49 protein-coding genes, 2 tRNA genes and 1 pseudogene (2 of these 52 only partly in view) are annotated in these 56,989 nt (G+C 70.4%); 24 read left to right on the forward strand and 28 right to left on the reverse strand.

Annotated features, from left to right (window positions below):
* A protein-coding gene (locus ACIBM5_RS20745) for a DUF262 domain-containing protein (RefSeq protein WP_396008205.1) crosses the window boundary here: on the reverse strand, window positions 1-998 show its 5' portion. 802 nt of this gene lie to the left of the window's left edge; the window shows 998 of its 1,800 coding nt (coding positions 1-998); its start codon is at window positions 996-998; its stop codon lies beyond the left edge, outside the window.
* Window positions 999-1,137: 139 nt separating this feature from the next.
* On the opposite strand from ACIBM5_RS20745, the gene brxD reads away from it, so the two are divergent.
* Window positions 1,138-2,493, forward strand: a complete 1,356-nt coding sequence (brxD, locus tag ACIBM5_RS20750; protein WP_396008206.1) for a BREX system ATP-binding protein BrxD — start codon at window positions 1,138-1,140, stop codon at window positions 2,491-2,493.
* Window positions 2,490-4,631 (forward strand): DEAD/DEAH box helicase, encoded by a 2,142-nt coding sequence (locus ACIBM5_RS20755; protein WP_396008207.1) that lies wholly within the window; start codon window positions 2,490-2,492, stop codon window positions 4,629-4,631. The genes brxD and ACIBM5_RS20755 overlap by 4 nt, the downstream gene beginning before the upstream one ends.
* Before the next feature lie 23 nt (window positions 4,632-4,654).
* Here the strand turns inward: ACIBM5_RS20755 and ACIBM5_RS20760 are convergent, their stop codons facing one another.
* The 10 genes from ACIBM5_RS20760 to ACIBM5_RS20805 form a co-directional block, all read right to left on the reverse strand.
* Window positions 4,655-5,992, reverse strand: coding sequence for a hypothetical protein (locus ACIBM5_RS20760; protein ID WP_396008208.1), 1,338 nt, complete (start codon window positions 5,990-5,992; stop codon window positions 4,655-4,657).
* On the reverse strand, window positions 5,989-6,636 hold the full coding sequence (locus ACIBM5_RS20765; RefSeq protein WP_396008209.1) for a hypothetical protein: 648 nt from the start codon (window positions 6,634-6,636) through the stop codon (window positions 5,989-5,991). Before ACIBM5_RS20765 ends, ACIBM5_RS20760 begins: the two co-directional genes overlap by 4 nt.
* A gap of 270 nt (window positions 6,637-6,906) precedes the next feature.
* Window positions 6,907-6,980: transfer RNA gene (locus ACIBM5_RS20770), tRNA-Ala, on the reverse strand.
* Window positions 6,981-7,029: 49 nt separating this feature from the next.
* Window positions 7,030-8,187 carry a hypothetical protein gene (locus ACIBM5_RS20775; RefSeq protein ID WP_396008210.1) on the reverse strand — a complete coding sequence of 386 codons (1,158 nt, stop codon included), beginning with the start codon at window positions 8,185-8,187 and terminating at the stop codon, window positions 7,030-7,032.
* 373 nt (window positions 8,188-8,560) lie between these two features.
* On the reverse strand, window positions 8,561-9,190 hold the full coding sequence (locus tag ACIBM5_RS20780) for a GNAT family N-acetyltransferase (protein ID WP_391588265.1): 630 nt from the start codon (window positions 9,188-9,190) through the stop codon (window positions 8,561-8,563).
* Window positions 9,175-9,852 (reverse strand): molybdenum cofactor biosynthesis protein B, encoded by a 678-nt coding sequence (locus tag ACIBM5_RS20785; RefSeq protein WP_396008211.1) that lies wholly within the window; start codon window positions 9,850-9,852, stop codon window positions 9,175-9,177. Before ACIBM5_RS20785 ends, ACIBM5_RS20780 begins: the two co-directional genes overlap by 16 nt.
* An 8-nt stretch (window positions 9,853-9,860) precedes the next feature.
* Window positions 9,861-10,328, reverse strand: a complete 468-nt coding sequence (moaC, locus tag ACIBM5_RS20790) for a cyclic pyranopterin monophosphate synthase MoaC (protein ID WP_396008357.1) — start codon at window positions 10,326-10,328, stop codon at window positions 9,861-9,863.
* Between the two features lie 235 nt (window positions 10,329-10,563).
* Window positions 10,564-11,784: a gephyrin-like molybdotransferase Glp gene (glp, locus tag ACIBM5_RS20795; RefSeq protein WP_396008212.1), complete on the reverse strand. Its 1,221-nt coding sequence runs from the start codon at window positions 11,782-11,784 to the stop codon at window positions 10,564-10,566.
* Window positions 11,781-12,707 carry a UTP--glucose-1-phosphate uridylyltransferase gene (locus ACIBM5_RS20800; protein ID WP_391588262.1) on the reverse strand — a complete coding sequence of 309 codons (927 nt, stop codon included), beginning with the start codon at window positions 12,705-12,707 and terminating at the stop codon, window positions 11,781-11,783. The genes glp and ACIBM5_RS20800 overlap by 4 nt, the downstream gene beginning before the upstream one ends.
* 9 nt (window positions 12,708-12,716) lie before the next feature.
* Window positions 12,717-13,460 carry a GGDEF domain-containing protein gene (locus ACIBM5_RS20805; protein ID WP_396008213.1) on the reverse strand — a complete coding sequence of 248 codons (744 nt, stop codon included), beginning with the start codon at window positions 13,458-13,460 and terminating at the stop codon, window positions 12,717-12,719.
* Window positions 13,461-13,551: 91 nt separating this feature from the next.
* On the opposite strand from ACIBM5_RS20805, the gene ACIBM5_RS20810 reads away from it, so the two are divergent.
* Window positions 13,552-14,139, forward strand: coding sequence for a 5-formyltetrahydrofolate cyclo-ligase (locus ACIBM5_RS20810; RefSeq protein WP_396008214.1), 588 nt, complete (start codon window positions 13,552-13,554; stop codon window positions 14,137-14,139).
* Between the two features lie 18 nt (window positions 14,140-14,157).
* On the opposite strand, the gene ACIBM5_RS20815 is transcribed toward ACIBM5_RS20810, so the two are convergent.
* On the reverse strand, window positions 14,158-17,313 hold the full coding sequence (locus ACIBM5_RS20815) for a penicillin acylase family protein (protein ID WP_396008215.1): 3,156 nt from the start codon (window positions 17,311-17,313) through the stop codon (window positions 14,158-14,160).
* Window positions 17,314-17,610: 297 nt separating this feature from the next.
* Here ACIBM5_RS20815 and ACIBM5_RS20820 point away from each other — a divergent pair, with 297 nt between their 5' ends.
* From ACIBM5_RS20820 to mscL, 6 genes are all read left to right on the forward strand, one after another.
* Window positions 17,611-19,113 carry a potassium/proton antiporter gene (locus ACIBM5_RS20820; protein WP_396008216.1) on the forward strand — a complete coding sequence of 501 codons (1,503 nt, stop codon included), beginning with the start codon at window positions 17,611-17,613 and terminating at the stop codon, window positions 19,111-19,113.
* Window positions 19,114-19,299: 186 nt separating this feature from the next.
* Window positions 19,300-20,652 (forward strand): MFS transporter, encoded by a 1,353-nt coding sequence (locus tag ACIBM5_RS20825; RefSeq protein ID WP_396008217.1) that lies wholly within the window; start codon window positions 19,300-19,302, stop codon window positions 20,650-20,652.
* Window positions 20,653-20,698: 46 nt separating this feature from the next.
* On the forward strand, window positions 20,699-21,061 hold the full coding sequence (locus ACIBM5_RS20830) for an FmdB family zinc ribbon protein (protein WP_396008218.1): 363 nt from the start codon (window positions 20,699-20,701) through the stop codon (window positions 21,059-21,061).
* A 3-nt stretch (window positions 21,062-21,064) separates the two neighbouring features.
* On the forward strand, window positions 21,065-21,904 hold the full coding sequence (locus tag ACIBM5_RS20835) for an S-methyl-5'-thioadenosine phosphorylase (protein WP_396008219.1): 840 nt from the start codon (window positions 21,065-21,067) through the stop codon (window positions 21,902-21,904).
* Window positions 21,905-22,243: 339 nt separating this feature from the next.
* Window positions 22,244-22,957, forward strand: a complete 714-nt coding sequence (locus tag ACIBM5_RS20840) for an SAF domain-containing protein (RefSeq protein WP_396008220.1) — start codon at window positions 22,244-22,246, stop codon at window positions 22,955-22,957.
* A 125-nt stretch (window positions 22,958-23,082) separates the two neighbouring features.
* Complete coding sequence (gene mscL / locus ACIBM5_RS20845; RefSeq protein WP_396008221.1) at window positions 23,083-23,568, forward strand: large conductance mechanosensitive channel protein MscL; 486 nt, start codon at window positions 23,083-23,085, stop codon at window positions 23,566-23,568.
* 176 nt (window positions 23,569-23,744) lie between these two features.
* Here the strand turns inward: mscL and ACIBM5_RS20850 are convergent, their stop codons facing one another.
* The 4 genes from ACIBM5_RS20850 to ACIBM5_RS20865 form a co-directional block, all read right to left on the reverse strand.
* Window positions 23,745-23,966, reverse strand: coding sequence for a hypothetical protein (locus ACIBM5_RS20850; protein ID WP_396008222.1), 222 nt, complete (start codon window positions 23,964-23,966; stop codon window positions 23,745-23,747).
* Window positions 23,967-24,069: 103 nt separating this feature from the next.
* On the reverse strand, window positions 24,070-25,047 hold the full coding sequence (locus ACIBM5_RS20855) for an RNA polymerase sigma factor RpoD/SigA (protein ID WP_391588251.1): 978 nt from the start codon (window positions 25,045-25,047) through the stop codon (window positions 24,070-24,072).
* Window positions 25,048-25,389: 342 nt separating this feature from the next.
* Window positions 25,390-26,919 (reverse strand): MFS transporter, encoded by a 1,530-nt coding sequence (locus tag ACIBM5_RS20860; RefSeq protein WP_396008223.1) that lies wholly within the window; start codon window positions 26,917-26,919, stop codon window positions 25,390-25,392.
* A 224-nt stretch (window positions 26,920-27,143) separates the two neighbouring features.
* Window positions 27,144-27,896, reverse strand: a complete 753-nt coding sequence (locus ACIBM5_RS20865) for a GNAT family N-acetyltransferase (RefSeq protein ID WP_391588249.1) — start codon at window positions 27,894-27,896, stop codon at window positions 27,144-27,146.
* A 252-nt stretch (window positions 27,897-28,148) separates the two neighbouring features.
* Here ACIBM5_RS20865 and ACIBM5_RS20870 point away from each other — a divergent pair, with 252 nt between their 5' ends.
* The 5 genes from ACIBM5_RS20870 (at window position 28,149) to ACIBM5_RS20890 (ending at window position 31,840) form a co-directional block, all read left to right on the forward strand.
* Complete coding sequence (locus ACIBM5_RS20870; protein WP_391588248.1) at window positions 28,149-28,478, forward strand: cupin domain-containing protein; 330 nt, start codon at window positions 28,149-28,151, stop codon at window positions 28,476-28,478.
* A 72-nt stretch (window positions 28,479-28,550) separates the two neighbouring features.
* Window positions 28,551-28,623, forward strand: a tRNA-Arg gene (locus ACIBM5_RS20875).
* 664 nt (window positions 28,624-29,287) lie between these two features.
* Complete coding sequence (locus ACIBM5_RS20880) at window positions 29,288-29,704, forward strand: RICIN domain-containing protein (protein ID WP_396008358.1); 417 nt, start codon at window positions 29,288-29,290, stop codon at window positions 29,702-29,704.
* Between the two features lie 1,196 nt (window positions 29,705-30,900).
* On the forward strand, window positions 30,901-31,152 hold the full coding sequence (locus ACIBM5_RS20885; RefSeq protein ID WP_396008224.1) for a hypothetical protein: 252 nt from the start codon (window positions 30,901-30,903) through the stop codon (window positions 31,150-31,152).
* A gap of 511 nt (window positions 31,153-31,663) precedes the next feature.
* On the forward strand, window positions 31,664-31,840 hold the full coding sequence (locus tag ACIBM5_RS20890; protein ID WP_396008225.1) for a hypothetical protein: 177 nt from the start codon (window positions 31,664-31,666) through the stop codon (window positions 31,838-31,840).
* 269 nt (window positions 31,841-32,109) lie between these two features.
* On the opposite strand, the gene ACIBM5_RS20895 is transcribed toward ACIBM5_RS20890, so the two are convergent.
* On the reverse strand, window positions 32,110-33,093 hold the full coding sequence (locus ACIBM5_RS20895; RefSeq protein WP_396008226.1) for a trypsin-like serine peptidase: 984 nt from the start codon (window positions 33,091-33,093) through the stop codon (window positions 32,110-32,112).
* Window positions 33,094-33,651: 558 nt separating this feature from the next.
* On the opposite strand from ACIBM5_RS20895, the gene ACIBM5_RS20900 reads away from it, so the two are divergent.
* The 4 genes from ACIBM5_RS20900 (at window position 33,652) to ACIBM5_RS20915 (ending at window position 37,631) form a co-directional block, all read left to right on the forward strand.
* The gene (locus ACIBM5_RS20900; protein ID WP_396008227.1) at window positions 33,652-35,157 is read left to right on the forward strand and encodes an ATP-binding protein; all 1,506 of its coding nucleotides are present in this window, start codon (window positions 33,652-33,654) and stop codon (window positions 35,155-35,157) included.
* A complete protein-coding gene (locus tag ACIBM5_RS20905; RefSeq protein WP_396008228.1) occupies window positions 35,087-35,575 on the forward strand; it encodes a Rieske (2Fe-2S) protein in 489 nt (162 codons plus the stop codon). The genes ACIBM5_RS20900 and ACIBM5_RS20905 overlap by 71 nt, the downstream gene beginning before the upstream one ends.
* A gap of 163 nt (window positions 35,576-35,738) precedes the next feature.
* On the forward strand, window positions 35,739-36,953 hold the full coding sequence (locus ACIBM5_RS20910) for a cytochrome P450 (RefSeq protein ID WP_396008229.1): 1,215 nt from the start codon (window positions 35,739-35,741) through the stop codon (window positions 36,951-36,953).
* Window positions 36,954-37,052: 99 nt separating this feature from the next.
* Window positions 37,053-37,631 (forward strand): DUF4383 domain-containing protein, encoded by a 579-nt coding sequence (locus tag ACIBM5_RS20915; RefSeq protein WP_396008230.1) that lies wholly within the window; start codon window positions 37,053-37,055, stop codon window positions 37,629-37,631.
* Window positions 37,632-37,844: 213 nt separating this feature from the next.
* On the opposite strand, the gene ACIBM5_RS20920 is transcribed toward ACIBM5_RS20915, so the two are convergent.
* Window positions 37,845-39,368: an MFS transporter gene (locus ACIBM5_RS20920; protein WP_396008231.1), complete on the reverse strand. Its 1,524-nt coding sequence runs from the start codon at window positions 39,366-39,368 to the stop codon at window positions 37,845-37,847.
* Window positions 39,369-39,576: 208 nt separating this feature from the next.
* Here ACIBM5_RS20920 and ACIBM5_RS20925 point away from each other — a divergent pair.
* Window positions 39,577-40,191, forward strand: a pseudogene (locus ACIBM5_RS20925) (TetR/AcrR family transcriptional regulator); the annotation flags it as partial.
* Here ACIBM5_RS20925 and ACIBM5_RS20930 read toward each other — a convergent pair.
* Window positions 40,128-41,423 (reverse strand): MFS transporter, encoded by a 1,296-nt coding sequence (locus tag ACIBM5_RS20930; protein WP_396008232.1) that lies wholly within the window; start codon window positions 41,421-41,423, stop codon window positions 40,128-40,130. The pseudogene ACIBM5_RS20925 and the gene ACIBM5_RS20930 sit on opposite strands and share 64 nt — an antisense overlap.
* A gap of 141 nt (window positions 41,424-41,564) precedes the next feature.
* Between ACIBM5_RS20930 and ACIBM5_RS20935 the strand changes: the two genes are divergently transcribed.
* Both ACIBM5_RS20935 and ACIBM5_RS20940 read left to right on the forward strand, forming a co-directional pair.
* Window positions 41,565-42,662, forward strand: coding sequence for a P1 family peptidase (locus ACIBM5_RS20935; protein WP_396008233.1), 1,098 nt, complete (start codon window positions 41,565-41,567; stop codon window positions 42,660-42,662).
* Between the two features lie 44 nt (window positions 42,663-42,706).
* The gene (locus tag ACIBM5_RS20940; protein WP_396008234.1) at window positions 42,707-43,675 is read left to right on the forward strand and encodes an MHYT domain-containing protein; all 969 of its coding nucleotides are present in this window, start codon (window positions 42,707-42,709) and stop codon (window positions 43,673-43,675) included.
* 238 nt (window positions 43,676-43,913) lie between these two features.
* Here ACIBM5_RS20940 and ACIBM5_RS20945 read toward each other — a convergent pair whose 3' ends face one another.
* Window positions 43,914-44,975 carry a tetratricopeptide repeat protein gene (locus ACIBM5_RS20945; protein WP_396008235.1) on the reverse strand — a complete coding sequence of 354 codons (1,062 nt, stop codon included), beginning with the start codon at window positions 44,973-44,975 and terminating at the stop codon, window positions 43,914-43,916.
* A 321-nt stretch (window positions 44,976-45,296) separates the two neighbouring features.
* On the opposite strand from ACIBM5_RS20945, the gene ACIBM5_RS20950 reads away from it, so the two are divergent.
* Window positions 45,297-46,427, forward strand: coding sequence for a hypothetical protein (locus ACIBM5_RS20950; RefSeq protein ID WP_396008236.1), 1,131 nt, complete (start codon window positions 45,297-45,299; stop codon window positions 46,425-46,427).
* A 321-nt stretch (window positions 46,428-46,748) separates the two neighbouring features.
* Here the strand turns inward: ACIBM5_RS20950 and ACIBM5_RS20955 are convergent, their stop codons facing one another.
* From ACIBM5_RS20955 to ACIBM5_RS20970, 4 genes are all read right to left on the reverse strand, one after another.
* The gene (locus ACIBM5_RS20955; protein WP_396008237.1) at window positions 46,749-47,873 is read right to left on the reverse strand and encodes an NAD(P)H-dependent flavin oxidoreductase; all 1,125 of its coding nucleotides are present in this window, start codon (window positions 47,871-47,873) and stop codon (window positions 46,749-46,751) included.
* A 154-nt stretch (window positions 47,874-48,027) separates the two neighbouring features.
* Window positions 48,028-49,185, reverse strand: coding sequence for a thiolase domain-containing protein (locus ACIBM5_RS20960; protein WP_391588233.1), 1,158 nt, complete (start codon window positions 49,183-49,185; stop codon window positions 48,028-48,030).
* Complete coding sequence (locus ACIBM5_RS20965; protein ID WP_396008238.1) at window positions 49,182-50,291, reverse strand: lipid-transfer protein; 1,110 nt, start codon at window positions 50,289-50,291, stop codon at window positions 49,182-49,184. The genes ACIBM5_RS20960 and ACIBM5_RS20965 overlap by 4 nt, the downstream gene beginning before the upstream one ends.
* Window positions 50,291-51,286 (reverse strand): Zn-ribbon domain-containing OB-fold protein, encoded by a 996-nt coding sequence (locus ACIBM5_RS20970; protein WP_396008239.1) that lies wholly within the window; start codon window positions 51,284-51,286, stop codon window positions 50,291-50,293. Before ACIBM5_RS20970 ends, ACIBM5_RS20965 begins: the two co-directional genes overlap by 1 nt.
* 65 nt (window positions 51,287-51,351) lie before the next feature.
* Between ACIBM5_RS20970 and ACIBM5_RS20975 the strand changes: the two genes are divergently transcribed.
* A complete protein-coding gene (locus ACIBM5_RS20975) occupies window positions 51,352-53,025 on the forward strand; it encodes an AMP-binding protein (RefSeq protein WP_396008240.1) in 1,674 nt (557 codons plus the stop codon).
* Between the two features lie 272 nt (window positions 53,026-53,297).
* On the opposite strand, the gene ACIBM5_RS20980 is transcribed toward ACIBM5_RS20975, so the two are convergent.
* The 4 genes from ACIBM5_RS20980 to ACIBM5_RS20995 form a co-directional block, all read right to left on the reverse strand.
* Window positions 53,298-54,059: an SDR family oxidoreductase gene (locus tag ACIBM5_RS20980; protein ID WP_396008241.1), complete on the reverse strand. Its 762-nt coding sequence runs from the start codon at window positions 54,057-54,059 to the stop codon at window positions 53,298-53,300.
* A gap of 346 nt (window positions 54,060-54,405) precedes the next feature.
* Window positions 54,406-55,182: a phosphotransferase gene (locus ACIBM5_RS20985; RefSeq protein ID WP_396008242.1), complete on the reverse strand. Its 777-nt coding sequence runs from the start codon at window positions 55,180-55,182 to the stop codon at window positions 54,406-54,408.
* Window positions 55,179-55,514 carry a hypothetical protein gene (locus ACIBM5_RS20990; protein ID WP_396008243.1) on the reverse strand — a complete coding sequence of 112 codons (336 nt, stop codon included), beginning with the start codon at window positions 55,512-55,514 and terminating at the stop codon, window positions 55,179-55,181. Before ACIBM5_RS20990 ends, ACIBM5_RS20985 begins: the two co-directional genes overlap by 4 nt.
* A 139-nt stretch (window positions 55,515-55,653) precedes the next feature.
* A complete protein-coding gene (locus tag ACIBM5_RS20995; protein ID WP_396008244.1) occupies window positions 55,654-56,445 on the reverse strand; it encodes an ATP-binding protein in 792 nt (263 codons plus the stop codon).
* A 110-nt stretch (window positions 56,446-56,555) separates the two neighbouring features.
* Between ACIBM5_RS20995 and ACIBM5_RS21000 the strand changes: the two genes are divergently transcribed.
* Window positions 56,556-56,989, forward strand: partial view of a helix-turn-helix domain-containing protein gene (locus ACIBM5_RS21000; RefSeq protein WP_396008245.1) — the 5' portion only. 412 nt of this gene lie beyond the right edge of the window; only the first 434 of its 846 coding nucleotides appear in the window; it begins with the start codon at window positions 56,556-56,558; its stop codon lies beyond the right edge, outside the window.

Raw genomic sequence — 56,989 nt, forward strand, 5'->3', positions numbered from 1 at the left:
AACGGCAGGTCCAGCAGGTCGCGGCGCTTGCACGACACCGCGGTCCGCCCGCCTTCCTGCTTACGCTCCCAGGTCAGTACCAACGCGATCGCCTGGAGGAAGTCGCTGCTGCTGAAGCCGTCCTCGACGCCCGCGTCCGGATTGCCGAAGACCGGGTACGAGGTGGTCAACTGCTTCTTGATGTCCCGCCATACGCTGGGCAGGCGATAGTAGTCGTCGTGCTCCCGCTCGTAGGGGAGGTCACCGGCGTACGTGGCAGTCAGCAGTTCGAAGACGGTGAGGGGCACACCACCGGTGTTCACTCGCTCGAAGACCGAACAGACCGCGTCCTTGGTCGTGGCCGCGGCAAGTCGGATCATCGGGATCTGAAACGACTGGATCTTGCTCAGTACGCTCTGCTCGAACTGCGACCACAGGTCCCAATTGGCCTGTTCCAAGCGCACGAAGGTCTGCTGCCATTTGCTGCGCTCGGCGTAGTCGAACACCAGCCGCAGCGGGAAGTACGCCGCTTGACACTCCAGGTCGCGCGTGCTCAGGTCGAGCACGTTGCGGGCGAAGTCCGACCGCAGAACCTTGTTCTCGGGCACGGACACGATCGCCTCGTCCCGATCCGCGGACGGTCCGACGGCCTTCGCGATGTCGACGTAGTACCAGAGCTTGACGTTCTTCTTGCGGGCATCGACGGTGCGGACCGGCTCCTGCGAATGCAGGGCCTGAAACAGTGAGGTGAGACGCTGCTGACCGTCGAGCAACAGCAGGTCCGGGCTTCGTCCCTGGGCCGATTCGGAACCGACCAGAGGTACGGCACGGAAGGGTGACTTTCCGCCGGTCTCCAATGTCATGACGACGCCCAGCGGGTAGTCGAGCGTGACCGTCGCGATCAGCTCGCGGATGCGTTGGTCGTCCCACTTCCACTCGCGTTGGAAATCGGGAAGTTGGAGTACTCCCGACGCGACGTCGTCCAGAACCTGACTCAGATTCGGGCTGTCGATGGCCACAGCCTGCTCCCCCACCCTGACGCTCGGTTCACCTGTCCGTCGATTTGATCCATCTCCGCTGCGGACGTCAAGCCGGTGGAGGGTTTCGGCCACGAATCCGTGACCTGCCGACGCACGAGGCGGATGGGAGACTGCCGAGGTGACAGCACGCCTTCCTGCCAAGCCCGGTTCCGCCGTCAGTGTGGCCCGCCGACGAGACGTCATCGACGCCCTGCGGCGCGGTGCCGTCCCCGAACGGGGCCTGGACCTGCTCGCCACCGGGCTGGAGCGGTTCGAGACGGCGCTCGACGCCGAGCTCGACGCGGTCGTCGCCGGGTCCTCGGTGTTCAAGGCCGTACGAGGTGAGTACGGCTCGGGCAAGACCTTCTTCGGCCGCTGGTTGGGCGAACGGGCTCGACGGCGCAATTTCGCCGTGGCCGAGATCCAGATCTCGGAGACCGAGACGCCGCTGCACAAATTGGAGACCGTCTACCGGCGCCTGACCGAACGGCTGACGACTTCGAGCTTCCCGGCGAGCGCGCTGCGCCCCGTCGTCGATGCCTGGTTCTACGCGTTGGAGGAAGACGCCCTGGCCGCAGGCGCGAGCGAGGACGAACTTCCCGGTGCGGTGGAGCTGTTGCTGACTCAGCGACTGAGCGAGGTCTCCCGTCACGCCCCCTCCTTCGCAACCGCGCTGCGCGGATATCGAACCGCCCTGGAAGCCGGCGACGAGGCGACGGCCGCCGCCGTGCTGGCCTGGCTCGGCGGGCAGCCGCACGTGGCGGCGGCGGCGCGGCGCGCTGCAGGCGTGCGCGGCGATCTGGACCACTTCGGTGCGCTCGGCTTCCTCCAGGGGCTCCTGACCGTCCTGCGGGACTCCGGGCACGCCGGGCTGTTCGTGGTGCTCGATGAGGTCGAAACGCTGCAGCGAGTTCGCTCCGACGCGCGCGACAAGGCGCTCAACGCGCTCCGGCAACTGATCGACGAGGTGCACTCGGGACGCTTCCCCGGGCTCTACCTGGTCATCACGGGGACACCCGCCTTCTACGACGGCACCCAGGGCGTGCAGCGACTGGCCCCGCTCGCGCAGCGGCTCGCCACCGACTTCACCACCGACCCGCGCTTCGACAATCCGCGGGCGGTACAGGTGCGGTTGCCGGGCTTCACGCTCGACTCGTTGATCGGCCTCGGAGGCACCATCCGCGACCTGTTCGAAGCCGGCGCGGACCATCCCGAGCGGATTCGGCAGGTCGCGAACGACGCCTACGTCGCCGATCTGGCCCGGGCGGTCAGCGGTGCGCTGGGCGGGAAAGTGGGCGTTGCCCCGAGGTTGTTCCTGAAGAAGCTCGTCGGTGACGTCCTGGACCGCATCGATCAGTTCGAGGACTTCGATCCGCGCCGGCACTACCGGCTCACCGTTTCGGGCAACGAACTCACGCAGACCGAAAGGAACTCGGCGACCGCCGACACCGTCGGTTCCGCTTCCGCCGATGACATCGACCTGGACCTGGAGTGACGGCACGAGAAGCCGAGGCCGGTGATCCGCTGGATCGCCTCGACCCGGTCGTCCTCCACCACATCCTGAACACACTGGGCTGGCCGGACCTCCGCCCGTTCCAGAAATCCGCCATCGACCCGCTGATGGACGGCGAGGACGCCGTGCTTCTCGCGCCGACCGCGGGTGGCAAGACGGAGGCCGCGTGTTTCCCGATCCTGTCCGCCATGGCGCAACAACGTTGGCGGGGCACCTCGGTGCTCTACCTGTGTCCGCTCAAGGCCCTGCTCAACAACCTCGTGACCCGCGTGGACGGCTACGCCCAGTGGCTCGGCCGACGTGCGGCCCTGTGGCACGGGGACACCGCGGAATCACGGCGCAGGCGCATCCGTACCGACCCGCCGGAGATCCTGCTCACCACCCCCGAATCGCTGGAAGCGATGCTGATCGGGGTGAAGACCGACCACGCCAACCTGCTCGGCAACGTGCGGACGGTGATCGTCGACGAGGTGCACGCGTTCGCCGGGGACGACCGGGGGTGGCACCTGCTCGCCGTGCTGGAACGCCTCGAGCGGGTCACCGGGCACCCCATTCAGCGTGTGGGGTTGTCGGCGACCGTGGGCAACCCGGAGGGTCTCCTCACCTGGCTCCAGGGCTCCGGCGCCGGCAAACGAATCGGCCGGGTGGTCTCGCCGCCGCCCGAGGCGAATCCACGTCCCGGCAGCCCTCCACCGGGGCTGGTCGAACTCGACTATGTCGCCTCTCTCGACAACGCCGCCAAGCTGATCGCATCGCTACACCGCGGCGAGAAGCGTCTGGTTTTCTGTGACTCCCGTCGGCAGGTCGAAGAGCTGGGCGCTGCACTGCGCGCCCGCGGGACAACTGCCTACCTCTCGCATGCGTCGCTCTCCGCCGACGAACGCGCCCGCTCGGAGCAGGCGTTCGCCGAGGCGCGCGACTGCGTGATCGTCTCGACCTCGACTCTCGAACTGGGGATCGACGTGGGCGACTTGGACCGGGTCATCCAGATCGACTCACCGAGCACGGTCGCTTCGTTCCTCCAACGCATCGGTCGCACCGGCAGGCGTGCGGGCACTGCCCGCAACTGCCTGTTCCTGGCGACCCACGAAGACACCCTGCTCCAAGCCGCCGCGCTGCTCGTGTTGTGGGGTCGCGGGTGGGTGGAGAAGGTGACGGCACCGCCCGAGCCCCGTCATCTGGTGGCGCAGCAGCTCCTCGCCTTGGCCCTGCAACAGCACAAGCTGGGCGATCGTCTGTGGCAGTCGGAGTGGAACGGCCTGGCCCCCTTCGACCGGTCGGCCGAGCCGATCCTGCGCCACCTGATCGGCGAGGGGTTCCTGAACGACGACGGAGGGCTCCTGTTCGTCGGCCCCGAGGCCGAGAAGCGCTTCGGTCACCGACACTTCATGGACCTGACCGCGTCCTTCACTGCGCCACCACAGTTCACGGTCCTCTCCGGACGCACCGAGATCGGTCGAACCGATCCCTCCGTCCTCACCGAGGAGCGCCCCGGCCCCCGCCGCTTGTTGCTCGCCGGCCGCAACTGGCAGGTCACCTTCATCGACTGGGGGCGCAAGCGCGTCTTCGTCGAACCCGCCGACAGTGGCGGCGTCGCCAAATGGGCGAGCGGCGGCATCGCCGGGCTGTCCTTCGAACTGACCCGGGCCATGCGGGAGGTGTTGCTCGGTGTCGACCCGCCGGTTTCGCTCACACGACGCGCGGAGGCATGCCTGCGGGGGTGGCGGGAGAACCAGGCTCCTGATGTCGTACATCCCACCGCGACACTGTTGTCGCGCGTCGGCAACGACGTGCGTTGGTGGACCTGGGCCGGCTACCGCGCGAACGCGACGCTGGGAGCCACCCTGTCCTCGATCACCGACCCGGTTCAGCGACCGACCGATTGCTGGCTGCGCCTACGCGATGACCTGACTCCACAGATGTGGCAGGCAGCGCGCGCGGACGCCCGCGAGTCCCTGGTCCTGCCGGACGTCGACCACCGAGCGGTCAAGGGGCTGAAGTTTTCGGCCGCACTGCCCGAGCGGCTCGCAGTGGCCACGGTCGCGGCCCGGTTGGCCGACTTCGACGGCGCGTCCGAGATGCTCCGCACACCCGTGCAACTGCACCTGCGGCCCCATTGAATCGGATCTGCGTTGTACCCCCGCTACGGCCCGGTCGCCGGCACCAGTTCGAGCAGTTCCCGGAGTTCACCCCACCCGCGGGTAAGCACACCCATGGCGGCCCCCAGATCCACCGCCGGGGGCAGCGGGGTATCGGTGAGCAAGTCGTGGAGCGTGGGTGGTGTCCGAAGTCGACGCTGCAAGGCCAGCCAATCTTCGTCCCTCTCGGATCCGTCGGGCAGAGACCATGGGGCGACCTCGTATTCGGTGCGATCGGCACCCATGGCGTGCAGCAGGCCGGATCGACGCACCAGGCACGGGTAGCAGGCACCGCAATTGGCCATGGACAAGCCCTGCCCCGAAGTCAGGCCACGTCCTTGTCGGATCGGCGGCTTGCCACAACTCAAGGTGTCCACCAATTCCGCCGGCTCCAGGCCGGCATCGAGCGCCGCCCGACACACCTCTCCTTTGGTCATGTCCGCCAGAGGGTTCACTGCCCTCACCGCGTCACGGTCGGGGCTGAGTTCCTGCACAAGTGCGTTCAGGTGATGCAACGTCCATGGATGCACGGAGCGAGTCGAGCAGGCTGCCGCTCGTGCGGCCGTCAGGGGGCTGTTGAGCGCGAGTTGTCCGTTCTCCGGCACATTGACCCGGTCGACTCGATGAGCGGCAGCAATACGCACGGCACCGGTTGCGTAGAGCAGTCCTCGCGTACGCGCGGAAGTCTCGAGCCTGTCTCCGGTGCCGTCGCCCTTGGAGGTCTGCCGCAGGCGCACGAGGCACATTTCTCGGTTGTGGCCCAGTCGTCGAACCGACGCGTACACCCGTAGTTGCAGGTCGTCGAGGCTGATCTCGCGGAACATGACGAACAACAAGCGTCGCCCGTGCGCCTTACCGGTGCTCGCTCGCGTGGCCGCCCAACTCAGCGAATCCAAGCCGCCGGACAACAAGGACACTTCGCTCGCACGCGGCTCGTCCGCGAATGGCAAGGTCTCGTACGTGTACTCGGGCCTGAACGCGCGAAACCGTACCTCCCAGAGATCTCCCGTCAGTGTCTGAAGCAACGCCGTCAAATGGGATATCGGCCCGGGTGATGCCCAAAGGTCGGGGTCGGAAACAGGCACTGAGAGGCGAATCCTGCGCGTCCAATTGTCCGCGGCAGTGTCTCGCCGAATGCGCTTGTCCGCAACGAAGGCGGTACGCGCCACGCGAAAAAGATCGTCGGCCCACGCGGGCGCAAGGCCGGGCAATCGATCGGTGCCGGTGACGCTGCTCTCACGTTCCTGGAACGAGTCCGGGCCGACCACCACCGCGTCCGCCGCGGCAGGCGGCCTGTCCGCCGCGTGCTCATGCCACCACACAAGGTCCCCGAGCCCGGTCATGCCGCCTCCGGTGTGCTCAACCCGAGGACGGCGTCGACCGCACGAGGCACCAGCGATCGGGCAATGCCGGGCAGTGCATCCGATCCGCCCCTGCCGACGGCAACCTCGCATGGGTCGGGAACAAACTCCAGTAGACATTCCGTGATCCAGTTCGCAATCACACTCTCCGGATCGATGAGAACGGTCGATCCGAGCATCGCCAGATTGATTTTCTCCGCCACGACGGAGCGCAGAAACTCCGCCACCACGTCGGCGAAAAACAATCGATACAGATCACACAATATGTCCGCGGTCATACTGCGGCCGATCGTGCTTCCACTCAACTCGGGATGCTGTTCCTGCACTTGGACCCATGCCGCAGCAACGGCTCTACGCACCACCGCATCCGAGAGTGTGCCGCCTTCTCCGCCGATCCGGGTGACGAGCCCGGCCAGGACCTCGGTGTCGGACGCCATCCGCGGCGGGCTTGCCATCACGTCCGCGAGCCGTCCACCGGCAGTACACGCGGCGTCATAGAGGCCGAACGCCGAGGCGTCTTCGCGCACAGTCGACTGGAGGGCAAGGAGCAGACTCTGCGCGATCTCGCCAAGCCGCTGGTCCGCATCGCGTTGGTCCGGCCGCCATCGGGTCAGTCTGTTTCCCACGGCGCTCCATGGACCCCCGCTGGGCCCCCTCCATCGCGTGGACGTTCCCACCGCGCCCCCTGCCTCGATGCCGCCGCTTGCCCCTTTTCATGGCAGCAGACGGAGCGGCGGTCCGGTAGAGGTGGACTCGGCCATGATTCGACGTATCAGTCCGGGTAGGGCCGCGCCGGGGTAGCCGGCCCCCAAGGCGTCGGTATCGCTTCATGCCAGGTCGAGCTCGGAAACGACGAAAGCCCCGCCGGATCGACCCGGCGGGGCTTTCGTGCTGTGTGGACCTGTGGGGATTTGAACCCCAGACCCCCTCGATGCGAACGAGGTGCGCTACCAGACTGCGCCACAGGCCCAACGAGGAGAAACATTACCACCTCGGCGAAGTGGGTCGTGCACGGGTATTCACTCGTTGACGGCCCGGCGCCACTCGTGTTCATACAGGGGCAGCGAGTCGACCGAGGCGCCGTAGCCGGTGCGGGTGTCCTCGGCGTATTGGTCGAACAACGGGGTGGACGGGCGCGGGGCCTCGGTCGGGACGGGGTCCGGGACGGCGTGGATCTGCGGGCGTTCCGGCTCGTGTTCGACGTCGCCGCGCGGGACCACCGGTGCGGTCACGTACGTGGGCAGCGGGACCGGGACCGGGTCCCACGAGTCGCGGTCGTGCGGGTCGCCGCCGGTGGCCAGTTCGGCGATCCACTCGGCCAGCGCGGGCTCCTCCGCCTCCCGGTCGCGCCTGCCTCGAAGACCGACCGGGGCCGAGGCTCCCGAGGCGCCGTTCGGCCCGGACGAGCCGGTCGACCCCGAGCGCGGTGTGCGCGTCTGCCGTGCGTCGCCGCCGGCCGGCGGGGTCGCGGAACGAGGTTGGGGCGGCGTCGCGTCGTGCGTCTCGCGGGCCTTGGCCCGAGAGCGCGATTCGGCGGCCGAGGCGCCGTCGGCCGGCGTGCCGGACTTGCCGCCCGCGGGACGGCCCAGCCGGCGCAGGCCGGCCTCGTAGCGCCGCCGCTCCTGCACACGCAGGTGCACGATGTAGGCGGACAGCAGGACGCCGGGTACGGCCGGCAGCCACACCCACGCGAGCCCGGCCACACCGGCCAGGATCGCGCCGGCGGTGAAGGTCGCGAACAGGGTCGCAATGACCCGACGGCGCCGGGTGAGCAGCGCCGCCCGGCCGTCGTCCCGGCGCACCGGCGCGGCGGGGCGCTTGGCCGCGCCGGGCTTGCCGGCCTTGGCCGGGGACGCGGGCCCGGGGATCGCGGCCGACTGCGGCGTCGTCGTCGGCGCGGCGGGCTTGGTCGGGTGCTGCCGGGCGCGCGGCGGTTCGGTCGGGCCGCGCCGCTCGGGCGCGTCCGTGCCGTCCTCGGCGGGCGTTCGGACCTCCGCGAGCGCACGGGCGGAGCGGCGCTCGAAGGCGCCGCGACGGGAGAGGATCCGGATCGCGGTGGTGAATCGCTCGGTCGGCCGGGCCTCGTTGAGCTCGTCCTGTCGGCGAAGCCACATGGGCACCAGATAGGCAGCCCAGGCCCCCACGATCGCTGCGTAGATCAGGCCGCTGCCGTTCACGCTTCACACGCTAAGCCGGATGGGCACCGCATCGTCGGATTAGGCACGGTGTGTCGCCCGATCCGCGGTGATGCCCATGTGACGAATGTGACTGCCGAGACTGCCGAGGCGACCAAATCCACCGAACCGTCCGGCGCGGCCGAAATAGCCGAGAAGCCCGACCCGGCCGAATTCACCGAGAAGCCCGACCCGGCCGAAACGACCGGGACACCCGAGATACCCGGAGCCGCCGTGGCCCCCGAGGCCCCTCGGGCAGCCGTTCTCCGGGATGCGCCGGGGTCTGCCGAGGTGACACCGCTCATATCTCCGGGAGAGTAGCGAAATCGCAAGATCGATGTGTCGATATGGCGGGATCGATCTCGAAGAGATTCCGCTACCAGGTGAAGCCCCGGCTCTCGCGGTAGGCACGCCACCGCATCAGGAGACCTTCGGGGACCTCCTCGGCGTTCAACGCGTAGGCGATGTGGTCGCGCCAGTCGCCGTCGATGTGCAGATAGCGCGGGCGCAGGCACTCCTCGCGGAACCCCAGCTTGTCCACCACCCGCCGACTGGCCCGGTTCTCCGGGCGGATGCACACCTCCAGGCGATGCACGCCCAGCCGGAAGAAGCAGTGGTCGGCGGCGAGCGCGACCGCCGTGGGCATCACGCCCAGCCCGGCGACGCGTTCGTCCACCCAGTAGCCGACGTGCGCCGAGCACATCGAACCCCAGGTGATCCCGGCGACCGTGACCTGACCGACCAACTGCCCGTCGTACAACACCACGAACGGCAACATCCGGCCGGCGCCCGCCTCGGCCCGCAGAAAGCGCACCATCTGCCGGAACGTCGGGCGCCGACCGGCCGCGGAGCCCGGCGGCACGGTCGCCTCCCAGCGGCGCAGCCACTCGCGGTTGCGGGTGTGCACCTCCTGCCAGGCGACCGCGTCCCGGGCACGGATCGGGCGCAGGGTGACCCGGCCCTCGGTGAGCTCCACCGGCCACCCGCGGGTCAGTGCGTGCCCCATGGCGGCTGCTGCGCCCCTCCGTAGCCCCCGCCGCCCTGGAATCCACCGCCCGCGCCGCCGCCCTGGTAGCCACCCCCGCCACCGAAGCCGCCCTGGTAGCCGCCGCCTCCGGGCGCGGGCTGCTGCTGCCCACCGCCCCCGAAGCCGCCGCCACCGCCGCCGCCGAACCCGCCGCCCTGCTGGTGGTCGCCGCCCTGGAGCTGGGACACCACGTGCGGCAGCACCTTGGCCAGCACGTTGATGCCGTCCTGGGCGCCGCCGGGCGAGCCGGGCAGATTGACGATCAGGCTGCGGTAGGTCCAGTGCGAGTCCTGGGTGATCGCGACGCCGGCAATGCCGCGCGACAGGATCGAGGTCGGCACCTTGTCGAAGTTCTCCATCCGGATCGCCTCGGCGATGCCCGGCACCTCGTAGCTGATCACCCGGCTGGTCATCTGCGGAGTCTGGTCGAACGGGTTGAGCCCGGTCCCCCCGGTGGTGATGATCACGTCGTAGTGGCCCGCGACCGCGTCCCGCAGTGCCTGGCCGACCGGCTCGCCGTCGGGCACGATCTGCGGGCCCCGCGTCTCGAAGCCCAGTGCCTGCAGTCCGCGCACGATCACCGGACCGCTCTCGTCCCCGTAGGTCCCGGCCGCCGCGCGCGTGGACACGGTGATCACCATGGCTCGCATCAGACTTGCCCTCCGTCCCGTTGTGTGGTCGCTGCCCCGGTGTCCCGTTCCCAGTCCCCGGAGGCGCCGCCCGTCTTCCGCTCGACCCGCACGTCGGTGATGACCGCGCCCGGGTCCACTGCCTTGATCATGTCCACGACCGTGAGCGCCGCGACGGAGACCGCGGTCAGCGCCTCCATCTCGACGCCGGTTCGGTCCGCGGTGCGCACGGTCGCGGTGATCTCCACCGCGTCGTCGTGCACCGTCAGGTCCACCGCGACGCCGTGCAGCGCGATCGGGTGGCACAGCGGCACCAGGTCGGGCGTGCGCTTGGCCGCCATGATGCCCGCGATCCGGGCCGTGGCCAGTGCGTCACCCTTGGGCATGCCCTCGCCCCGCAGGAGTTCGACCACACGCGGCGACACGAGCACCCGGCCCGAGGCCGAGCCCGTGCGGACCGAGATCTGCTTGGCCGTGACGTCCACCATGCGGGCCGCGCCGGCCTCGTCGAGGTGCGTGAGGTTCTTGGCGCCGCGCGTCAACTTTCCACCCCATACGGTGAGCCCCCCGTGCGGTGGGGCGTCGAAGTGCCGTGTGTATCGAACCGCCCGATGTGTCGGACCGCCCTGTGTATCGAACTGCCGTGTGTCGTGCTGGGGCAACGTTAGAGGCACAACCGGGCGGCCCGCATGCACGGGGCCGCTCGGACGGGGTTCGCGGCGCTCAGCCGAGCAGCATCACGGACACCTCGGCGCCCTCGGCGACCTCGGTGACGTCGGCGGGAAGGGTGATCAGCGCGTTCGCCTTGGCCAGGCTGCCGAGCAGGTGGGAGCCGGTGCCGCCGACCGGGTCCACGGTGCCCTCGCCGACCCCCGCGGGCGGCGGGGTGTACCAGGCGCGCAGGTACTGGCGCTTGCCCTCGGGCGACTTCAGCGCCGCCGAGCAGCCGGCTCGGACGATCGGCCGCTCGGTGACCTCGGCGCCCTGCATCCGCAGCAGCGCCGGACGCACGAACACCTCGAAGGACACGAACGCACTGACCGGATTGCCGGGAAGGGTGAAGATCGGCGTCTCGTCCGGACCGATCACGCCGAAGCCCTGCGGCATCCCCGGCTGCATCGCGACCTTGCCGAACTCGACCGTGCCCAGCTCGGAGAGCACCTCCTTGACCACGTCGTAGGCGCCCGCGCTGACGCCGCCCGTGGTGACCACCACATCCGCCCGGATCAGCTGGTCCTCGATCGTGTCGATCAGGATCTTCGGGTCGTCGGGCACGTTGCCGACCCGGTACGCGATGGCGCCCGCCTCGCGTGCGGCGGCGGTGAGCATGTAGCTGTTCGAGTCGCGGATCTGGCCGGGGCCGATCGGCCGACCGGGCTGGGTCAGCTCGCTGCCGGTGGACAGGATCACCACGCGCGGCTTGGGCCGCACCCGGATGCGCTCGCGGCCGATCGCGGCGAGCAGGCCGACCTGCGCCGAGCCGATCGCGCTGCCCGCGTCCAGGACGGTCTGCCCGGCGGTGACGTCGCTGCCCCGGCGGCGGATGTACTGGCCGCTCTCCGGCGCCTTGGTGATCCGTACCGTCGGCATGCCCGCGTCGGTCCACTCGACCGGCACGATCGCCTCGGCGCCCTCCGGCAGCGGCGCGCCGGTCATGATCCGGGCGCAGGTGCCGGAACCGATCGCGGTCTTGGGCGCGTTGCCGGCGGCGATGTCGTCCACCACGTCGAGTACCACCGGATAGCGCTCGCCCGCGTCGGCGACGTCCGCGAGGCGGACCGCGTATCCGTCCATCGAGGAGTTGTCGAACGGTGGCAGGTCGCCGGTTGCGGCGACCTCGTCGACCAGGAGGCTGCCGTGCGCGTCGAGCAGTTGCAGTTCGAGGGGGGCCAGCGGTGCGATCCGCCCGAGGATCCCGGTCAGGTGGTCCTCGACGCTTTTCATGCTTGCATCTCCTCGTTCACGTACTGCCTCAGCCAGGCCCGGAACTCGGGTCCCAGATCATCACGCTCGCATGCCAGCTTCACGATGGCACGCAGATAGTCGGCCCGGTCGCCCGTGTCGTACCGGCGGCCGGAGAACAGCACGCCGTGCACCGTGCCGCCCTCGGCCGACTCGCGACCCGCGAGCACCCGCAGCGCGTCGGTGAGTTGGATCTCGCCGCCTCGGCCCGGCGGGGTGTGTTCGAGCACGTCGAAGACCGAGGGGTCGAGCAGGTAGCGGCCGATCACCGCGAAGTTGCTGGGCGCGCTGCCGGGTTCGGGCTTCTCCACGAGATCGGTCACCCGCACCACGCCGGGCTCGGAGACGCCCTCGGCGAGGGGTTCGACCGCCGCGCAGCCGTAGAGGTGGATCTGGGACGGGTCGACCTCGATCAGTGCGACGACGCTGCCGCCGAGCTCGCGGCGCACCCGCAACATGGTGCTCAGCAGCGGATCGCGCGGGTCGATCAGGTCGTCGCCGAGCAGCACCGCGAACGGCTCGTCGCCCACGTGCGGGCGGGCGCACGAGACGGCGTGTCCCAGGCCGCGCGGGTCGCCCTGGCGGACGTAGTGGATCGCGGCCAGCTCGCTCGACTCGCGAACGAGCTTGAGCCGCTCCAGGTCGCCCTTGGCGGCCAGCGCGTGTTCGAGTTCGTACGCGCGATCGAAGTGGTCCTCCAGCGGGCGCTTGTTGCGCCCGGTGACCATCAGCACGTCGGTCAGCCCGGCGGCGACCGCCTCCTCGACCACGTACTGGATCGCCGGCGTGTCCACGACCGGCAACATCTCCTTGGGCGTCGCCTTCGTCGCCGGCAGGAAGCGCGTGCCGAGACCTGCGGCGGGTACGACGGCCTTCGTGATGTGGAACGAGCGACGCGGAGGCATGGCCGCACACTAACGGGTGGGATCACCGGGGGTCCCGGGAAGCCCGGCGATTGGCCTGTTGTCGGCCGAAGGTCCGCTCCCGGCCGGATCCGGGCCGCAGAACCGGTCGCCGCCCGCCCGTTTGGCCCGACCCAGCGCCCGGTCCGCGGCCCGCAGCAGGGTCGCGGAGTGCGTGCCGTCCTCGGGCAGTACGGCCAGGCCGATCGCCATCGTCAGCCGCACCGGGTCGGCCGTCGCGCCGAAGCTGCCGCGCCGGACCGCGTAGCACAGCCGTTCGGCGACCTTGGCCGCACCGGACGCGTCGGTCTCGGGCAGCAGGATCACGAACTCCTCGCCGCCGTAGCGGGCGATGGTGTCCACCTGGCGGATCTCCAGGGCCAGCCGCTGGGCCACCTCGCGCAGCACCGAACTCGCGCCCTGATGGCCGTGCCGCTCGTTGACGTCGCGAAAGTGGTCCAGGTCCAGCATGAGCAGCCCGAGTGGTCGGCCGAACCGGGTCGCGCGCATCACCTCGCGATCCAGCACGAGTTGCAGGTAGCGGTAGTTCCACACGCCGGTCAGCGGGTCGGTCACCGACAGCCGCTCCAATTCGGCGCGGCTGAGTTCCAGTCGGGTGACCTCGTGCCGCAGCTCGGGCAGCTCGTTGCCGGCGATCGCGCGCAATCGGCGCACGGCAACGGTCAGCGAGCTGACCGCGACCGAGAGCGCGCCGACGAGCAGGATGATCAGAAGACGTTCGAAAGTCAGGCCCATGCGGGGTCCGGGTCAGGTGCGGTGGCGCGAACTGTGTCGATTGCGCGGACTCCTTCGATAACCCGTCCAAACACGTCATTCAGGGAACAGCATGAAGGACATCCTCAACGACAAGGCCACACTGAGGTCACAGTTGATGCACTCACGGTCACACACGGGGTCGGATCGGCGTGTCGCGGCGAGTCGCGCGCTCCGTGACGCGCTCCTCGCGCTCCCCGAGGTGGCCGCGGCCGCGACCGTGGCGGCCTACGTGCCGGTGGGTTCGGAGCCGGGCGGCCGGGATCTGGCCGAGGATCTCGCCGCCGGGTCGACCCGGCGTGTGCTGCTGCCGGTGCTGTTGCCGGACAACGACCTGGACTGGGCGCTGTACGAGGGTCCGGCGTCGCTGGTGCCGGCCGGCCGGGGGCTGCGCGAGCCGGTCGGGCCGCGGCTGGGCGTCGAGGGTGTGCGCACGGCGGACGTGTTGGTGGTGCCCGGTCTCGCGGTGGATCGCCGCGGACTGCGGCTCGGGCGTGGCGGCGGGTCCTACGACCGGGCACTCGCCCGGGTGCCGGCCTCGGCCGTGACGGTGGTGCTGCTCTACGACGACGAGGTGCTCGACCGGGTGCCGGCCGAGCCGCACGACGTGCCCGTGGACATCGCGGTGACGCCCGCGGCGGTGTACCGGTTCACCCGGTAGCACCGCCGCGGGCCGCCGTCACGGTCCGCCCGGGGCCGGCCCGGCCGGGCCGGCGGGCTCCAGGGTCAGCCGGTGTTTGGCCGCCTTGTCCACCGCCGCGGGCGTGTACGCCCACTGCAGGGTCTTGCCCTTGCGCCACAGGTCGGTCTGGTCGGTGTAGTTGTCGTGCCACACGTGTCCGGACGCGCCGGTGAGGTTGATCCAGCGGGACTCGTCCAGGTTGGCCAGGTCCACCACCATCCGCATCGACGGCACGGTGGTCACCTCGTAGCCCTGCGCGACGTTCCACCCGGTCGCGTTGACCAGGCCCTCGCCGCCGGACATCCGGTACGGGCCGCGGTTGAGCATGTACTTGACCGGGCCCGGGCCCTCGGTGCCCAGCGTCTGGTTGCGCAGCGTCAGCGTGTGCAGCCGACCCCACGACCAGGTGTCGATGTCCTTGCCGAGCCGGGAGGTGAGGTCCTTCTTCGCCTCGGTCATCGCCTTGTGCAGCAGACCGTCGCGGGTGGTGATCGAGCCCGGGTTCTTGGAGACGTTCCACCACGGGCTCTCCGGGCTGGCCAGCAGCGTGCGGGCCACCTCGTTCCACCGGTCGCCGCCGTCGGGTTGCGCGGTCGAGTCGTCCCGGTCGCCGCACTGCACGCGGGTGTTCGACGAGTTGCTCGCACAGTCGTTGTCGGCCCGGACCGAGAACGGCATCTTGTCGCCGAACGCCAGCATCAGCACCTGGCGCCACACCGCGTTGAAGTACGCGGCCGACTTGGAGTCGGCCCGGTTGCGCATGTCCCAGCCCCGGAGCAGGTCCTGCGCCTCGCGCACCCAGGGATCCTCGACCCGGACCGCGAGCAGGTACGGCACCAGCAACTGCGCGACCGGGTTGACGTCGTCCGTCTGCATCTTCTGCATCATCGCCGGATCGATCTTGCCCGGCGCCTTGGTGATCATTTCCTCGATCCGCTGACTGCGCGAACCGTAGCCCCAGTCCGAGGTCAGCAGGTACGGGTACGCCGGCGTGGTCACCGCGTTGTTGGCGGTGACGATGTAGCCCTCCGGCGGGTCGTACACGTTCGGCAGCGAATCGAACGGGATGGAGTCCGCCCAGTCGTACTTGGCGTCCCACCCGTACACCGGCCAGCGGCCGTCACCGGTGCGGCGCACCGGGATCTTGCCCGGCGCCTGGTAGCCGATGTGCCCTTCGACGTCCGCGTAGATCGCGTTCTGCGACGGCGCGTCGAAGTTCTTCAGCGCGGCCCGGAAGTCGTTCCAGTTCTGCGCCTTGTTCAGCTGGAAGAGCGCGTCCATCGAGGTGCCCGGATCCAGCGCGGTCCAGCGCAGCGCGACCGCGTAGCCCTCCTCGCGCTGTGGGCTCAGGTCCGGGATCGGCGCGTCCTTGCCGACGTCCTCCAACTCGTCGGACGCGTCGGTCAGGATCGGCCCGTGCCGGGTGCTGCGCACGGTGATGTGTCGATCGCCGCCGCCGGCCACCTTGATCGTCTCCTGACGGACCTCGGTGAACGGCTCGTACTTGTTGTTGTAGAGCACGCCGTCGCCCTGGACCTTCTCCAGGTACAGGTCGGTCACGTCGGCGCCGAGGTTGGTGAAGCCCCACGAGATCTTCTGGTTGTGGCCGATGATCACGCCGGGCATGCCGGAGAACGTGTAGCCGGAGACGTCGTATTGGCACTTCGGCCCGACCGTGCGGCAGTGCAGGCCCATCTGGTACCAGACCGAGGGCAACGACGGGGACAGGTGCGGGTCGTTGGCCAGCAGCGGCTTGCCGGTGGTGGTGCGACTGCCCGCGACCACCCACGAGTTGGAGCCGACGCCGGAGGACTTCTCGCTGAACAGCGAGGGCAGCTTGGCCAGCGACTCGGACAGGCCGGCCAGCACGTTCTGCGCGCTCTTCGAGGGCACCGCGGGCGGCGCGTCCTGGACGAAGCGCTCGGTCTTGCCGTCCTTGGGATCCTTGACGATCTCACCGGCGCGCACGATCGGCTTGTTCACCTCGTACGGATACGGCGGGTAGAGCTCGTCGATCTGGTTGACCGTCAACTTGTCGGACAACAACGCCCGGTCGATCTCGTCCTGCATGTTGGTGCGCAGGTCCCAGGCCATCGCCTTGAGCCAGGCCACCGAGTCGACCGGGGTCCACGGCTCGGCCTTGTAGCCGTCGTGCACGACGCCGAGCAGCGCGTACTCGAACGAGGCATCGGCGCCCTTGTGGTCCTTGAGATAGGCGTTGACCCCCTCGGAGTACGCCTGGAGGAACTTCTGCGACTCCGGCGGCAGCGCCGCGTACTCCTGCTCGGCCACCTTGCGCCAGCCCAGCGTGCGCAGGAACTTGTCGTTGTCCACCTGCCCGGAGCCGAACATCTCGGACAGCCGGCCCGCGGTCATGTGCCGACGCACGTCCATCTCCCAGAACCGGTCCTGGGCATGCACGTAGCCCTGCCCCCGGAAGAGGTCCTCGGACGTGTCGGCGTACACCTGCGGGATGCCCTGGGCGTCGCGCACCACGTCGACCTTGCCGGTCAGCCCCGGCACCCGGACCGTGCCGGACGTCTGCGGGAACGAGTCGCGCGACAACTGCCAGCCCCACCAGCCCAGTCCGCCGATCGCGATGGCCAGCACCACGACCAGGACGATGGCCGTCAACCGGAATCGGCGCCACGCCTTGGACGGCCCCTTGGGGGTCGTCGGTCGTTCCTTGACCTTGGCGGTGCCGCCGGGCACGGGCGCCTCGGCCGCGGCGGGCTCGGGCGCGGGTGCGGGCTGCGCAGCGGCTGCGGGCTCGGGTTCGACCCGTGGCGGCTCGGCGGCACGCGGCGCGGGCGGCGCGGCGGGCGCGGGGATGGCGACGGGAGCGGGCGGCTCCGCATACGGCTCGGGGGGCGCGTAGGGCTCCTGGGCGGGGTGCGACTCCTGCGGTGCGTACGGTCCTTGCGCGGCATACGGCTCTTGCGGCGCGTACGGCTCGGGTTCGCCGTACGGCTCGGGCGCGGCCCGGCGCTCACGCTCCGCGCGTTCTTCCGCGCGCCGCTGGGCCGCGACCGGATCCGCCGCGGCCCACTGCGATGTGGGCCACTCGCCCGTGGGCCAGTCGTCCCACCCGGAGGATGAGGCGTCCTGGCCACCGGGGGGCTGCTCCGGGTCGGGCGTCTTCGAGGGAGGCATCAAGGTCCTTATGCGGTCGGTGCGGCAAGGGACACCTTAAAAGCCGAGCGTCGTCGGCATCACAGCCACGGGTACGAGACGGGACCCCTCTGGGGTATGGATCCTTCGCTTTGGTAAAATATTTGCCAGGCGTAGGTAATTCATCGCCGGTTCGCCGGCGCGGCTGGGCCCCCCTTCCCATGGCTCGCTGATTGCCTGCGCATCGCGGCGTTGCCGGTTCCGCCGGTCGTCGCCTGCCTTCATGTTCTGCACTCCGTGCGGCCGCCTGGGGGGTGGCCGGACCGACGACCGCCGGAGGTGACGCACGTGTCCGTGCCCGAGCTCAACCAGGTCCTGCTCCTGGGTGCCATCGTCATGTTGTCCGCCGTCATAGCGGTACGCCTGGCGACCAGAACCGGACTGCCGAGCCTGCTGCTCTACCTCGGACTCGGGATCCTGATCGGGGACGACGGCCTCGGCATAGGTTTCGACAACGCCGAACTGACCCAAACGCTCGGCTACGCCGCGCTGATAGTAATCCTCGCCGAGGGCGGGATAGCGACCAGTTGGAAGGAGATCAAGCCGTCGGTGCCGGCGGCTGCGGTGTTGTCCACCGTAGGGGTCGGAGTGAGCGTCGCGGTCACCGCGTTGGCCACTCGGATAGTGCTGGACGTCGACTGGTCGACCGCGATCCTGATGGGCGCGATCGTCTCCTCCACGGACGCCGCCGCGGTGTTCTCGGTGCTGCGCAAGCTGCCGCTGCCGCATCGGCTGACCGGTCTGCTCGAGGCCGAGTCCGGCTTCAACGACGCCCCGGTGGTGATCCTGGTGGTCACGTTCGCCCACGTGGGTCATGTCGAACCGTGGTACCGGATCCTCGGCGAGATCGGCATGGAGTTGACCATCGGCATGGCGGTCGGCCTCGCGGTGGGTCGGCTCGGCGCGTTCGGCCTGCGCCACGTCGCGCTGCCGGCGTCCGGGCTGTACCCGATCGCGGTGATGGCGCTGTGCGTGCTCGCCTACTCCGGCGGTGCGCTGGCCCACGGCAGCGGGTTCCTCGCGGTCTACCTGACCGCACTCGTGCTGGGCAACTCGCAACTCCCGCACGGCCCCGCCACCCGCGGCTTCGCCGAAGGACTCGGCTGGATCGCGCAGATCGGCCTGTTCGTGCTGTTGGGACTGCTGGTCACCCCACACGAGTTGGCCGGCGCGGTGGTCCCGGCGCTGGTGATCGGCACCATCCTGCTGCTGGTCGCCCGGCCGCTGTCGGTGATCGTGACCACGACGCCGTTCCGGATACCGTGGCGCGAGCAGTTGATCCTGTCCTGGGCGGGGCTGCGCGGAGCGGTACCGATCGTGCTCGCCACCATCCCGATCGTGAAGAACGTCCCGGACGCCCAGCGGCTGTTCAACATCACCTTCGTGCTGGTGGTGGTCTTCACCCTGGTGCAGGGACCGACGCTGCCCTGGATAGCCCGCAAGGCCGGTTTCGCGGGCGAGCACGAGCCCACCGACCTGGGCGTGGAGTCCGCGCCGCTGGAGAAGCTCCAGGGGCACCTGTTGTCGGTCAGCGTGCCGCCGGGCTCGCGCATGCACGGCGTCGAGGTCGGCGAGCTGCGCCTGCCACGCGGGGCCGCGGTCACCCTGATCGTGCGCGACGACGAGAGCTTCGTGCCCGAGCCGACCACCGTGCTCCGCCGCGGGGACGACCTGCTCGTGGTGGCCACCGACACGGTGCGCGACGACGCCGAGGATCGGCTGCGCGCGGTCAGCCGGGGTGGCAAGCTCGCGGGCTGGTTCGGCGTCAAGGGCGACACCTGAGGTACGATCATCCGGTTGATTGCCATCGGGGCGCCTTCGGGCGCCTCGATCGCCGATCCCCTCCACACACCGACTCTGCCTGACGCAGGGCTGGCGTCGTGACCGCACGGCGGCCGAAGCACGACTTCGGTATCTACCCCGGTGGACGCTTTCGAGGACAGCTCTCGGCGCACCGGGGTTTCCCATGTGCGTCACCAGGTGGCAGGAAGCGACAGCCGCGATGCCCACGCATCGGAACGCCGCACCCGTTCGCGGGGAGCGGTGCGCATGATCTCCACATACTCCTCGCTGCTGCGGACCCCGTCCGCATGGCGATTCCTGGCACCCGCGCTCATCGCCCGGCTGCCCTACGCGATGCTCGGCCTGGGCATCGTGCTGTTGGTCAAGCACACGACCGGCTCGTACGGCACGGCCGGCGCGGTCTCCGCCGCCGCGGCCGTCGCGCTCGCCTTCGTCGGCCCGCAGACCGGTCGGCTCGCCGACCGCTTCGGCCAGGCGGCGGTGGTCGTGCCCGGCGCGCTGCTGCACGGCGCGGCGGTGTCCGCACTGATCGTGGCCGCCCTCTCCGACGCGCCACTGTGGTTGCTGTTCGTCACCGCGGTGCTCTCCGGCGCGACGGTGCCGCAGATCGGCTCCATGGTGCGGGCCCGCTGGGCCGCCCACCTGGATGGCTCGCCGCTGCTGCCGACCGCGTTCGCGTTCGAGTCGGTGACCGACGAGTTCACCTTCGTGGTGGGCCCGGTGGTGGCCACCTTCCTGGCCACCGGCGTGCACCCGGCCGCCGGGCTGATCGTCGAGGCGGCGCTGACCGTGCTCGGCTCGCTGCTGTTCGCGCTGCAACGCGGCACCGCGCCGCGACGGGTGGTCCGGGCGGCCGGCGACGCACCGCGGGTGTCCGCACTGCGGATCGGCGGCGTGCGGTTGCTCGTGGTGGCCTTCGTCTGCATCGGCGGGGTCTTCGGGACCGTGCAGGTCTCGGTCACCGCGTTCGCCGAGGAGGTCGGCAAGCCCGGCCTGGCGGGCGCGCTGTACGCGGTCTTCGCGGGCGGCAGCCTGATCGCCGGTGCGGTCTACGGCGCGATCGCCTGGCGGCGGCCCGCGCACCGTCGCATGCTCGTGACGTTCGCCCTGCTGGCCACCGGCACCGCACCGCTGTGGGCCATCCCCGGCGTGGGAATCATGGTGCCCGTCGCGTTGCTGTGCGGACTGGCGATCGCACCGACGCTGATCACCGGGTTCACCCTGGTCGACACACTGGTCCCGGCCGAGGCCAAGACCGAGGCGTTCACGTGGCTCACCGGCGCGATCGGCCTGGGCCTCGCACTCGGTTCGACCTTCTCCGGAATGCTCACCGACGCGCGCGGTTCGGGCGCCGGTTTCGCGCTCACCCTGGCGGCGGCCGGCATCGGCTTCCTGGTGGTGCTCGGCGGGCAGCGACTGCTGCGACCGGGCGTGGATGTGACACCCATTACACCGCCGACCGCGACCGTGGTGGACGGATCTCCGGTGAATGCTGCACCATTGGCACTCGACAGGTGAGAGTGCCAGTACCCAGCTGACCTGTCTGTCGAAGGAGGACCAGACCGTGCCGACGTACCAGTACCAGTGCACCGCCTGTGGCGAGGGCCTTGAGGCCGTCCAGAAGTTCACGGACGACGCGCTGACCGAGTGCCCCGCCTGCCAGGGCAGGCTGCGCAAGGTCTTCTCGGCGGTGGGCGTCGTGTTCAAGGGCTCCGGCTTCTACCGCACCGACAGCCGCGGTTCGAGCACGTCCTCGACGCCGGCGACCGCGTCGACCGGCGCTTCCTCGTCGTCCTCGGACGGCTCCTCGTCCTCGGGTTCCACGGGTTCCTCGGGTTCGTCGTCCTCGTCGTCGGGTTCGTCGTCCTCGGGTTCGTCGTCCTCCTCGTCGTCCGGCTCCTCCGGTACGACGTCGACGGCGGCCTGACCGATGGCGACCGGCGTGCTGCCGGCGGGGGTGGCTCCCGCCGAGATCGGTGTGATCGGCGGCTCCGGGTTCTACGCGTTCCTGGACGACGTGGTCGAGGTGCGCGTGGACACGCCGTACGGCGCGCCCAGCGACGCCCTGTTCCTGGGCGAGGTGGCCGGCCGTCGGGTCGCCTTCCTGCCCCGGCACGGCCGCGACCACTCGCTCCCGCCGCACCGGATCAACTACCGCGCCAACCTGTGGGCCCTGCGCGCCGTCGGGGTGACGCAGGTGCTCGCGCCGTGCGCGACCGGCGGCCTGCGCGCCGAACTCGGTCCGGGCACGCTCGTGATCCCCGACCAGTTGATCGACCGCACGTCGAGCCGGGTCCAGACCTTCTTCGACGGGCTGCCGCTCGCCGACGGGACGATCCCGCCGGTCGTGCACACCACGTTCGCCGACCCGTACTGCGCGGACGGTCGCGCGGTGGTCGCCGCCCGGGCACGCGCCTCGGGCTGGGAGCCGGTGGACGGCGGCACCCTCGTGGTGATCGAGGGACCGCGCTTCTCCACCCGCGCCGAGTCCAAGTGGTACGCGGCGCAGGGCTGGTCGATCATCGGCATGACCGGGCACCCCGAGGCCGTGCTCGCCCGCGAACTCGGCCTCTGCTGCACCGCGATCGCGCTGGTCACCGACCTGGACGCGGGCGTCGAGGCGGGCGAGGGAGTCACCCACGCCGAGGTGATGAAGGTCTTCGCGGCCAACGTCGACCGACTGCGCACCCTGCTGTTCGACGTGGTCGCCGCGCTGCCCGAGACGCGCTCGTGTACGTGCGGGACGGCGGAGGTCGAGCGGCCGGCGTAGCGCCGCTCGCTGCCGCCCGCGGTGCGCCGCCTGCTGCGGCCGGCTCGGCGCCGCCTGCTGCGGGTCCGGCCGCTGTGGGCGTGGGCCCTGTTTTCGTTCCGTTCGTGTGTCGTGAAGGCCGCTTCCCGAGTTCGGGGGGCGGCCTTTGTGGTGGACGGGGCGTCCCTCACGTGGGTGAAGTCGTGGTCCCCAGGGGCGGAGTTGTGCACAGGCTTCGGGGCCGCCCGGCCGGGTCGGGACATCGCGCGGCACCGTGGAGGCGCGGCTCGGCCCTCGTTTCCTGCCCCGGTTCCGACGCGGGTCGGGCCGCACTCGCCCGCTGCCCGCGTTGGAGGTGTGATGTCCGCTTCGGGATCGTTCGGAGCCTCGCCCGGACCGTCGTTCGGCCCGCCGTTCCGGTCGGCTCCGGCCCCGCTCACCCGGCGGCCCTGGCGGCGCGTCCTGGCCCGCCATCGACGCGGCCTGGCCGCGCTGTCGGCCGCCGTCGCGGTGTTCGCGGTGATCGTGGCGGTCCGCCCCGCACCCGCGCCGACCGGCCCGATCCTGGTGGCCGCGCGCGATCTGCCCGCGGGCAGCACCCCCGGGGTCGCCGATCTGACCCTGGTCGCGATGCCGACGGCCCTGCATCCGGCCGGAGTTCTGCATGCGGTCGGGCAGGCCGCCGGGGTCGCGCTGACCGGCCCGCTGCGCCGGGGCGAGCCGGTGACCGACGTCCGGGTGGCCCGCTCCGGCGGCCCGCGCGACACGGGCACGGTCGCCCTGCCCGCGCGCTTCGCGGACGCCGACGCGGTGGCCGTGCTGCGCCCCGGCGACCGGATCGACGTGCTGGCCGCGCCCGCGCCCGAACACCCCGGTCCGGCACGGCTGATCGTCCCCGCCGCACTCGTCGTGGCCCGGCCGGCCGCGACCGGGGCGTCGTCGACCGGGGCGCTGCTGATCCTGGAGGTCCCGCGAGCGGCGGCAGCCGAACTCGCCGGTGCGGCGAACGGGCCTGCCCTGACCTATACCATCCACAGGTTCGTGAACGGCCCTGTTGCGACGAGCCGTGAATGACAGCAAACTCGTGCGGGTTGTTCCGCTTCGAGGGGTATTCCGTGATTACTACGATCGGCCGTATTGATCACGGATCCAACCGCCCCGTCGGGGCTCCGACCGATCGACATCGATGGGAATCAGCAGTGGGCGGCTTCAAGAAGTTCCTCATGCGCGGAAACGTCGTGGACCTGGCTGTGGCCGTGGTCATCGGCGCCGCGTTCACGGCGGTGGTGACGGCGTTCGTGAAGGGGCTGATCAACCCGGTCGTGGGTGCGTTCGGCACCAGGAACCTGGACGGGTACACATCCTGCATCAAGGGCCCGTGCGGGGTCGACGCGAAGGGCGAGGCGACCGGCGTCCAGCTGTTGTGGGGCTCCGTGCTCGGCGCCGGGCTGACGTTCCTGATCACCGCGGCGGTCGTGTACTTCCTGCTCGTGCTGCCGCTGAACCACATGCTGGAAAAGCGCAAGCGTGCCTTGGGTCAGACGGCCGCGAAGGAACTCAGCGACACCGAACTCCTCACCGAGATTCGCGACCTGCTCGCCGCGCGCCTCGAACCGCCGGCGAACGGCGGCCGGACCGCCGGCCAGGGGACCGCCGGATTGATCTCCCCGCGCTCCGACGTCTGATCGCTCGCCCCGGTCGGCTCATCCGCCGACCGCGCGCCGCATATCCGCAACCGGGCACACGGTAAAGGGCGGGTTCGCTCCTTCGGATGAAGACGAAGGAGCGAACCCGCCCTTTGTGTATCGGGTCACCTCGGGTACCGGGTCATCCGGGTACGGTGTCACCTTTGCCTGTCGGCTCAGAGGTGATGCGGCGGCTTGTCGTCCAGGAAGCGGCGCAGATCCGCCGGATCGGCGGAGGGCCGGGCCTCGCCCCATCCGGCATCCGTCTCGTCCGAACTCGCCTCGGGGAGCAGGTCGTCCCAACCGAACCGGTCGCGCTCGCGCCGCTCGGGCCCGGCCGGCCCACTCGCCTCGCGCACTCGCGCCTCCGTCGTCTCGATCTTCGCCCGCTCCGCCATGCCACCCAGTGTGCCGGCGCCCGGAACGTCACTCTGCCCGGCCGGGGCCGCGCACGGCGGCCCCGGCCGGGCAGTAGCCGGCTGGCCCCGGCACAGCGCAGCGTCAGGCGGCTTCGAGCCCCTGGGCGGTGGCCAGTTCGCGCAGCTCGACCAGGGCCTGCTTCTCGATCTGGCGGATCCGCTCACGGGTGAGCCCGAGCTGCTTGCCGACCTCGGTCAGCGTGTGCTCCTTGCCGTCCGCCATGCCGTAACGCGCCCGCAGGATCGTGGCCGTGCGGCCGTCCAGCCGACCCACCAGATCCGCTATCTGCTCGCGTCGCAGTGTCGCCAGGGTTATGTCCTCCGGCGTCAACGGGTCGGTCTCCTGGACCAGTTCGCCCAACTCGGTCTCGCCGTCGTCACCCACGGGGGTGTCCAGGCTGATCGGGTCGCGCGCCCAACCGATCACGTCCACGACGCGCTCCGGTGTGGAGCCGACCGCCTCGGCGATCTCCGCCATCTCGGGATCGCGCCCGTGGTCGCGAGCGAACTCGCGCTGCACCCGGCGGATCTTGCTCAGTTCTTCGACCAGGTGCACGGGCAACCGCACGGTGCGGGCCTGATCCGCCATCGCCCGGGTGATCGCCTGTCGAATCCACCAGGTGGCGTAGGTGGAGAACTTGAAGCCCTTCGCGTAGTCGAACTTCTCGACCGCGCGGACCAGGCCCACGTTGCCCTCCTGAACCAGGTCCAGGAACGGCATCCCACTACGCGGGTAGCGCCGGGCGACGGACACCACCAGCCGCAGGTTGGCCTGGATGAACAGTTCCTTGGCCGCGGCGCCGCGCGCGATCAGCCGGTCCAGCTCGGCCCGGTCGACGCCCTCGGGCACCGCGTCCTCGTCGATCAGCTTCTGCGCGTACAGCCCTGCTTCGATGTCCTTGGACATCTCGACTTCGCGCTCCGCGTCGAGCAGCTTCGTGCGGCTGATCTCGTCCAGGTACACACCGACCGTGTCGCGCTCGACGTCGGCAGCCTTCCGCGTGCGGGAAGCCGCCACTCGCTCGGCGCCCTGTCGGGCCACACCACGTGTAGTCGGCATGCTCTAGCCCTCGCTTTCATTCGCGTTCGTCAACATTTCGAACGAACGAGAAGCCTGTGATATTCCGTCCGGAGATGTACTGTTGAAAGGTTGGCCGATAGCGGCCCCTGAGAGCGCCTGCCCGGCGTCGGGCCCCGCATGCACACTCGATGTGCCTACGATTCGGTCAACGGTCGGCGAGGCCCGGATGTTCCGAAGTCCGGGACCCGCCACGGCGGCGTGCCCGGCGTCGAACCCCGCCGGGCGGCGCCCGATCGTGTGGCGGGCAGCGGTTCGTGCACCCCGATCGGGGGCCGGGCCCGAAGGTGTGCGCCTTCCCGATCGATGGCTTTCGGCCGGCCGTCAGTGCGCGTCCGGCGCGGGCTCCAGGTCGCGCGGGATCAGCCGCCAGGCCAGAACGGCTGCGATCAGGGCGACCACGCCGCCGGCCAGGAAGGTCGGCGTCATCCCGGACGTGAACGCCTCTCCCGCCCGGCCCAGGATGCCGCCGGCGCCGAGTCGATCCGCGACCACGGAGGCGTCCCCGATCGACTCGTGTACCGCCGCCGTGTCGGCCGAGTCGAGGTCGAGGTCGGGCAGGTTGGCCCGGTAGAGCGCGGATGCCATGCTGCCCAGGATCGCGACGCCCAGCGCGGCGCCGAGTTCGTACGCGGTCTCGTCGATCGCCGCCGCACCGCCGGCCTCGGCGACCGGCACCGAGGACATCAGCACCACCGACGCGACGGTGGCCAACGTCCCCACACCGAGCCCGACCACCGCGAGCGAGGCGCCCACCAGCGGGTAGTCCACGTCCCGGAAGTGTTGCCCGACCCACGGCATCGCAAGCCCGACGGCCATCAGCGCCAAGCCGACCGCCAGCACGTTCCGGGGCGGGAAGCGGTGCATCAGCGCGGGCACGAACATCGACGCGAGGATCAGCGCGATCGGCGCGGGCAGCAGGTGCAGACCGGCGGAGACCGGGCTGTATCCCTGCACGTACTGGAACCACTGGCTGAGCAGGAACAGCGCCGCGCCCAGTCCGAGCATGCCCAGGAAGATCGCCGTCGCGGCCATGGTGAACGCGCGGTTCGTGAACAGCCGGACCTGGAGCAGCGGATTGGCCAGCCGCAGTTGGCGGCGCACGAACACGGTCAGCGTGAGCGCGGCCACCACGAGCAGGATCCACGCGGCCGGATCGCCGACGCCGCCCTTGCCGAGTTGCTTGATACCGCCCGCGAGGGTGCCCATGCCGACGATCGACAGGCCGACGCCGGGCCAGTCCCAGGCGCCGGAGCGCGGCGAACGCGACTCGGGCAGCAGCCACATGCCGAACCCGATCACCGCGACCGCGATCGGCACGTTCAACAGGAAGGCCGACTGCCAGCCGTGCGACTCCACGAGCAGCCCGCCGACCACCGGCCCGAGGGCCATGCCGCCGCCGAAGACCGCCGACCAGACGGCGTAGGCCAAGGCCCGCTCGCGGGTGTCGGTGAACACCTGGCGCAGGATGGTCAGCGTGGACGGCATGATCGCCGCGCCACCCACGCCGAGCAGCACCCGGGCGGCGATCACGTGCCAGGCGGCCGTCGCCGCGACCGCGAGCAGCGAAGCCAGCGCGAAGATGGCGAAGCCGACGAGCAGCAGCCGCTTGCGCCCCCAGCGGTCCCCGAGCGCGCCTGCGGTGACCAACAGGCCGGACAGCGCGAGCGCGTACGAGTCGATGATCCACAACTGCTCGACCGAACCGGGCCGCAGATCGGCGACCAGGGACGGGAACGCGACGTTCAGGATGGTCGCGTCCATCGAGATGATCAGGAGGCTCCCCGACAGGATCGCGAGCACGGCCCAGCGCCGCGGGTCGGGCGTGGGGCGGGGGGTGGTGGAGCCGGCCATGAGACATCCTCAATCCTTGTGAGACATAAATGTCTCACGCCATTGAAGGAGTGTCCACCGCTACCCTCCGCTGCGGCGGCTCCGTACCGCTCCCGCCCCGGTGGAGTCGCCGCCCCGCTCCCGCGAATCGACCGCCCCTCCCCGGAACGGGCCTACCGCCCCTCCCCGGAACGGACCGGCCGTCCCTCCCCGGAACGGACCGGCCGTCCCTCCCCGGAACGGGCCTACCGCTCCCCTCCCGGCAGCACGATGGTCATGAACGACTCGCCCTGCCGGAATCCGAGCCGCTCGTACACCGCCCGGGCCGGGTTGCCCTCGGTGACCGCGAGCCCGATCGAGGGCAGTCCGTCCAGCAGCGCCAAGCCGAGCGTGTGCCGCAACAACCGGCCGCCGAGCCCCGCGTACTTGGGGTCCGGGTCGCGAAAGACCTCGGTGATCCACGGCCCGATGTGTTCGGCGTCGTTGACCAGCACCGCGCCGACCACCCGCCCCTCGTCGAGCGCCACCGTGCTGAACCCGAACAGCGGCCCGAGCGAGCGGCCGTCGTACAGCCCCTCCAGGTTCTCCGGACTCGCATCGTCGCCGCTGTCCGGGTGCTCCGGCGGATACGCGGCGATCCAGGTGTCGTACAGCTCCGACGGCGGCACGGACGCCGCCGCGCGCACCTCGATCCCGGGCTCGGCCCAGGTGACGGCCTCCAGGTCCGGACCCAGGTCCCGGGTGTACCGATGCATATGCCGAAGCAGCCGGCCGCCCGCGGCGAGCAGCACCGCGCCGGCGTCCTCCCGGGCCGACACAACCCACCCGGGCAGCGCGGTCAGGATGGCGGGCGCGGCGAGCTCGGCCGGGAGTCGGTGCAGGCGCAGGTCGAGCGCGGCCGGGCGACCCGAACGGTTGCCCAGCCGGTAGTCGGCCACCAGCGCCCCGTCCCGATCGAACACGGTTCCGCGCGTACGAACGCTTTCGTCTGTGGTCATGAGCTTCATTCTTCGATGCCCGAGCAAGTGGTTATCTCCTCTCGGCGGCCCCGATTCCGACCCCGATTCCAGCCTCGACTCCGACCCCGATTCCAGCCTCGACTCCGGCCCCGGGCAGCACCGCGGCGGCCGTCGCGAGCGTGCCGGCACAGGCCACGCCCATCCGCCCAGCATCACCCGACCCACCGGTCCCCGCACGCCCGGGTACACCAGAACATGCGCGGAGAGTGATCGCCCCCGAAACTGGCATACATGGACAAAATCTCGCTCCGGACGGCCACCAGGGAGCAACTCGCCTCGGCCCGCAGCACCTCGTCCGGCCGCAGCTCGGTCACCATGCCCGGCGGCTCCCGCCAACACCTGAGCCAGACCCTGATCGCCCTGACCGCCGGCAACTCCCTCGCCGAACACGAGAGCCCCGGCGAAGCCTCGCTGATCGTGCTGACCGGCCGCATCCGCCTGACCGCCGACGACGAATCGGTCGAGGGCACCTCCGGCGACCTCCTGGTCATCCCCCGGGCGCCGCACTCCCTGGAGGCCCTCGAAGACTCCGCCGTCATCCTCACCGTCGGCAAACCCTGACCCACCCCAAAGCCGCCGGCCACCCCCGCAACCGTTCCGCTACCCTGTCCTGCGGGACCACACGGCCCCGAAGCCTCCATAGCTCAGGGGATAGAGCACCGCTCTCCTAAAGCGGGTGTCGCAGGTTCAAATCCTGCTGGGGGCACAACTGCAAAACTGGCTCTCACCTGGGAGCCAGCCCCCTTCGGGGGTGGCACCATCGGCCTCGTACACCGCGTACGGGGCCGTTTGCGTGAGCGATGCGTGAGCGAGTGTTTCGCGAACTTCTCCCGGGCGTCTCCCGGCGCGCGGCAACCAGACGGGCCGCAGCCTCCGCCAGGGTGCGGTCCGTCTCGGGGCGCAGACTCGTGTACGTGTCCGCCGTGTGCGAGGCACCGTCGACCACCTGGATCCGGGGGGCGGCGGAGGTGGCGGTGGGACGACCTGCCGGCCTCGGGCGCGCCCCGACGCACCACTGCGGGCTGTCCGCGTGGAACTGTTGACAGATGCGGAGAGGGCTGGGCGGGCGCCTGGGCTCACCACAGCCGAGCGTGACTGGCTGCGGACCGAACTCGGCCCCAGCGAACGCAACGCCGGCTGACTGTCACAACTGCTTGGCCGAGATTGTCCTTCCACAACGGAATCACCTCGTAAATGATCTAGTCATCTTTGCGACCAAAGGAGATTCCAAGATGCCGTCGATCAGAACTCTACGGGCCCTGGCCGGTGCATTGGGCACCCTCGCCCTGGCCGTCACCATGACTACCCCGGCGACCGCAGATTCGTCACCCAAAGTCATGTACGGCGGGCTCACTAACGGGAGACAGCACATGATCGATAATGGCTTCTCCTCTAAATGTTTGGAGATTCGCGGCGACCGTACGGACGCCGGCGCCCCCGCAAACCAATGGACCTGCAACCCGTCGAACACTCAGCGATGGTGGGCCCGGCGGAGCGCATCCGGTGACCACGAGATCGTCAATGTGAATTCCGGACTGTGCCTGGAGATTCGCGGCGACCGCACCGACGACGGTGCCCCTGCGAACCAATGGCCCTGCAACGGATCATTGACGCAATCATGGCGAGAGGTTTCGTACGGAGTCAACGGTTCGGAAATAAGGAATGTCAATTCCGACAAATGCCTTGAAATACTTTCATGGGGGACCGGCGACGGTGACGCCGCAGGGCTGTGGACTTGTCACGGTGGCGCAAATCAACGGTGGTACATCGGAGTCCAGCCCGCATAGATAGCGGATGCTTGCACTTCGGGGATCGACAACCCTGGAGTCGGTTATCCACAGCCTGTGAGTCCGGCATGCCCGGAAACATCCCGAGAGCCCCGAGCGCCGAAACCCGGCCCGGGGCTCTTGTGCGTCCCGACCCCGTACCGATGGAGACTGCCGTGTTTCGCTGGTCCCTGGCTCGCCCTCGGTCGACGCCATTCAGCTCCGCGCCTCCGACCTGGGCAGAGATCCCGGAAGCGCTGGCCGTGCCGGACGACGACGAGTGCACCATCACCGCCGATGAGGCGACCGACACGTGCGGTGACCCGGGCCCGGAGTACACCGCGTTCTCGGCTGTCATCGTCCACAGCGAGCGGCTGGAGTTCGCGCACGGCGACTGGATTGTCGTCATGGGCCCCGCGCGCGTTCCAACGGTTCACACCGAGCGAGTTCGCCGCGGCGTACGAACAGGTGTAGCCGCGCGCCCACCGCCACCGTGTTCGTGGCGCACCACCTGGCCGCGCTGCGGCCGGCCCGGCACCGAGCGGGGCCTGTCCCCCGAACACCGCGCCGAGCAACGCGACCAGGCCAACGCCGCGCGGCAACTCGACCAAGCGCGGCTACCGCCGCTGGCAACGCGCCGTGTTCCGCCCTTGGGGTCCCTCGACACCACCCGGTGTACGTGTGCCCCGAGTGCGCGTCGGCCGCCGCCGGTCGGTCCTGTTGGCGGCTGTTGACCGAGGCCGACCAACACCCACATACCCGCAAGGAGTTCGTTGCCCAGGGCGCCAGCCCCGACGACCCGGCGTAAGGCCGCGGCCTGTGCAAGCCGTGCCACGATCGCACACCGCCACCTCAACCCCGGGTGGCTGGGCAGCCCAATAACCGCCACCACGACCGCGCCGGCGCGAGGTCATCGCCGCAGCCCTGGGCACGCCCGCGCCCTGCCCCAAGTACCGACGCACCACGGGGCCTGCCGGTGCCGCGGCGACCGCCGGCCCGGCCTCGCTGCGGCAGTCACTGAGGCCGTGCTCGCCTACCTCGGGAGCCCTCGGCCGAGCACTGCCGAGGCCGATTCGGAACCCGATGCGGCGCCGGCCGGACCGGGAGAGGCATCCCAACCGCTGGGCTGGGAGCGTCAGGGGGCCCGACCGGGGATCAGCGTGCCACACGCTCAGGTCGGTGCCATCCTCTGACCTGCACCGATGCGAGGAGGCCGCGTGCCCGGTCCCGCCGCCCGCCCGGCCGCACTGCGCCTGGTCGAGGGCCGCTCACCCGGCCGTGACAGCGGCGGCCGGCCAGTCGCGCCGCACCCGGCATACACCCGCCCACCGCCCGCGGCGCCCATCTGGCTGCCTTGCGAGGCCGCCGCCGAGTGGCGCCGGGTGGTGCCCGAGCTGCAGCGCCTGAAGTTCCTCAAGCTGCCCGACCGCGCCACCCGACCACCTACCGCCTGTGCTGAGCACGCCTGATCGACGCCCAGAAGCTGATCAAGCAGAACGACCCGTTGCACGCCAACGCACAGGGCCTGATCACGACCGCGACGACGGCCACGCGCACACTTCACCGAGGCGACATGGGCTGCGGCGGACCCCGGATACGGCATCTCGCCGACGCGCGAGTACCTGGCGAAGGTGGCGTCCGAGGCCCGCGACGGGCCCGTCGGCCTGGCCAAGTTCCAGCGGTTGCACCTGGGCTCCGCACCAAGCAGCAGACCCGGTACCCAACCCTGCCCGCCCGGGACGCGAATGCGGGCATGGTCGACCGCGAACGGCTGTGCGGGCAACCGGCGTTCGTCGGCCTGGGCCTGGCCGCCACAACCGACCTGTGCGCACCGTACCGGATGTTCCCGGACGAAGCCGGCGGGTACGACGCGATCTGGCGCCTGTGGATGCCCGAGGCGAACCTGAAGGCCCTGAAGAAGCGGACACAGAACACGGCACGCCGCGCATTCGGTACGGCACGAATCCGGCGGTGCGGTGGATGGTCGACGTGCCGGCCGTCGCCCAGGACGCGAGCGAGAACGTCAAGCCGGACAAGGTCACCTCGGGCGACAAGATCGACGGAGTCGTCGCCCAGGTGATGGCGCTCGACCAGGCACAGCGGCGCGAGCCCGAGCAGCGATCCGCCTACGAGGAAAGCAACTTGGACGTCGTGTGATGTTCGGTGCATGGCGACGAACCGTGGCGCCGCCGCGTGATGGTCAACCTGCTCGACGGGCGGGGGCTGGGCGGTCTGCTGTGGGCGCGCCGCGGCCCGTTCCTGGTCCTGCGCTGTACGCGCCTGGCGCCGACGGCCCGGTCGCCATCGAGGGCCAGGCGGTCGTCGAGCGGGCGTGCGTCTCGTTCGTCCAAGTCCTGAGATCAGGCGAGAAACCCCGGCTTCGGCCGGGGTTTCGTCGTGTGTGGGGCGGGTGGGGGCGGGTGGGGTCAGGCCGAGGGGCTTGTCTCGGCGGTGCTTGCGCGCTCGTAGAGGGTGGCGATGTCGGGGCCGAAGTAGCTGCTGTACGAGGTGAGGTCGTCGCCGCCCTGCTGGTAGCCGCCGATCACGCCGATCACCGTGCCGCGGCCGTTGGCGGGGTCGATGTCGGTGAGCATCGGGCCGCCGCTGGTGCCGGCGGGGAAGCCCGCGCAGTCGAAGCGCAGTTGGGTCTCGGAGTAGGCCGCGGTGGTGTTCTGGCAGCCGATCGGCTCGTTCGCGTCGTCCGGGTAGCCGATCAGCCGGGCCGGACGCGTGGGCGGGGAGCCGAAGTCGAGGTGTTCGGCGCCGGTGACGGTCTCGATCCGCTCGTCCGTGCCCGGGCGGCGGACCTGGAGGAAGGCGACGTCGTAGGCCGGATCCCGGTCGGTGACCCAGCGCGGGTCCACGTCGATCCGGGACGGGACCCACACGCCGTACGGCATCACGCCGTCGTGGTAGCCGGGTGCGAAGGCCAGGTCGGTCGTGAAGGCGTCGCCGTACACGCAGTGCGCGGCGGTGACCACCAGGTTCCGGTTCGGCGACTGCACCACGGTCGCGGTGCAGAAGTGTTCCGGGTCGCCCCCGTCCCCCGCGTGCAGCAGCGCGCCGATTGCCGGAGTCGCCTCGATGGTGCTCGCCTCCAGCGGATCGGACACCGGCAGCGGCTCGACCTCCGTCGAGGACGCCGTGGGCACGGGCGACGCGGGCTCGGCGGGCGGAACGGCGGGCGCCACGCCCAGGAGGCTCGCCGCGATCCGGTCGCCCTCGGCCGGGTCCACGAGGTGGTAGCCGCGGGAGGGGTCGCCGGTGCCGCGCGCTCTCGGATGACCGGATATCCGCCCGGTCGAGGCCAGCCCGACCACCGCCAGCACCGCGACCACACAAAATGCCGTACCGATCGCCATCCGACGCCTGCGCGGATTCGCCTCGGCATCCGCAGTCCGTCGCGACACTCGACCACCAATCTCAGCGGGTTACCACCTCGGGCCATGGACGCTACCGGCTGGATGGGTACCCCGGTGGGGAGGAATCAGGCCGACACTCGCACGGTCACCGGGTCGTGACGAAGTGTTCCTCCGACCGTCGCCCCAACGGGTGGGAGGTGGGCGACGGTCGCAGGAATCCCCCGCTCTTCTTCGCATGCCGGTTCGGCGCCGTCTCTCCAAACGCGCCCGGCCGACCCCTCGACCGTATCCCGAGGATCGGCGGCGTCGGCACCCCGGTATGGGTGATTTATGACTGCCTTAAGAATCTTCCGTGTCGCGTGCGTCCCTTCCGAACGTGCTGCCGGGCGGGTGTCCGGACGCCTTCCGACCACGCTTGCGAAGCGGATTCGGAACGCGTCGTTCCGGGGTCCCCGGATCCGGGCGGCCGGATCATGCCCTCGTGCGCCGGGCCCGGCACTGCCACAATTTGCTTGTTCCACGAGGCGGTTCCGCATATCGGCGGCCGGCGGGGGGATCCGCGCGGGCAAGGGTGGGACGAGGGCGGCCGGAGAGGGCGGGGTACCGATGGCGGGTTCCGAGGACTCGTGGTGGACGGTGCGGGCTCGGCTGCGGCTGATCTGGGTGCCGTGCGCGGCGGTCATGCTCGCCACCGTCGCCGCGCTCGTGGTGGGCCTGACCCTGGACGGCGACGCGCGTGCGCGCGGCCTGCTCCTGGTGCTCGGCACCGATCTGTTGCTCGTGGTCGGGTCGACGGTGCTGATCGAGAGCGCGCTGCGGCGCACGGTCGAGAAGCCGCTCGCCCGGCTGGCCGATCCGAGCCGGGAGCCGGCGCGGGGCGGGCGCTTCGACAGCCGTGAGTTCGACCTGATCGCCGCCACCATGACGAACCTGCACGAGCGGGCCCGGGCCGGCGAGGACCGGGCGCAACGCGACCGCACCCGGGTCACCCGGCTGACCGAAGCGCTCGCCGAACGGGACCGCGCCCTGGAGGCCGAGCGCGAGCAGGCCCGCGACCTGGTCCGCGACCTGGCGGAACTGCGCACCCGGGTGGAGGAGTACGCCCGCCGGGCCCGACTCGCCCAGGCCGACCTGGACCGGTTCGCATACGCCGCGACGCACGACATGCAGGATCCGCTGCGTCGGATCGTCTCGTTCGGCCGGATGCTCCAGGAGCGCTACGAGGACGTGCTGGATCGGCGCGGTCGGCAGTACATCGACTTCACCATCGACAACGCCCGCCGCCTCCAGATGCTCATCGACGAGATGGTCACCCTCACCGAGGTGGGCCGCTCGCGCGCGGAGATCGTCGAGGTCGACCTGGGCGAACTGGTCCGGCAGACCTGGCTGGACATGGCGGACCAGGTGGAGGACACCGGCGCCGAACTGGAGCACGGGCAACTGCCGGTGGTCCGGGCCGATCCCGGGCTGCTGGCCACGCTGATCCGGCATCTGCTCGGGAACGCGGTGAAGTTCCAGCGCCCGTACGAGCGACCGCTGGTGCGGATGGACGCCGAGCCCGACGGCGACGGCGGGTGGCGGATCAGCGTGACCGACAACGGCATCGGCATCCCCGCCGAGGCGGCGGAACGGGTGTTCGCGGCCTTCCAACGCCTGCACCCGCGCGAGACGTACACCGGCAGCGGCATCGGGCTCGCGATGGCCAAGCGGATCGTCGAACAGCACGGCGGCCGGATCGCCGTGGACACCGACCACACCGACGGTGCCCGACTCGTCTTCACCCTGCCGAGCCGCGTCGACGAGCCCGACACGCCGGACCCGGGCGCCGGGTCCCACCCCGCCGCGGCACCCGCCGGCCATCCGATGGATCCGGCCGAGGCCGCCGAACCCGACGGGTCCGCGGACCCGATCGCCGCCGACTCCGCGCTCGTGGAACCCGTTCGCTTCACCGATCCGTCGAACCAGGAGCCACTCGCGTACGTTTCCGTGGCATCGGCGCCGCGTGACCGGCCGGCGCCGGGCACCACGACGGAGGCACCCGATGCGCACGACCGACCCGAACACCGAGCCGACCGGCACCGAACCGACGACCACGGCCGCACGGACCGGTAGGGCCGAGCCGACCCGGCGAGTCCTGGTCTGTGGCGCGGTCGTGGCCGCCGCCGGCGTCGGCCTGGTGGCCTGCGGCAGTGACGACGGCGACTCGAAGGACAAGACGCCCGGGGGCACCGGCGGCGACAAGACGCTCGGGCCGGTCGCCGATGTGCCGGTCGGCGGCGGCAAGGTCTACGACGACGCCAAGGTCGTGGTCACCCAGCCCACCGCCGGCGACTTCAAGGCGTTCAGCGCGGTGTGCACACACCAGCAGTGCCTGGTCGGCAGCGTCGCCGCCGGCAAGATCAACTGCCCGTGCCATGGCAGCAGTTTCGACGCGAGCACGGGTGCCGTGCTCGGCGGCCCGGCCCCGCGCCCGCTCGCCGCGAAGCAGATCGCGGTGACGAACGGGCAGGTCGTGCTGAAGCCCGCGTAGCTCCGATCCGCCGGGCAGGGTCCCGGGCCGCGCCCGCCGGGCCCGGTCCGCGCCGCGCGGACGGACGGCGGGCCGGCCGCGCGGCTATGGTTTCCGCTCCTGCTTCGTGATTGCGTACCCGAGCCCGTTCCGGGCCCAGGACGCGATCCGGAGGACCCTGCCCATGACACCCATGACGTCCGCGCCGAAGACGCCGCCGACCCCGCGGCCGAGTCTGGATCTGCTCGACGGCGACTGGTACGCGAACGGCCCCTACCGGGACTACGCGTGGTTCCGCGAGCACGAACCCGTCGCCTGGGACGCGGGCAACGAACTGTGGGGCATCTTTCGCCACGCGGACGTCAAGGACGTCGAGGCGCGCAGCGAACACTTCGTCAACTCCGACCGCAACAAGGGTGGTTACCGCCCGAACCTGCCCGCCGACCCGGCGATCATCGGCTTGGACAACCCGCTGCACAACAAGCGGCGCAAGCTGGTCAGCAAGTGGTTCACCCCGCGCGGCGTGCGCGAGTGGGAGGAGCACGTGCGCGAGACGTGCGTACAGATCCTGGACGCCGCCGTGGCCAAGGGCACCGTGGAGGTGGTCGGCGATCTCGCGTCCGTGCTGCCCGCGAAGATGATCGGACGCCTGCTCGGCTTCCCGGACGAGGACTGGCCGCGGCTGCGCGACTGGTCCGAGCGCACCATCGCGCTCGGCGGCGGTCCGCGCTACCTGAGCGAGGACGGGCGAGCCGCGGCGGGCGAGTTCATCCGGTCGGCGCTGGGGCTGTACGAGACGAAGAAGGCCTGTCCGGCCGACGACGTGATGTCGGTGTGGACCACGGCCCACATCGACGGCGAGCCGGTGGGACCGGCCGACGTGGCGAGCGACTGCCTGCTGCTGCTCGACGGCGGCGCGGAGACCACCCGCACGGTGATCGCGCGCACCTTCCTGTATCTGCTCGACCACCCGGAGCAGTGGGACCTGCTGCGCGCGGGCGCCGACCTCGCGGTCGCGACGGAGGAGTTCATCCGGTACAGCACACCCATCCACAACATGTGCCGGGTCGCCGTCGGGGACCAGCGCGTCGGTGACACGGTGATTCCGGACGGACACCAGGTGGTGCTGATGTACGGCTCGGCCAATCGCGATCCGGCGGTGTTCGCCGAGCCCGAGCGGTTCGACGTGACGCGCACACCCAACGACCACATCACCTTCGGCTTCGGTACCCACTTCTGCCTGGGTGCGCCGCTGGCCCGGTTGGAGATCCGGGTCTTCTTCGAGGAGCTGCTCGCCCGGGTGCGCGAGCTGCGGCCGGTCCCCGGCACCGCGGTGGTCCAGATGCCGAACGCGTTCGTGTACGGGATCCGCGAGGCGCATGTGCAGCTGATCGGCTGAGTCGGCCGCCCTGCGGGGTCGCTCGACGGCGTTGAACCGGCATTTCCGGGAAAAGGGACGAAGAGGAGTATTCGCACAAATAGGTGTTGGGAGGCGACCATGACGGGCTTGTTGGACGAAGGATTGCCGGTCGATCACCGGCTCGGACAGGTCTATCGGTACGGCGGCGGGTTCATGGGCCTCGTGCTGATCACGTTCGGTGTCCTGGGTTTCACGAACAACGTCGGTTTCTTCTCCACGACCGGGCGCGACGTCGCCGGGATGTCCACCAACGGCGCGCTGAGCCTGATCTCCGTCGTGGTCGGCGCGATCCTGATCATCGGCGCGATTATCGGCGGCAACACCGCCTCGACCGTGAACATCGTGGTGGGGGCGCTGTTCGTGATCAGCGGTTTCGTCAACCTGGGCCTGATGGGCACCCCGGACATCAACTACCTGTCGTTCAAGATGCCGAACGTGATCTTCAGCTTCGTGGTCGGCCTGCTGGTGATGACGTTCGGCCTGTACGGGAGGGTCAGCGGCCATCTGCCCCACGACAACCCGTACTGGCGCTCGCGCCACCCGGAGGCGGCGGCCCGCGAGGACGCCTTCCGCGAACGGGCCTCGGTGCTCTCCCGCGACGGGGCATCGGCGCTCGGCGACGGCCCACACCGCCACGGCATCGCCGGCAGCCACTAGTGCCGCGGCACTAGGCACCTCCGGCGAAGGGTGTGTCCCGCGGAGGGCGTGTCCCGCGGACGGCACACGCGACGGCGCCGGATCGGCTCGGTCGAGCCGGTCCGGCGCCGTCGTGCGTCCGGCGCCGTCGCGCATCCAGTCCTGTTCCGCCCCCGGGGCCCTTGTCCGGCCCGCGCCGTCGCCCGTCCGGCGCCGTCCGCGGCTTCGCCGGCTTCAGTGCCCCGCGCCGCCCTCCGCGCCCGGCGGGCGCTCCCGGCGCGGCATCAGGAACGCGAGCCCCCACGCCGCGGCCAGCGCCAGCGCACTGGCCGTGAGACCGATCGTGAATGCGTCGTCGAACACCGCGCGCACCGCCTCCGCACCGTGCGCCGCGCCCACGTGGTCCTCCACGTGGCCGAAGAACAGCGTGCCGAACAGCGCCACCCCCAGCGCACCCGCGAGCTGCTGGACCGCGTTGAGCACGCCCGAGGCCGAGCCGATCTCGTGGTCGTCGACCCCGGCGAGCGCGATCCCGAAGAACGGCGCCATCAGCAGGCCGAAGCCGAAGCCCGCGAGCGCCGTGGCCGGCAGCAGGATCCAGGCGTTCACCGGGCCGTCGTGCACCGCGATGGTGCCGCCGATGCCCACCACCCCGAGCAGCCCGACCAGCAGGCCCGCGTGCAGGACCCGGCGCCCGTACTTGGCCGCGAGCACCGCACCGGCCAGCCCGGCGCCGACCGTCGAACCGAGCGACCACGGGATCAGCGCGAGCGCCGCGTGCGTCGCGGTCCAGCCCAGGCCGACCTGGAGGTAGACGCCGAGCACGAGCATCAGGCCGATCATCGAGCCGAACATCATCAGGCCGACCGCGAGGGCGCCGGTGAAGGCGCGGTTGCGGAACAGGCTGACCTCCACGAGCGCGTCCCGGCCCGTGCGGCTGCTCCGCACCTCGTACCAGGCGAACAGCGCGAGCACCGGCAGCGAGCCGGCCATGCAGGCGAACGTCCAGCCGGGCCAGCCCTGTTCGCGGCCCTGGACCAGCGGGTAGACGAGCAGCACCATCGCGGCGGTGACCAGGATCATGCCGACGACGTCCAGGCCCGGCCGGCGCGCACCGGCCCGCTCGGTGGTGGGTCGCGGCACCACGGTGGCACCGGCGAAGAAGGCGAACAGTCCCAGCGGCACGTTCACCAGGAACACCGCGCGCCAGCCCAGGCCGAACACGTCGGCGTCCATCACCACCCCGCCCAGGATCGGACCGAGCACCGCGGCCAGGCCCATCGCCGGACCGAACACCGCGAACGCCGCGCCGACCTCGCGCTCGTCGAACATCTCCCGGATCAGCCCGAGCGCCTGCGGCACCATCATCGCGGCGGCCAGGCCCTGGAGGCCGCGGGCGCCGATCAGCATCTCCGGTGACTGCGCCAGGCCGCACAGTGCCGAGGTGAGGGTGAAGGCGAGCACTCCGCCGAGGAACATCCGGCGCCGCCCGAGGATGTCGCCCAGTCGGGCGCCGGTGATCAGGAACATCGCGAACGCCAGCGTGTACGCGGCCGAGAACCACTGGAGGTGGGTCGAACCGCCGCCGAGGGCGTCCCGGATACCGGGGCCCGCCACGTTGACGATGGTCGCGTCGAGCAGGTCCATGATGTCGGCGCCCATGACCACGGCGAGGCCGATCCACCGGAGCGGGTAGGGCGCGCGGCGCTCTCCCGGCTCGGCCGCGGTCGCCGCCGCCCTGCTGATCTCGGTTTCCATCGTCTCCCCCTGCTGATCGCACACTGCCGGTCGTTGCCGTCGAACCACACCGCCTCGAACGGTGTTCGTCCACCGAACAGCGTTAATGTCTCGAACACTGTTTTAGACGCGAACGGTGTTCGCGTCAAGTACAGTGTTCGTAAAGCCGGGTGATCGGCGAGGGGTTGATCGAGGAGGTGGCGCCGTGTCCGAGGTTCCCGAAGTACCCGTGCCGCCGTGGCGCACGGCGCCCAAGGAGCGGTCGCCGCGCAAACCGGCGCTGACCCAGGAGGCGATCGTCACCGTCGCACTGGAGATCGTCGACGCGGAGGGCCTGGACGCACTGAGCATGCGCCGGGTCGCCCAGCGCTTCGACACCGGCGCGGCCTCCCTGTACGCGTACGTCGCGAGCAAGGAAGAGCTGCTGGAACTGGTGGTGGACCGGGTCAACGGGGAGGCGCTGATCCCGACCGCGGATCCGGAACGCTGGCGCGAGCAGCTGCGCGAGGCGCTGTTCGCGATCCGCGACGTCTACGCCTCACACCGCGACCTCGGTCGCGCGCTGATCGGTTCGGTGCCGATCGGGCCCAACTCGCTGGACTGCACCGAGCGGCTGTTGTCGATCCTGCGCGCGGGCGGACTGTCCGCGAAGGTCAGCGCGTTCGCGGCCGACCTGCTGTCCATGTACACGGTGATGTCCGGCCTGGAGATGGGCGGCCAGAACACCATGCACGGAGCGACCGACGAGGAGCGGGGGGCCTACTACACCCGTGTGCACGACTACTTCGCGTCGTTGCCCGCGGCCCGCTTCCCGACGTTGACCTCGCTCGGCGACGCGCTCACCTCCGGCGACGGCGACGAACGCTTCGCGTTCGGCATCGACGTGTTGTTGCTCGGCATGATCGCGTACACCGAACGGGAATCCTGACCCGGCGTCAGGAAGCCGGCCACGACCGGGATCACCGCGCAGATCGTGTACGCGGTGACGTAGCCGCCCGGGCCGCCGATGATCACGCCGAACAACGGTGGCCCGGCGGCGGCGGTCAGGTTCTGGCCGGTGTTCTGGATGCCCATCACCCTCCCCGCCCAGGCGCTGCCCGCGAGTTCGGCGACCGCCGTGAACGCCAGCCCGTTCCAGCTCACCGTGGCCACCGACGCGAGCAGCAGGAAGACGATCGCCACCGGCCCACCGATCGCCGAGGTCAACGCGAGCGCGCCGACCACCACGGCGTTGACCACACACAGCGTGCGCATCGGCCGCAGCCGGGAGCCGACCAGGTCCGACCAGCGGCCGACCGCGATCCGGGTGCCTGCCGCGACCAGTTGCACGGCCGCGAGCAGCCGGCCCGCCCCGGTCGCGGTCCACCCGTGCTCGGAGACCAGGTAGTCCGCGGCGAAGGACACCACGACGAACTGGGACACCACCAACAGCGCGCTGGCCGCGTGTATCCGATACAGGAGGGGCGAGTCGTACGGAGAGGCCGGTCGAGCCGCGCCGGCCACGGGCGCGGGTCGGGCCGGATCGCGGACGAGCACCGCGACCAGCGCCGCGCCCACGACACACAGCACCGCCGGGAAGACCAGCGCGGCCCGGAAGCCCGCATGGGTGCCGATCGGCGGCAACACCAGCGCGCCGGCCACCATGCCCAGCGGCTGGGCCATCTGCCGCATGCCCATTGCCAGTCCGCGCTGCTCGGGCGCGAACCAGCCCAGCACGACCCGTCCGCTGGCCGCGTTCACCGCCGCCGAGCACGCACCCGCGACCGCGAGCCAACCCCCCAGCCACACCGCGCCGTCGCCGGCCAGGGCCACCGCGATCGCGCCGCCGGCCAGGGCCAGGCCCACCGCCATCACCCGGCGCTCGCCCCAGCGATCCGCCGCCGCGCCCCACAACACCAGGGTCGACAGCAGGCCGAACGTCGGACACGCCACGACGGTGCCGGCCTGCGCGAGCGACATGCCCTCGTCCGCGCGCAGCACCGGGACGAGGTAGGCGAGGCCGTACAGGAACACGCAGCTCGCCAGCTGTGCGCACATCCCGATGGCCAGCATCAGCCAGCGCCGGTTCTCCCCCACTGCGCCACCTCCACGTCGATATCCGTGCACTCTACAAGCTTTCTCAGGGACTGAGACGAGAATCTCGAAACATGAGACATGAGCCATGGAGCAGCATGGGAACAGGACCACCGCAGCACGATCCATCACTCGGGAGGCCACATGTTCGATATCGAGGCGTACAAGACCGGGCCGCTCAACGCGATCACCGACGTGGCGGGTCTGCGGGTCGGGCACGCCGCCTACACCGACGCCGGGGCGATGACCGGAACCACCGTGCTGCTCGGGCCGGTCGGCGGCTTCGTGGCCGGCGTGGACGTGCGCGGCGGCGCGCCGGGCACCCGCGAGCTGGACGCGCTCGATCCGCGCAATTTGGTGCCGCGGATCGAGGCGATCGTACTGAGCGGGGGCAGCGCGTTCGGCCTGGACGCGGCGGGCGGCGTGGTGGCGTGGCTGGCCGAGCGGGGTCGGGGGTTCCCGGTGGGCACGGAACCGCATCAGGTGGTGCCGGTGGTGCCGGCCGCGTCGTTGTTCGACCTCGGCCGCGGCGGCGACTGGGCACGGCGGCCCGATGCCGCGCTGGGGCGTGCGGCGATCGCGGCGGCCGACGCCGAGCCGGAGCACGCGGCGGTGGCGATGGGCAGCGTGGGCGCGGGCACCGGCGCGATGGTCGGCGGGCTGCGCGGCGGGGTGGGCACGGCGAGTGTGGTGTTGCCGGGCGGGGTCACCGTCGCCGCGCTCGCGGTGGTCAACGCGGCCGGGTCGGCGGTGGATCCGATCGGCGGTCTGCCGTACGCGGCCGGCCTCGGGCTGCCCGCCGAGTTCCCGCTGATCGCCCCCGAACACGCCGAGCACGCCGCCGCCTTGACCCGCGCCGCGGCCTCGGCCGGGATGCCGCCCACGCTCAACACCACGATCGGGATCGTCGCCACCGACGCGGTGCTGACCAGGCCACAGGCGCAGAAGGTGGCCGGTGTCGCGCACGACGGGCTGGCCCGGGCGATCCGGCCGGTGCACACGCTCTACGACGGCGACACCATCTTTGCCGTGTCCACGGCCCGGGTACCGCTGCCCGCCCCCGATCCCGGCACGCCGTACGGGGTGAACGCCGAGGCCGCCGCGCTGACCCTGATCCACGCGGCGGCGGCGGACGTATTCGCCCGAGCCGTGCTGCACGGCGTGCTGGCCGCGAAGGGTGGCGGCGAAGTCCCGGCCTACCGGGATCTTTATCCGAATTCCAGCTCCGCATACGAGCGATAACGATCTTGATCGGCGTTTTCCGAATTCGGAAACCCGCCCGAGGAGTGCCGGCCGGACTGCTCTATCATCGGCGATTCGACGATGAAGTCTCCCCGCTTCCGAAGGGGCCCGAACTAACGGAGCGGTTTGCCGGCATGGGACACGTTGATCATTTTGCATATGGTGCCGTCACCCCCGGCATCGCCTACCTCATGTCATGCGTCGGATCGGCTCTCGGGCTGCTCTGCACGACACGGGCGCGCGCGGTGCGGGGTTGGGCGCGAGCGCGTTGGTTGGTTCTGGGTGCGGCTTCGATCGGTGGCACCGGAATCTGGGTCATGCATTTCATCGGCATGCTCGGATTCTCGGTGCGCGAGACCCCGATTCGATACGACGTGGGCAAGACGATGACCTCGCTGGTGCTCGCGGTGGTGGTGGTCGGCATCGGCATGGCGGTCGCCGGTCGGCGCAACGCCGGCCCGGTGGGGCTGGTGATCGGCGGGGTGATCACCGGCGGCGGCGTGGCGATCATGCACTACATGGGCATGGCCGCGATGAGCCTGGACGGCTCGGTCGAATACGACTCGTTCCGAGTGGGCCTGTCGATCCTGATCGCGGTGGTCGCGGCCACCGCGGCGCTGTGGGCCGCACTGAACGTGAGCGGATTCGCGGCGACCGCGGGGGCCGCGTTGATCATGGGCCTGGCGGTCAGCGGAATGCATTACACGGGAATGTCCGCAATGAGCGTGCGCACCGAGGGCCGGCACGGGATGGTGCACGGTGTGGAGGCGTCCCAATTCCTCGCGCCGTTGATCACCGGGATCAGTCTTTTCACGGTGATCACGCTGTTCATCGTCGCGCTGTCGCCGTCCGCCGACGAGATCAAGGAAGAGGACGAACTCAGCGCCAGGTTGGCCCGGTTGGAGGACAACCGGTTCGGTTCGGCAGCGACCGGCGGACCGATCGGCACACGGCCGTCACACCGGCGCGGAACGGAAAACAACCCCCGCGACTACTTCCGATCGGGTCGCTGATCCGGAATTTGAAATTCCGGAATCCTGTCGACTGTCGCGAGGAACACGAAGCGGACGAAGGCGGGAAGCCGAGGCAGGGTGCCGTGGCGGGGTGCCGAAGGCGGGGCCGGACGCCGCGCACCGGATTTCTCGGCTGCCGCATGCCCCGCCCCGCACGCCCGCGCCCCCGCCACGCCGCCCGCCTCTGCTCCGGCACCCGCCGGCCGCGCCCCCGTCACCCCCGCCCACCCCGTCTTCGCTACTGCGTCGGTTCCAGCACCGGCCCCAGGGCGGCGACTGCGTCGAAGGGGCGTTCGCGGCGCTCTCGGCGTCTGGCCGCGAGCCGTTGGCGCAGGCCCGGTCGGCGCTCCTTGTCTCCGCCGGCCTGCTTTCGGGCGCTGCCCAGGTTGTTGCGAGCCTGGTCCTCGCGGTCGTGGTCGCCGAGCTTGCCGAACAGGGTCGCGGCCCGCTCGTGCGCCTCGGCGGCCTCGTCGAACCGACGCACCTGCTGGAGCGCCGCCCCGAGGCTGTTGAGGGCCTGGCCTTCGCGGTGCAGGTCGCCGAACTTGGCGAAAAGAGTCGCGGCCTGCTCGTGAGCGGCGGCGGCCTCCTCGAATCGGCGCACCTGGTGCAGCGCGGAGCCGAGGTAGTCCAGGGCCTGGCCCTGACGGTGGTGGTCGTCGAGTTCGGTGAACAGGGCCGCCGCCTGGCGGTGTGCCTCGATCGCCTCGGGGAACCGGCGCATCTCCCGAAGGGCGATGCCGAAGTTGTTCAGGGCTTGGCCTTCGCGGTGGTGATCGTCCAGTTCGTCGAACAGGGCGGCCGCCTGCCGGTGCACGTCGATCGCCTCGGGGAACCGGCGCACCTCCTGGAGGGCGATGCCGAGATTGTTCAGTGCCTGGCCCTCGCGGTGGTAATCGTCGAGGTCCGCGAACAGGGCGGCGGCCTGCCGATGGGCGTCGATCGCCTCCTCGAACCGGCGCACCTCCTGGAGCGCGGTGCCCAGGTTGTTGAGCACCTGGCCCTCGCGGTGGCGGTCGTCGAGGTCCGCGAACAGAGCGGCGGCCTGGCGGTGAGCCTCGATCGACTCGTCGAGGCGCCGCACCTGCTGGAGGGCGGTACCGAGATTGGCCAGCGCCTGACCCTCGCCGTGGTGGTCGATCTGCTCGCGGCACAGGGCGAGGTCCTCCTGGTGGGCGTCGATGGCCTCGTCGAAGCGCCGCACCTGCTGGAGGGCGGTACCGAGGTTGTTCAACGCCCGTCCCTCGCCATTGCGGTCGCCGAGTTCGCGGCAGATGACGAGGTCTTGCTGGTGACTCATGATCTCTCCCGACGCGTCGCGGACTCCCGTCCGACCCCGTTCCTCCCCTGGAGGGAAGCGGCGCGGTCGGGCGGTACATCCTTCACAGTGACACCTTCAGTAACACGCGTCTCACGGAGCGTGGCAACCGCTCGGATGCGGGAAGGTCCAACCGAGTGGTGCATTGGGCCGCATGGACGGTGGGCCGCGAGGCGGAGCCGGGCCGGCCCACCGTCCGCCCGAGACGCTTGATTGCGTCAATGATTTGGCGCAGACTCGCACGACGTCTCAACCAGCGCCAACGCGTCGGCGCACCGTCGGCGCGTGGTCAGGAGGAACCCGATGCCGATCCCCGTGCCCCTGGACGAATACCCGGTCCACCAGGTCCCGTTGTTCCACAGCGAAGTCGGCTCGACCGACCGGAACTTCTACGACCGCTGCATCATGCACGCCTACGACCGTGCGGGTGGCATCCAGATCGCGACCGGCCTCGGCGTCTATCCGAACCTGGGCGTGATCGACGCGTACGTGGTGATCCGCAAGAACGGCCGCCAGCACGCGGTGCGGATGTCGGGTGCGCTCGGTCCGGATCGGCTCAAGCAGGAGGTCGGACCGTACCGAATCGAGGTGTTGGAACCGCTGGCCAGCGTGCGAGTGGTGTGCGACGCGCCGGACCAGGGCATTTCGATCGACCTCACCTTCACGTCGCCGTTCGCGCCCCTGCCGGAACCTCGACACGTGCAGCGCAGCGACTTCAAGCCGCTCCTGGACGCGTCGCGCTTCGTGCAGATCGGCGACTGGACCGGCACGGTGACCCTGGACGGCGAGGAGATCGCGGTCACGCCGCAGACCTGGTCCGGCTCGCGCGACCGCTCCTGGGGCATCCGCCCCTCGGGCGAGGCGCCGCCGGCCGGGCGGCCCGCGCAGACCGCCGGATTCTGGTGGAACTGGATCCCGATCCACCTCGGCGACCAGGCGCTGATGATCATCGCCCAGGAGTCGGCCGAGGGGCACCGCTTCCTGACCGAGGCGATCCGGATCTTCCCGATCGACACCGGCAAGGCGCCGGAGCAGCTCGGCTGGCCCGAGTTCGACGTGCGCTACGCGTCCGGCACCCGGCTGCCCGAGGGCGCCGCGATCCACCTGACCGACCGCAAGCGCAATGCGCTCACCCTGCACCTGGACAACCACGGGTACATCGCGCTCAACGTGGGTGCGGGCTACGGCGGCGACCCGGACTGGGGCCACGGCCAGTGGAAGGGCGAGGACTACCTCGACGGCGCGGTGTACGAGCAGAAGGACCCCGAGGTGGCCAAGCGCATCCCGTTCAGCGTGATCGACCACGTCGCGACCGCCCGACTCACCGGGCCCGACGGTGCGCTGCTCGCCGAGGGTGTGGGCATCTTCGAACACGGCACGTTCGGCCGACACGATCCGTCGGGCTTCACCGGGTGGGACTCGGTCGCCCCGTAGGACGGTCGGGCGTGGGGCGGGCAGGTCGGGCATGGGGCCGGCGGTCGTCGGCCCCTGGTCGTCGGCCCCGTGCCGCCCACCGCAGCCCGCCGGATACCCCTGACGCCGATCGCGAGCGGAGCCGGGGGATTTTAGCGGGCACCCGTTGCCGACATACCGAGAACGCGCAGGTTGCGGAAATACCGGGACAGTTCGCGATACCCATAAACGCGGGACCGGTGTCACTCACTCCCGTGACCCGCCGACCGCCGGGCCGTGCACGCGAGTCCTCCCGCGTGCCCGGCCCGGCAGGTCTCGGCCGGACGGTGCGATCCGGTGGGCTCAGTCCTCGGCCAGGAGCGCGCTCAGCCGCTCCGTGGTCTCGATCCACTCCTCGACCAGGGACAACACGACCTCCTGGGTCGGCCGGACCTTGTCGAGCATGCCCACGACCTGGCCCACCGGCCAGCCGTTGAGCTCCTTGTTCTTGGTCCGGGTGAAGCGTCGGGACGCCGCGTTGAAGATGATGCCCTGGAGCGGCATCGGCAGCGGATCGGGGTTGGCCGGGTCCTCCCACGCCTCGGTCCACGCGCTCTTGAGCTGGCGGGCCGGCTTCCCGGTCATCGCCCGCGAGCGCACCGTGTCGGTGGACTTGGCCTCCAGCAGGTTCTGCACCGACACCTCGTGGGTGTCCGCCTCGGCCACGGTCAGCCACAGGCTGCCGGTCCACACGCCCTGCGCACCCAGCGCCAGCGCCGCGGCCATCTGCCGACCACCACCGATGCCGCCGGCCGCGAGCACCGGGACGTCCGGGCCCACCGTGTCCACGACCTGCGGGATGAGCACCATCGTGGAGATCTCGCCGCAGTGCCCACCGGCCTCGGTGCCCTGGGCGACCACCACGTCCACGCCCGCCTCGACCTGCTTCTGCGCATGCCGGGGGCTGCCGCACAGCGCGCCGACCAGCACACCGGCCTCGTGGCACGCGTCGATGATGTCGGCCGGCGGCGGGCCGAGCGCGTTGACGAACATCTTGACCAGCGGGTGCTTGAGCGAGACCTGGATCTGCGCGCGCGACTCCAGGTCCACGTTCAGCCCGGCCGCCTTGACCGGCTTGTCCGCCAGGTCGGCGGGCAGCGGCGGAATCCCGTGGCTGTCCAGGAGTTCGTCGACGAACTTCCAGTGCCGCTCCGGGATCAGCTTCTCCAGGTTGCTCGGCAGTGCGGCCTCGCCACCGCCCTTGCCGATGTACGCCATCGGAATCGCCAGGTCGACGCCGTACGGCTTGCCGTCGGTGTGCTCGTCGAGCCAGGCGAGCTCGACCTCCAGCTGCTCGGGATCGAACGCGAGCGCACCGAGCACGCCGAAGCCGCCGGCTCGGCTGACCGCCGCGACCACGTCGCGGCAGTGGGAGAACGCAAAGATCGGGAAGTCGATCCCGAGCTTCACGCAGATGGGGGGCTTCATCGCCAGAACCTCCGGTCACCGGGTGAAGGCCCAGAATAGGAAGGCTCCTTGACCAAATCAAGGTCAAGGAGCCTTACCATTTCTCGGGCGCCGCGCCGACCCGAACACCGAAGCGCGTGCCGAACCGGGCGGCGCCCCGAGCGGTGATCGGCGGCTACGGCTTGTCCGCGCCCACCGCCCACATCGCGAAGTACTGCGCCGCCGCGCCGTACGCCTGGGCCAGCGCGACCTTCGCGCCGTCCACCTGGTGCTCCCCGGCCGCGCCCCGGACCTGGAGCGCCGCCTCCAGGAAGCGCAGCATGCCGGAGGCGCCGATCGGGTTGGAGGACAACACGCCGCCCGACGGGTTCACCGGGAAGTCGCCGTCGAAGGCGGTCTCGCCGCGGTCGACCATCTTCCAGCCCTCGCCCACGGGCGCGATGTCGTGGCCCTCCAGCCACATCGGCTCGTACCAGGAGAACGGCACGTACAACTCGGCCACGTCGATCTGCCGCCGCGGGTCGGTGATCCCGGCCTGCCTGTACACGTCCCACGCGCAGTCGACGCCGGCCTGCGGGCGGATCGGGTCGCGGCCGTTGAAGGACGACGGCTCGGACCGCATCGACGTGCCCAGGATCCAGGCCGGAGCCCGGCCGTCGGCCGCCGCGGCGTCGCCGCCGGCCTCGTCGGTCAGCACGATCGCGCCGGCACCGTCCGAGGACGGGCACGACTCCAGGAAGTGCAGCGGGTCCCACATCATCGGCGACTCGCGGACCTTGTCGATCGAGATGTCCTTGAGCTGGAGATGCGCGTACTGGTTGCGCAGCGCGTTCTGCCGGTCCTTGACCGCCACCTGCCAGCCGATGTGCTCGGGCGCCCCGGACTTCTGGATGTACGCCCGAATCCACGGCGCGAACGCGCCACCCGCGCCGATCGACCCGGACTTGCCGCCGCCCAGGCCGAATTGCGCGTTGCCCTCGGACTGCTTCTCCCACGCCACGGCCAACACGCGCTTGTGCACCCGGCTGCTGATCAGGTGCGAGGCGACGATCGCCGTGGATCCGCCCACGCTGCCCGCGGTGTGCACCCGGAACACCGGCTTGCCCGCCCCGCCGAGTGCGTCCGAGAGGTAGAGCTCGGGCTTCATCACGCCCTCGAAGATGTCGGGCGCCTTCCCGATCACCACCGCGTCGATGTCGCTCCAGGTCATCCGCGCGTCGTCCAACGCGCGCTGGGCGGCCTCGCGGACGAGACCCGCGATGGACAGGTCGTCGCGCCGCTTCTTGTGCTTGGTCTGGCCGATGCCGACGACGGCAACGCGCTCATGGGTCATCGGTTGTCACCTTCCAGGACACAGACGAGGTTCTGCTGGAGTGCCGGGCCCGACGTGGCGTGCCCGAGCGTGCGCGAGCGCCCGTTGTTCAGGATCTGGTCGGCCGCCGCGGCGATCCGCACCAGGCCGGTGGCCATCAGCGGGTTGCCGGTGAGCGCGCCACCGGACGGGTTGATCACCACGTCCTCGGCCAGGCCCAACGACTGCCGCAGGATCACCTCCTGCGCGGTGAACGGCGCCATCAACTCGGCCACTTCGACACCCGCCACGCCGCCCGCGCGCTGCCCGGCGATCCGGGTCGAGGCGGAGTCGGTCAGGTCGCGCAGCGCCGGGTTGTGCACTTCGCTGCGGTGGTCGAGGCCGGTGATCCAGGCCGGGCGCTCGGTCAGTTCGGCGGCCCGCGGGCCGCGCGCGAGCACGACCGCGCAGGCGCCGTCCGAGATCGGCGGCAGGTCGCTCTTGCGCAGCGGATTGCGCAGGTAGCCCTCGGCGAGCAGCTTGTCCACGTCCTGCTCGGCGCCCCGCACCTGCTGCTTCGGGTTGCCCGCCGCGTCACGGCGCGAGCGGGCGGCGATCTCGGCGAGTTCGCGTTCGGTGGTCTTGCCGGACTCGATCAACTGCCGGGCCTGGAGCGCGGCGAGCGAGACCGGGTCCAGGCCGAGCGGCGCGAGGTAGTACGGGTCCAGTTCGAGCGGGTACATCGCGGCCGGGTCGCCGGTGGAGGACTTGCCCGAGCCCATCGCGACCGCGATGTCGATGTCGCCGTGCTTGAGGCGCACCCACGCCTCGTACATCGCCCACGCGCCGTCCATCTCGACGTGCGACTCGTGGATCGGCGGCCACGCGCCCATCGCGTCCAGGTTGGGCACGAACGAGAACGTGCCACCGGAGATGTAGTCGCACGACCCCTGGCAGCTGAACCCGATGTCGGAGCGCTTGAGCCCGACCTGATCCAAGACCTCGTCGACGACCATCAGCAGCATCTCGGTCTCGGTGAGCTCCTGTCGGCGCACCGCCGGGAGCTGCGCGGTCGCGACGATCGCGATGTCGCTGTCCTGCCGCACTGCCGTCTCCCTTGTCTCGCCCGCGTTTCGACGCGCCGTCATCAGAACACCCGGTTCATGTACTGCTCGGCGGGCTCGTCCGGCTCACCGGTGTGCCGCCAGCCCTTGATGAAGCCCGCGACCGTGCCCCAGCCCTTGCTGGTGATCTCCGCCGCGTCCCGCTCGGCCTCGGGCATCCACTCCGCCTGGACCCGCATGCCGACTCGGATCTCGGACACCGGGATGTCCAGGATCTGCTGCTGCGCGATCACCATCTCGTCGCCTTCGAGCACGACGGAGGCACGCGCGAACGGCTCGGTCTCCTTCTGGCCCGGATACGGCGTGGGCGTGATGATCGTGTAGTTGGACACCACCCCGCGGTCGGGCAGCACCTCGTCCAGCTCGGGTCCGAGCAGGATGGCGTCCACCGAGCAGTAGCCCCGGCCCAGGAAGACCCGGTTGCACTGCGGACAGCGCTGCCCGGTCAGTCGCCCGGCCCGCAGGTTGCTCGCGTAGCGGACCAGCGTGGGCGAGAGCACGTCGGTGTAGGTGATCTTGGAGAAGTACTCCATGGTCGTCACGTCCTGCGCCTCGCCGGGCTCGCCGGCAGGGCTCTCGGCGTGCTCGCCGGGGACGAAGCAGACGATGTCGTCGATCCGCCCGACCGGCTCGTCGCGCCAGCGCGGGGCGACCCGCATGCCGGTCCGCACCGCGTCCTCGCTGCCCGCGTCGAGCACGTGCACGAGGTCGGTGTCGGCGCCGTCCAGGCGGACCAGGACGAACGCGAACGGCCGGTCCAGCGGGTGCGATTCGATCGGTTCGGCGACCCACGTCCAGGACCGGACGGTGCCGGCCGGGCCGACCTCGACGAAGTCGTGCGCGAGCTCGTTCCCGGTCTCCGGGTCGTACTCCATGGGCGGCACGATCACCCGCTCACCGGACCGGATCCCGACGATCCGACGGGCGGTCAGCTCCGAGAAGAAGCGACCCATGACCGGTCCGAGTGTGCGCTTGTAGGGGAACTGGATAGTACTGACGGTCTGTGTCGACACGGTCATCCTCTCGGCCTGGGAACGAGGTCGGCCACCGGCCGAACGATAGGTAAGGTTCCTTGACGAGGTCAATGGATGGCGAAAACATGTTGTCGTACGGCGCTGCCTTCGGCATGCGCCACGGTCCACCACCATCCGCCATCTCCGAGGGGAAGCCGCAGATGTCGTACGACCTGCCCGCCGCGCTGCACCGCCCGGTATTCGTCCCCGATCTGCTCCTGCACGCACTGACCAGGCACGCCGACAAGCCCGCGATGTACATCGGCGATCGCGTCTTGACGGCCAGTCAGGTGCGCGACGAGATCAGCCGATACCAGCAGGCGTACGCGTCGCTGGGTGTGGTCAAGGGCACCATGGTCTCGGTGTTGTCCGCGAACCGACCCGAGGTGCTGTTCGCGACCGGCTGCAACATGCTGACCGGCTGTCGCGCGACGCCGCTGCATCCGATGGGCTCGCTGGAGGACCACGCGTACGTTCTGGCCGACGCCGGTGTCGAGGCGCTGATCTACGACCCGGGGCCGTACGGCGAGCGGGCCGCGGCGCTGAAGGAGCGGCTGCCGCACCTGAAGCTGCTGGCCTTCGGCCCGGATTCGGCCGACCTGGGCGTGGATCTGCTCGCCTTGGCCGCGAAGTTCGAGCCGGGAGTGCTCACGCCGCCGGAGGTGAGCGCCGAGGACGTCTCGGGATACGCGTACACCGGCGGCACCACCGGTCGGCCCAAGGGCGTGATGTCCACCTATCGCTCCGGGGTGACCCTGCCGACCGTGCAACTCGCCGAGTGGGACTGGCCGGACGAGGTGCGCTTCCTGGTCGCCACGCCGCTGTCGCACGCGGGCATGTCGGCATTCATCCCGACGCTGTTGCGCGGCGGTTCGATCGTGGTGCTGCCGCACTTCGATCCGAAGCAGGTGCTCGCGGCGATCGAGAAGTATCGGATCACCGCGACGATGCTGGTGCCGACGATGTTGTACGTGCTCCTGGATCACCCCGACCTGGACAAGTACGACCTGTCCAGCCTGGAGACGGTGTTCTACGGCGCCTCCGCGATGTCGCCGGCGCGGTTGAAGGAGGGCATCGAGCGGTTGGGGCCGATCTTCTTCCAGTACTACGGCCAGGCCGAGTGCCCGATGACGATCACGGTCATGCGCCGGGACGAGCACGACCCGAACGACCCGGCGCGACTTGCCTCGTGCGGTCGGCCGGTGCCGTTCCTGACGGTGAAGCTGCTCGACGAGGACCTGAACGAGGTGCCGCAGGGCGAGCCGGGCGAGATCTGCGTGCGCGGCCCGTTGGTGATGGCCGGTTACCTCAACAAGCCCGAGCAGACCGAAGAGGCGCTGCGTGGTGGGTGGTTGCACACCGGAGACATCGCCCGGGCGGACCCGGACGGGTTCCTGACGATCGTGGACCGCAAGAAGGACATGATCATCACCGGCGGCTTCAACGTCTTCCCGCGTGAGGTGGAGGACGTGATCTCGGCCCATCCGGCGGTGGCCGCGGTCGCGGTGGTCGGGGTGCCGGACGACAAGTGGGGCGAGGCGGTCAAGGCGGTCGTGGTCCTGCGGCCCGGGCACGAGGTGGATCCGGCGGAGCTGATCGCGCTGGTGAAGGAGCGCAAGGGCGCGGTACAGGCGCCCAAGTCGATCGACTTCACCGACTCGATTCCGCTGTCGCCGCTCGGCAAGCCGGACAAGAAGACGCTGCGGGCGCGGTATTGGGGTGAGGGTGAGCGGCAGGTGAATTGAGTTTTGGCGGTCGGCGGTTGGCGGTGGTAGTCGCGGTATCGCCGCCTCGTGCCGCGCCGTTGGGGTGGTCGCCGTTGGGCGGGCGGTCGAGCGGTCGGGGCCGTCGGAGCTTTCGCGCCGGGCACCGCGCGCGCGTCGCGGTGTTCGGGGCGTTGGCTCGGGACGGTGCTTCGGGTGGCGGCTCGGGATGGCGGTTCGGGCGGTGCCTCGCGGGGGCGTCGGTGCTTGCCCCGTGCCGGAGTTGCGGTTGTGTGGCGGCAGCCCGCGGAGGGTCAGCCGCCGAGTTCGGTGAGGGCGGCCTCCCAGGTGCGGGTGCCGACGGTGGCGCCTTCCAGGGTCAGGTTCTCGCCGGCGCGGTAGGCGCGGCCGGCCTTCCCCGGGAAGCGGACCGGCAGCTTCGGGCGGCGCTTGCCGTTGGCCGTGAGGTAGCTGCCGATCGCCTCGCCCATCGTGTAGACCTTCGGCCCGACCAGGTCCGGCACCAGGCCGGCCGGCTCGCCGAGGGTCAACTCGACCATGCGGTCGGCCACATCGCGCACGTCGACCGGTTGGAGGCGGACCCCACCGGGGACCGGGACGACCGGCATTTTCGTCATCTTGCCCATCACGGTCAGCATCAACTGGTTGAACTGGGCGGCACGCAGCGTGGTCCACGGCAGGCCCGACTCCGTCACTGCCTGCTCCGCGCCCAGCTTGGCCTTGAAGTAGCCCAGCGGAACGCGGTCGGCGCCGACCACCGAGATGTAGACCAGGTGCCGGACGTCGGCGTCCTTCGCGGCCCGGACCAGGTTGCGGGTGGCCTCGTCGTCGCCCTTGGGGCCGCCCGCCAGGTGCAGGATGGTGTCCATCCCGGCGACGGCGGCTTCGACGCCCTCGTTCTTGAGCAGGTCGGCGGTCACGTACTCGACGCCTTCGTGGGTACCACCACCGGTGCGGCTGAGCACGCGGACGTTGTTGCCCGCGTCGCGCAGCATCGGAACGACCAGACGGCCGAGGGTGCCCGTACCACCGGTGACCAGAATCGACTTCGTCATCACTTGCTCCCGTTGTTCGGACCGGGTCTCGGATTCCCTTCCCGGTCTCTCCGCGGGGCCCTTGCCGGGCTCCTGCTTCCCTGACGGACGGGCCGAAAAAAGTGTGACGGGCGGACGGGAAAGTATTTTTGCGAGCGCTGTCGGGGGCACCGGGCCGGTCTGCGGGAGGCCGCTCGGCGGCTGTCGGACCGGCCGGGCGGCCTCGTCCGCGTTGCCGTCCACAGGACCGGCGAAGTCGTGCCCAGGGTTGTCCACAGGCTGTGCATGAAGCCTGTGGTTCCGGTTCGATCCGGCGAGCGGAGGCCGCCGAGGACGTGGCCTCCGCTCGCCGGGTCGGTTCGGTGGGTCAACCCGCGATGGGTGTTTCGACCAGGCTGATCCACCAGGTGTCGCGGCCGTCGGTGTGGCCGATCATCGCCTCGGCGAGGACGCGGCGCGCGGTCGGCGAGGTGCGGCGCCAGTCGGGGAAGCGCCACATCCAGCGACGTACCTCACCGAGGTTGTGGCCCTCGTGGAGCAGCGCCGCACCGAGGAAGCCGATCTCCGCCCACCGTGGGCCGAGCGCCACCTGACCCCAGTCCACGACGGTGAGTCGGCCGTCGGGCCGGATGATCATGTTGGCCGAGGTCAGGTCGGTGTGCAGGAGGCGGTTGCCGCACAGTGGGCCGGTCCGGGCGGTCGGGAGGTGCTCCCGGAGCCGGCCGACGAGGGTGGGCAGGCCGGCACTGCGGCCGGGCTGGATACGGCCGATGCGGTCCACGACCCCGACCACCTGGGCCAGGTCGGGCGAGCCGAGCCGCAACTGCACGGGCCGGCCCTCAACGTGGTCGAACACGAGGACCCGCCACCCGTCGACCGTGCCGTGGTGCAACAGGCGCGGAGACAGGATGCCGGTGACGGCGCTCGCCGCGATTTCGCTGGTCTGGGCGCGGGCGGACAGGGGCGCGGTGGCCTCCTCGGCGGCCTTGACGAACACCAGGCCGGTGGAGGTGGTGACGGTCGCGGCGAACGAACTGGTGTGTGGACCGGCGACGGTTTCGACCGCGTGCACCGGGCCGGCGGCCTTCTCCACGAATTCGATGACCTGGCACGGCAGTTCCCGCCACGCATAACGCCTGGTCACATCGCCTCCCGAACGGACGCGCCGGCGTCGGGCGCGATCGGTACCGAGACCGGGCGACCCACGGCACACCCGAACTCGTCCACGCGCCGCAACTGACGTGTCACGGCCGCCAATTCGACATCCGGATCAAGCACGACCAGATGGCCGATCGGACACAGGTACGGCGACCGCCCCGCCTGCCACGGCTGCACAACGGCAACACGCTCCGACGCTGCGGGAAGCGCAACGATCGTCCCGTCGGGCAAGTCCGCATGCCCGTCGACGTGCCGAACCCGCGACCCGACACGGATCGGCAACCGCCCGTCGGCTGGATATTCTTGAATCTCCATCACTGCCTCACGGTGGATAGATGGAGACAGCGGCCGGGCTCACGGGTCCAATCGAGAACCCCGGCCGCTGTCAATAGACGAGGCGGCGACACACCGGCCACCGCCCTGGCCGACGCTGACGTCGGCCTCCTCTCCTCCGGGCTCAATCGGCTCGCGGAGAGGAAAGTTTCGACGATGGCGCTACCTCCGCCGACCCGCCCGGAACTGCGAAGCCGGCCACAAACGCCATTTGGCCGCCCGGGCGGCGCTCACAACGAAACACGCTCGTCAGCGCACGAGCCAGGAGCAGACCCCTGCCGGATTCCGCATATGGGTCGTTGACGGCATCGGGCAGTAGCACGGCAGCCTGTCGGGCCGAAACGGTCACCCAGAACATGTCTCCGTCCAAGTCCGTGGATACGACCACCGGGCCAGCGGGATGTCCATGCGTAAAAACGTTGGCCACCAGCTCGGCAACCACCAGCGCTACATCGTCTTCATCCGCCCGCACGGCGCGGCAGCGCGGCACCACGTGATGTCGCGCCATGCGCACAGGACGCGGGCCGTGGAGCCGCAGCACGGATGGACAGGCCAAGACCTCGTCAGTTGCAATTTCCGATCGGTCAGGCTCGGCACACTCGGGCCGGGGCCGAACAGGCTCTTCCACCAGCGACAGCTGCTCGTAGTCGATCCGAAACGGCGCACCGCCGGCCATGTGCGCTATAGCCGTGGTGTGGTCCATGGCGGCCAGGGTTCCGATCATGCCTGACCGGCGGTCTCGGATCGTTCGGCCGCGGTGCTGCTCGAAATATGCGTTCGCGTCGGCGTCGCTCCCGGGCGGGGGCGGCTTGTCGCAGTCGGCCATCGTGGCCTCCCAGTGCGTCAGGACAGGGCGCTGCCGGCGGCAGATGATCACCGTCGGTAGATGTACGCTTACTCTCAGACTGACACTCATACCAATCGCCATGCAAGTTGCATGCCGGAACTCATCGCGTGAAATCACCCCAAGAAACGATCAGTTGGGGGGAGCGTGAGGGGTCCGCAGTTGGAACGAAGAGGTGAGCCATGGGCACAACCCCTGGATACGCACGCAGGCGTTTGGGCGCCAAACTCAAGGAAGGACGCAAGCGGCTCGGCTGGACGCTGGACCAAGTGGCCACCGAGTTCGGGTGGGACGGATCGAAGGTCTCGCGCATCGAGAACGCGAAGTCACCCGTGAGCCGGCACGACATGGTCAAGCTCGGCACTCTCTACGGGTTCTCGCCCGCCGACTTGGACGCCATGGAGGCATGGCGGGAGAACGGGCGGGACGTGCAGTGGTGGACGGGCTATCGCGACATCCTGACCCGGGCCCATGAAGAACTGATCTCGCTGGAGAACGAAGCATCCCGGATCGTGACGGCTACGAGCAGTTGGATCCCGGGGCTCCTCCAGGTACCTGACTACGCTCGGGCGATCATGGCAGCCACCCCGTTCGTCACCGACCCTGACGACGCATC

It is taken from the genome of Embleya sp. NPDC050493, assembly GCF_044458105.1.
Taxonomy (GTDB): domain Bacteria; phylum Actinomycetota; class Actinomycetes; order Streptomycetales; family Streptomycetaceae; genus Embleya.

Bases quoted from the DNA above. Each gene is read 5' to 3' on its own strand.
- ACIBM5_RS20785 (WP_396008211.1), bottom strand. From the start codon at position 9,852: ATGGTGATCACCGTGTCCACGCGCGCGGCGGCCGGGACCTACGGGGAC.
- moaC (WP_396008357.1), bottom strand. From the start codon at position 10,328: ATGGTGGACGTCACGGCCAAGCAGATCTCGGTCCGCACGGGCTCGGCC.
- ACIBM5_RS20855 (WP_391588251.1), bottom strand. From the start codon at position 25,047: ATGCCGACTACACGTGGTGTGGCCCGACAGGGCGCCGAGCGAGTGGCG.
- ACIBM5_RS20960 (WP_391588233.1), bottom strand. From the start codon at position 49,185: ATGACCCATGAGCGCGTTGCCGTCGTCGGCATCGGCCAGACCAAGCAC.
- ACIBM5_RS20880 (WP_396008358.1), top strand. From the start codon at position 29,288: ATGATCGATAATGGCTTCTCCTCTAAATGTTTGGAGATTCGCGGCGAC.
- ACIBM5_RS20760 (WP_396008208.1), bottom strand. From the start codon at position 5,992: ATGACCGGGCTCGGGGACCTTGTGTGGTGGCATGAGCACGCGGCGGAC.
- ACIBM5_RS20965 (WP_396008238.1), bottom strand. From the start codon at position 50,291: ATGACGGCGCGTCGAAACGCGGGCGAGACAAGGGAGACGGCAGTGCGG.
- glp (WP_396008212.1), bottom strand. From the start codon at position 11,784: ATGAAAAGCGTCGAGGACCACCTGACCGGGATCCTCGGGCGGATCGCA.
- ACIBM5_RS20975 (WP_396008240.1), top strand. From the start codon at position 51,352: ATGGATGGCGAAAACATGTTGTCGTACGGCGCTGCCTTCGGCATGCGC.
- ACIBM5_RS20920 (WP_396008231.1), bottom strand. From the start codon at position 39,368: ATGGAAACCGAGATCAGCAGGGCGGCGGCGACCGCGGCCGAGCCGGGA.
- ACIBM5_RS20850 (WP_396008222.1), bottom strand. From the start codon at position 23,966: ATGGCGGAGCGGGCGAAGATCGAGACGACGGAGGCGCGAGTGCGCGAG.
- ACIBM5_RS20890 (WP_396008225.1), top strand. From the start codon at position 31,664: ATGGTCGACGTGCCGGCCGTCGCCCAGGACGCGAGCGAGAACGTCAAG.
- ACIBM5_RS20935 (WP_396008233.1), top strand. From the start codon at position 41,565: ATGTTCGATATCGAGGCGTACAAGACCGGGCCGCTCAACGCGATCACC.
- ACIBM5_RS20905 (WP_396008228.1), top strand. From the start codon at position 35,087: ATGCGCACGACCGACCCGAACACCGAGCCGACCGGCACCGAACCGACG.
- ACIBM5_RS20900 (WP_396008227.1), top strand. From the start codon at position 33,652: ATGGCGGGTTCCGAGGACTCGTGGTGGACGGTGCGGGCTCGGCTGCGG.
- ACIBM5_RS20835 (WP_396008219.1), top strand. From the start codon at position 21,065: ATGGCGACCGGCGTGCTGCCGGCGGGGGTGGCTCCCGCCGAGATCGGT.
- ACIBM5_RS20970 (WP_396008239.1), bottom strand. From the start codon at position 51,286: ATGACCGTGTCGACACAGACCGTCAGTACTATCCAGTTCCCCTACAAG.
- ACIBM5_RS20810 (WP_396008214.1), top strand. From the start codon at position 13,552: ATGAAGGACATCCTCAACGACAAGGCCACACTGAGGTCACAGTTGATG.
- ACIBM5_RS20780 (WP_391588265.1), bottom strand. From the start codon at position 9,190: ATGGGGCACGCACTGACCCGCGGGTGGCCGGTGGAGCTCACCGAGGGC.
- ACIBM5_RS20980 (WP_396008241.1), bottom strand. From the start codon at position 54,059: ATGACGAAGTCGATTCTGGTCACCGGTGGTACGGGCACCCTCGGCCGT.
- ACIBM5_RS20950 (WP_396008236.1), top strand. From the start codon at position 45,297: ATGCCGATCCCCGTGCCCCTGGACGAATACCCGGTCCACCAGGTCCCG.
- ACIBM5_RS20815 (WP_396008215.1), bottom strand. From the start codon at position 17,313: ATGCCTCCCTCGAAGACGCCCGACCCGGAGCAGCCCCCCGGTGGCCAG.
- ACIBM5_RS20865 (WP_391588249.1), bottom strand. From the start codon at position 27,896: ATGACCACAGACGAAAGCGTTCGTACGCGCGGAACCGTGTTCGATCGG.
- ACIBM5_RS20995 (WP_396008244.1), bottom strand. From the start codon at position 56,445: ATGAGTGTCAGTCTGAGAGTAAGCGTACATCTACCGACGGTGATCATC.
- ACIBM5_RS20840 (WP_396008220.1), top strand. From the start codon at position 22,244: ATGTCCGCTTCGGGATCGTTCGGAGCCTCGCCCGGACCGTCGTTCGGC.
- ACIBM5_RS20910 (WP_396008229.1), top strand. From the start codon at position 35,739: ATGACACCCATGACGTCCGCGCCGAAGACGCCGCCGACCCCGCGGCCG.
- ACIBM5_RS20800 (WP_391588262.1), bottom strand. From the start codon at position 12,707: ATGCCTCCGCGTCGCTCGTTCCACATCACGAAGGCCGTCGTACCCGCC.
- ACIBM5_RS20860 (WP_396008223.1), bottom strand. From the start codon at position 26,919: ATGGCCGGCTCCACCACCCCCCGCCCCACGCCCGACCCGCGGCGCTGG.
- ACIBM5_RS20915 (WP_396008230.1), top strand. From the start codon at position 37,053: ATGACGGGCTTGTTGGACGAAGGATTGCCGGTCGATCACCGGCTCGGA.
- ACIBM5_RS20870 (WP_391588248.1), top strand. From the start codon at position 28,149: ATGGACAAAATCTCGCTCCGGACGGCCACCAGGGAGCAACTCGCCTCG.
- ACIBM5_RS20945 (WP_396008235.1), bottom strand. From the start codon at position 44,975: ATGAGTCACCAGCAAGACCTCGTCATCTGCCGCGAACTCGGCGACCGC.
- ACIBM5_RS20955 (WP_396008237.1), bottom strand. From the start codon at position 47,873: ATGAAGCCCCCCATCTGCGTGAAGCTCGGGATCGACTTCCCGATCTTT.
- ACIBM5_RS20805 (WP_396008213.1), bottom strand. From the start codon at position 13,460: ATGGGCCTGACTTTCGAACGTCTTCTGATCATCCTGCTCGTCGGCGCG.